Genomic DNA, 57,671 nt, shown 5'->3' with positions numbered 1-57,671 from the left:
ACTTTGCAATTAAGCCATCGTCAAAGCCAATTAAAGACATCTGATTTGGTACCGTTAAACCATTACCTTCAAGTACAGATAAGCATCCCGCTGCCATATAATCGTTATAAGCCGCAATCGCCGTTATTGGTTGATTTTTGGCGAGTAGGTTAGTCATTGCGATCTCACCACCATCTTCATCTGGTGTGCCATATTCAATATAGCTTTGTGGTGCAGCCAGCTGATGTGCTTGTAAAGCATCTAGATAGCCTTGCTTGCGCTGCTCAGTATCTTCAATATCATGATTGGAACAAATATAACCAATATGCTGGTGGCCATGTTTAATTAATAGCTCTGTCGCTAGATATGATCCTCGGTGGTTATCAAGCGCAATACAGCGATCAGCTATCTCAGGAATAAAGCGGTTAATAAGCACCATTCCCGGCACTTCTTGCGCGTAAGCGATTAATTCATCATTAGATAAACTTTTACTGTGAATAATTAACGTATCACAGCGGCTATTGATCAATAGTTCAATAACATCACGCTCACTGTCAGCATTATGGTAGCCATTACCTATCAATAAATGCTTATTGTGTTGGCGAGCAATATTGTCGATCGATTTGATCATCGCGCCAAAGAAAGGATCAGAAACATCACCCACTAACACGCCAATAGTATTGGTTGATTGGCTGACTAACGCACGAGCATTAGCATTGGGACGATAACCCAGCGCCTGCATTGCTTGTGTTACTGCGGTAATAGCAGCTTGACTTGCTTTTGGTGATTTATTGATCACCCTAGATACGGTTGCGACAGATACTTCGGCGAGTTTCGCCACATCTTTGATTGTTGCCATGATCACCTCTTTACTGTTGAAGCTATTAAACTACGCTTGTGTAAATAACGCAATTTAACTGTGTGATATAGCTAACTAATTTGAAATGATATTCTTTGTAAATCAATATTTAATTGGTAGTGTAAACGTTAACATAAAGGGTATATATACCACGATTAATAATGAACTTAATTGAGTATTAAATACAAAGGAGATTCCATGGACACTATTTCGTACGCAGATTTCGCTAAATTAGATATTCGTGTGGGTAAAATTATTGATGTTGTTCGGCATGACAATGCCGATAAATTGTATATTGTTCAAATTGAAGTGGGTGAAACTAAGCTTCAAACCGTCACTAGTTTAGTGCCTTACTACACCGAAGAGCAATTATTGGGTAAGCAAGTGGTAGTACTATGTAATCTAGCCAAAGCCAAGATGCGCGGTGAAACATCAGAGTGCATGTTGTTATGTGCTGAAATGGATGATGAATCTGAAAGCGTGTTATTAACTCCAGAACGTTTAATGGCTACGGGCGTTAAGATAGTTTAATTACTGTTTGTAAATATGTATAGCAACTGTAGTTAGTAAAAATTGAAACTAAACGATAGGAGCCCGATTTTTTGATTACAATCGGGCTTTCAAAGTAAAACATCATCTGATTTATAGTGCTTGTTAGATTATGACGAAGGGGTATGGGCGCGTGTTTAAAAATAAATTTGAGTAAGTTAGCCGTATAATAAGTTGTTAGTTTTTTGGACTGCCTTCAGTAATCTAGGTATATAAATGAAAGTATTGAGTAACAGAGCGAAGAGTCATATTAGTGGAGAACTGTATAATCCAGACTCAGAAGGGTTACCTGAAGATAGACTTAAGGCCGCTAAATTATGCCATCAAATAAGCACATGCTTTGAAGTCGATGAAAAAAATCTTTTGATTCAAAGACTGTTTGGTTGTTCAGATGAGACGACTCAGTTAAACGGTCATTTTTTTTGCGATTATGGCTATAACATAAAAGTCGGTAAAAACTTCTATATGAATACCAACGGTGTCATTTTAGACTGTGGCAAGGTCATTATTGGTGATTATGTAATGATAGGCCCAAATGTTACATTATGCACAGCTGGACACCCACTTGATGCTGCAACTCGCTATACCTATGAAGAGTTTGCTAAACCAATTAATATAGGTAATAAAGTTTGGATTGGCGCTAATGTGGTTGTTTTACCAGGTGTAAGTATTGGCGATGGTGCTGTTGTCGGTGCTGGGAGTGTTGTGACAAAAGACGTACCTGACAATACGGTTGTTGTAGGTAATCCAGCAAGAGTAGTGAAAAAAGGGATCAATGTAGCTTAGGTAAAGATTCGCAGTTAAGTGAAAGAATAAAAAAGAATAATGGACAGCCATAACCTTGCACATCAACCATGAGCTACTATAGTTAAGCTTCAAGTTGCTTATGGTGGAACGAATGACAATCTCAAGACGGAAATTGATAGAGCCTCAAATTACACCTTTTTATCATGTGATTAATCGCTGTGTACGTCGTGCCTATTTGTGTGGGGATGACCCGTATAACGGTAAAAACTATCAACACCGTCGAGGTTGGATAGTAAATAAAATCAAACAATTAGCTTCTGTGTTTTGTATTGATGTTTGTGCTTATGCTGTAATGAGTAACCATTATCATTTAGTGCTTAAAATAGATACCGAGCAGCAGCAAAAGTTAACTCCAGAAGCGGTAATATCTCGCTGGTTACAGTTATTTAATGGTCATCCTATTGCGGTCGAATTTTTAAAAGAGGGTCAAATTGACTCTGATAAACAACAAGCATTATCAAATTTAGTGGCTGAATGGCAGCAACGATTGGGTAGTATTAGCTGGTTTATGCGTTGTTTGAATGAAGAAATTGCGCGAAAAGCCAATAAAGAAGATCAATGCAAAGGTGCATTTTGGGAAGGGCGGTTTAAGTCTCAAGCATTACTCGACGAACAAGCGTTATTATCATGTATGATGTACGTTGATTTAAACCCGATAAGGGCGGGCGTTACACCGTCACTAGAGCAATCAGATTTTACCTCAATTCAGCAGCGTATTCGTGAATATAATCAAACGAAAACTCCCTTTAAACCATCCTCATCAAACAAAAGTCATTTCCAATTATTACCCTTTGTTGGCGGAGAACATCAAGCTAAAACCGCAGGGATAAACTTTGCTTTTGCCGATTACCTAGAACTAATTGATTGGACTGGTCGGTGTATTCGAAATGATAAAAAAGGCTTTATTGCACCTAATCAACCCAAGATTTTACAGCAAATGGGAATAACAGCAGATGCTTGGCTTGAGCACAGTGAACAATTTATGGAACATTATGCCAATGTAAGCGGTAGATGGTCCCGAATGTGTGCTTTTAAACAACGTATTGGTGGACATTGGTGTAAAGGAAAGTTAGCGAGTCATCAGTTACACCCTAATTAGACATAGTTTTTATAATCGAATGCAAATACCGCAATAACCGTTAGGATTGTGGGCTTTGTTGATCCTGAAATATAGAAAGAGAATTGATTTAACGGATAATTCAAATAATAAGTCGTAAATTTTAGATTCGAGAGTTTATTGCTAGTGGAATAAATTATTTTTTAAGATCGTTTTTTAAGAACTAAAATATATGGCTGTCCAAGATTAAAGAGATACATTATTTATTTTAACTAAAACAAGTTGCGTATGAGGATAATCTTGTCTAGATCTTTACGGGCTTTAATTGCGGCCTATTTTTAATAATGTATTAATTAATAAGACTTATTAGATGAAAAAAATATTATTACTTTCCACTATTTCTTTAACATTAATTGGTTGTGGTTCACCTCGTTATACTGGTAGTTCTGTGCCAATAACAAATATTAAACCAGAGGTTGTTATTGTTCAGGATAATGATACTCGTGCTGGATTTCTCGATACAATAAAAGTTTGGCTTCAAGATAATAACTATTCGTACATTATTTCCCCTGATAATTCAAAGCATGATTTGAATAAATTAACGATTGAATATGAAGGGCATTGGGGCTGGGATCTTGCTTTGTATTTAAAAGATGCGGAGATAAAAGCATACCAAGGTGGTCAAAGAGTTGGTGATATTAAGTTTAAGGTACCTTACACCGCTAACCCTAATAAATTTGGTAATGCGAGCAAACGAATTGGTTTTATGATGGATACGTTATTTGGTCAAATGACGCCAGCTCAAGCAACAAAGGCTGCGAATTCATCTACTGTAAATTAATACTATAGTTTGTTCGTATATTACAGTCGAAATAAAGATAATTTTTAGCTGTTATTCTTGATTTCGTTTGTAATCTCACAAGGTGATAATTTGGCATTGCTCACAGATTGATACATTAGTGACTAAAATCTAATTTGGTAAACTAATATTAGCGATATTAAGTGGTTATGATATTTATTCAGCGCTAGTGTTACAAAATATTAGCTGTACTAAAGAGGGAGTAACAATATGCCACATTGTATCGTGGAATATGCCAAGGATTTAGAAAACGACATTGATTTAAATGAATTAATGACTACCGCGCATTTTTCTATTTTTAGTTCAGGTATTTTTGAAGAAGAAGACATAAAAACTCGCCTTGTTCCTTATGAGATTTATCGAACGGGAACAACAGCCAAGCCATTTGTGCATATTACATTACGTATTTTACCCGGCCGTTCTGAACAGCAGAAAGATATGTTATCTGAATTGATATTGCATAATGTCGCTTCTATGTTTCATTCTGATATTGCCATTAGTGTGGAGATTGAAGATATTAATCAGCAATCTTATCGGAAATATGTAGTGTAAAGTTGCAAATTAAGCTTTTTTTTCAATTTTATTTGCAATGAACACTGTTTTTATGTTGTTATAGAGATGTCTACTATAAATAGGAAAAGTCATGAATAAGAAACTTCTGGTTGTTGCTTTGGGTTCATTAGCGTTAGTGGCGTGTAGTGCACAAGATGTTAAAACGACTAACGAGGCAAATATGCAAACGGGCTGTGACTATACTCACGCAATTCCTGGTGGCTGGCAACAAGGTGAAATCACACCTGAAGTAACGGCTGCAGCACAAGCCGCAGTAAAAGACATTGCTGGTGATCATCAGTTAAAAAATGTTATTCATGTTACTCAACAAGTTGTTGCTGGTATGAATTACAACGTTACATTTTCAATCGAAAATCATGACGTTTATACCGCTAAAGTTTTCCGTAGTTTAAAAAACACTTACACTGTTGAATCAGTAAACAAGAAAGTTGGCGCTGCTTCAAATTGTGATGTGCCTAATCATTTATAGCGTGTGGTTATTATTTAACCGCAACCTCTAATGAAAAAACAGCTGCTGCTATTGATTATTGATCAATACCAGCGGCTGTTTTTTTATGTCTATTTATAACACCCTAATAGCGCCTTTGTTAGGCGTTAATAAAAACAATAAACGTTCATGCATTTTATTTTAAATAACATGACTAGCACCCCTTAAAAACGCGAGATTTAGCTATTTAAGCTAATGTAAAAAAATATTTATTAGTTCACTGTTTTTACTGGTAATTAATGGTTTTTTGTTATTAATATAGGGCTGTTTTTAGACATTAATAGAGTAATAATTGATGCATGTTGCAAAAAAACAATTCGATGGCGAAGTCTTTTCCCATCAAGATTTAAGTGAAGCAACCTTTGAACAATGTCAGTTTTTTCGCTGTGATTTTTCACGTGCAAATTTAACCGATGCTTGTTTTATTGATTGTAGCTTTATTGAAGCAGGAGAGACTGACGGTTGCAGTTTTGCTTATACGAAATTAAAAGATGCCAGTTTTAAAGGTTGTAATTTAGCGATGGCAAATTTTCGTAACGCACAATGCTTTGGTATTGAATTGCACCAATGTAATCTTAAAGGTGCTGATTTCCATTATGCGTCTTTTGCTAATTACATTACGCATAATTCTTTTTTTTGTTCGGCATTTATTTCTGGATGTGATTTGAGCTATGCCAACTTAGAAAGTGTGATGCTTGAAAAATGTGAGCTATTTGAAAACCGTTGGCGTGGCGCTAATTTAATCGGCGTGTCATTTAAAGGTTCTGATTTAAGCCGTGGTGAATTTTCAAGTGAGCAATGGCAACAAGCGATATTTAATGAAGCTAACCTATGCCATGTTGATCTTGATAATGTTGATGTTCGCCGAGTGTCTTTGGAAGGGGCTCAAATTTGTGATTGGCAACAAGAGCAACTATTAGGTAATTTAGGTATCGTTGTTTTATAAATAGTTATGCTAATCAATGATCGCCACAGGAATACGGGATATGCCTGTGGCAGCATTGATTAATGGTTACCATTCACCAATGTTAGCTTGTGAAACCCACGGTTCAGCAGGGGATAACGGCTCACCTTTTTGCAGTAATTCAATTGAAATACCATCAGGCGAACGGACAAAAGCCATATGACCATCACGGGGTGGGCGATTAATCGTCACGCCGCTGTCTTGTAAGTGTTGGCATAATTGATAAATATCATCAACACGAAATGCAAGATGACCAAAATTACGGCCGCCAGTATAGGCTTCAGCATCCCAATTGTAGGTTAATTCTAATAATGGCGATTGTGTTTGAGCCGCCGTTTGTACTTGAGCGGGTGCGGCTAAAAATACTAATGTAAAACGCCCACGTTCACTTTCTTTTCTATTTGTTTCAACTAACCCTAATTTATTGCAGTAAAAGTCCAGTGAGGCATCTAAATCACTGACACGTACCATAGTGTGTAAATATTCCATTATTTCTCTCCTGATCAAAAAAATCCCCGCGGTTTAGTGCTATAGAATAAATCAAATAAGCACGAAAACGAACGAGGATTATCGTTAATAGCGGTTGTTGTTAATGAGTTTGTGTCGCTACAACGAGTTGTTGTTTCTTATCTTGGCGCACATGGTAGACACAACAACCGATGAACCAGACTGAACTTACTGCAATACCGATAATGGTTGAGCCTGTTATACCCATTGCAAGGTAGCCAAGGAAAGCACCGAAAGCGACAGTTAATGCGTAAGGTAACTGCGTCATAACGTGATCCATGTGATGACTGCCTGCACCTGTTGCTGACAAAATACTGGTGCTTGAAATCGGTGAACTGTGATCACCAAAGACAGAACCTGCTAATACTGCTGATAGCATAGGCATTAATAAGTTAACATCACTTGCAATCGCCATATCACCTGCCAATGGCAGCATGATACCAAATGTACCCCAACTAGTGCCGGTCGCAAAAGACATACCACATGAAAGTAAGAACACTAATGCAGGCAGTAACTCAACAGGTAGGCCATATTTTGTTAATGATGCTAAGTATTGGCCAGTTTCCATATCGCTGACAACAGTACCAATTGTCCATGCAAATAACAGAATGATAATTGCTGGCATCATCGCTTGAACACCTTGAGGTGCAGCTGTTAACCATGTCTTTAGTGGCAACTTTAAGCGCAGTGCTAACACAATGGATACTACAAGACTACATAATGCGGCATACACTAATGATGAACCTACATCTGTATGCTCGATTGAGCCAATTAAGCTAAATGCCAGACCTTTAGCGGCTAAAACTTCTGCGCCACTGATGATCATAAACACAACGCTAGAAACAGTCAGAGTAAGAATCGGTAAGACCATATCAATCATGGTGCCATTACCTTCACCTTCTGTGGTGATTTCTAGCCCTTTTGGGTGACCTTTTGATTCATCCCAAAGTTGGCCGTCACGTGCGCGCTCTTCGTGCTTACGCATTGGACCAATATCAAGTTGGAACGTGATAACCACAAGCACCATTAATAAGGTAAACACAGCATACAGATTCATTGGAATCATCTGTACGAATAATGAAATCGGACTCGTTTCAGTAATATCGTTGGTCACCAAAATACCACCAAGGATCGCAATGATATAGGCGCCCCACGATGAAATAGGGGTAATAACACATACAGGTGCTGCGGTTGAATCTAACAGGTAAGCTAATTTTGCACGTGAAATTTGAAAACGGTCAGTTACGGGGCGACAAATAGGTCCAACAGATAAGCTGTGGAAGAAGTCATCAATAAAAAAGGCAAATACCATCATACCCGTTAAGATATTGGCACTGCGACGATCTTTACAGCGACGAACACCCCATTCAGCAAATGCCTTGGTTGCGCCTGTTGCGGTCATTAAGCTAATCAAACCACCGAGTAATAACATAAATAATAACATGTTAACGTTACTGGTATTGATCGCACCATCAGCCCAAACTAAGCCAAGAATTTGATGTAAAAGATATTGTAGTGCTGCGAGTGGGTTGAAATTATTTAGAAGGATTGATCCTGCAACAATGCCCACGCCTAAAGATAACAATACGCGGCGGGTAGTAATTGCAAGAATAACTGCCAGTAGTGCGGGAACTACTGATAATAATGAATCAGAATATTGAACTAAATTCATGGATCTCTTAAACACCTATAATAAGGTGGAGATCTACCGAAAGGATAGAGAAACAGATTTCTTTAGAAATAATACTTCTTATCCCTTAGGGTAGCGCTCCATAGACAACATAACTATGGCAGTTCTGTACTTATTAAATACAGAACCAGCGATTATTGATGACTCAATAATTACTTCGGCGCTGACTCCTTTCTTCGGCTCTCATTGGGGATCTCCCTCCAACCGAATACTTTTAGGCAGCGCGCCTCTACTCAAAGGATTAGTCTTGACTATACCTAGATATTTCTCACAAGCAATAAAAAATAATGCTAAATTGTGTAATAGGTTTAAAATACAGCAGCTCAGCTAACTGATTATAGTTTCAATCAGTTAGCGTATGCTTATTTCGTTATTGTTGCATATTGTTTCGTTATTCAGGAGCCTCATTTATCGGTTGGGTCATATTATGAATATTGCCTGCAAATCCTGCTTTGATAAGATCTTGACGAATTTTAGTTACCTCTTTTTCTGTCACAGGGATATTTCTTCCCCCTAATTTTTGACGTACAAATGTAATTAATTGAGCCAAATCAGCATCATTTAAAACGGTGTTAAAACTACTCATTGGCATAAAATCTATTTCTTGTTCTAAGAAGTTTGGCATTAAGCCTCGAATAGTAACGGCAATAGTGTCATACGGATCTTTATGCATGATGATGCCATTATTAAGCAGTGCTGGTGCAATACCTTCGCGACCTTTACCATCTGGACCATGACAAGCACCACAGGTTTGAATGTACAGCCCATATAATTGTTGATCTTTAGTTTGTTGATCGGCAGAACCTTCAGCTAAATTAGGATTCTGAATATTTATTTGTGCTGGTGTTAAATCACCAAAGCCTGGTGGTGTAATTTGACCAACCGATTTATCTAATACGTTATATTTGTCGCCTGTAATAAGGTATTCCGCAATAGCACTGACATCTTCACGGGTTAAATAGCGGGTACTGTTTTTTACCACTTCCGCCATACCACCAAATGCGGTGCCTTTTTCGGAATGGCCTGTTTTAAGAAAATCAGTCAGTGAATTTACATCCCAGCGATCTTGATAAAGCTCGGTTGCGGTAATATCAGGAGCCATCCAACCATCAATTAAATTACCTTGAAAGAGCTTATCGGCAATTAACGCTTGAGCAATATTTCGTGGTGTGTGGCACTCAGAACAGTGACCTAAGCTCATGGTTAAATATTTACCCCGACGCCAAGTTTCAGTGCTGTTGGCTGGATATTGTAATGGGTCGGTATCAAGAAATGCGATATTCCAACCTAATAAGCCTAAGCGAATATTACTTGGAAACATCATTTGGTTATCTAAATTACGAGTATTCACATAATCGAGTGATTGCATGTATACCCACAATGCTTTGGTATCAGCATCAGTGATGTATTGATAAGAAGAGTAGGGCATTGCAGGATAAAGATAGCCGTGTTTGCCTTTACCTTTATGCAGAGCATCATAAAACTCAGTATATGTGTAATCACCAATTCCAAATTCAGGGTGCGATGAAATATTAGTGGAATACAATGTACCAAATGGAGTAACAAAACCTAATCCGCCACCAAATAATTCGCCACCTTCACCAGTATGACAAGCAACGCAGTCTCCAGCGTAAGCGAGATATTGTCCTTGAGTAATTTGCTCTTTGTTTAATTGGGCAATTTCGGTTTTACGAACAGTATTTTGATGACGTAGATAGGCGCCTAATGCTTGAATTTCAGCATCAGAAAGTTGCTGGGCAAAGGCTGGCATAACATTATTAAGACCATTGTTTATGGTATGCGTAATGCCCTCAATACTGCCATTATGTAACCAGATATTATCGGTTAAATTGGGTGCACCTAGTAATTGATTGCCTTTTGCATCACTACCGTGACAACTGGTACAGTTTTTATTAAAGACAGTTTTACCTTGCTGTAATGCAAAACTTGATGCTGAAAGAATACGATCAGCTTGTAACGAGGCAATATAAGTGGCGACATGATTGATATCTTCAGCAGATAGAAGAGTTTTCCAACCCGCCATAACACCATTACGGCCTTGAGTAATGGAGTGATAAATATCTTTATCTGTACCGCCATAAAGCCACACATCATCAGTTAAGTTAGGAAAGTGGGTTTGACCTTCCGCTTCACTCAAATGACAAGCGGCACAATGGGTTTGAAACAGGGCTTTACCCGTGGTTACTATGGTATCGTCTTGGCTCAATTGCAGATATGAACTGTCGTTGAGTTTTGCTTGTATGATTTGTGCTTCTAAATCAGTCGCATGAGGCTGAGTAGCTTCACTGGTTGATTTCCATGCCATTAAGCCTTGCCAGTTACCAAGTCCAGGGTAAAACACTAAAAATATAGCAGCGAATAGAAATGCAATGCCATAAGAGAACAATAATAACTTAGGAACAGCAGCATCGTTTTCTTGAATGTTATCAAAACTATCAACTGTTTTATCTTTATCTGCAGTATGATTTTTTCGCCAATAATACACCACGACGATGAGCATAAAAATTAAAAACAGTAAGGTCAATAATGTAACCCAATTGCTCCAGAAAGTGTTCATTGCTGTACTCCCTGCTCGTGTCCTAGACTTTGTAAATAAGCAATCAGTGCCTCAGCTTTGGTATGACCTTTAACGGCAAGGCGTGCTTGTTGTATTTCTTTATCATTATAAGGCACACCTAATATGTGTAATGCTTTGAGTTTTGCTTCTGCATCTTCTCCATCTAGCACCTGTTCAAATAACCAAGGATAGGCGGGCATGATAGAGGTGGGTACAACATCACGTGGATTATTGAGGTGTATAGCATGCCATTGATCAGAGTATTTGCGTCCAAGATTGGTGAGATCAGGGCCGGTACGTTTAGATCCCCATAAATTAGGAAATTCATAAATATCATCGCTTTCTCGGCTATAGCGGCCATAACGTTTTATTTCTGCATCTAAGGGGCGCACCATCATGGTATGACAGGTGTGGCAGCCCTCACTGATATAGATATCGCGACCTTCAACCTCTAATGCAGTCAGTGGTTTAGCACTGGATTCTGCAATTAGTTTGTCTTGATAAAAGAATGCGGGTAGCACCCAAACAAGAAAAGAAATACTGGCAACAATGACGGTGGAAATAATTAAGATAAACACCGATTGTGTGAAATCTTTATTAAGCATGTTCATTGATCTCCTCAGTTGAGGATGGGGTTGTTAATGGCTGTTTTAGGGTGCGATAAAGGTTATATATCATTAGTACTAACCCAAATACAAAGCTGACACCACCGATGAAACGCGCCAACATCCATGGTGAGGAAAAGTTCATTGCATCTACAAAACTATAAGTTAAGCTGCCATTTGGCTCTTGTTGTAACCACATATAACCTTGACCAATGCCAGCGATCCACAATGCTACTGCGTAAATAAGAATTCCTATATGTGCAAACCAAAAATGCCATTTAACTAAGCGATTCGACCATAATTGCTGGTGGCCCCAAAGGCGGGGAATAAAATAATAAAAAACCGCAATGGCAGACATGCCCACCCAACCTAGAGCCGCAGAATGCACATGACCGATGATCCAGTCAGTGTTGTGCGCAATCATATTAAACCAACGAATAGCCAGTAATGGGCCTTCAAATGTGGCAAGGGCATAATAGATAATGGCGGAGAAAAAGAACCACATAATGTAATCATGCTTGAGCTTAGGTTTGTTACTGAGTAAGGTCATAATGCTATTAAATGCACCACCCCAAGAGGGGAGCCATAAAATAAGTGACATTACGATCCCAAGATTTTGTAGCCAATCAGGAACAGAAGAATAAATAAGATGGTGTGTACCGGCCCATGTATAAAATCCGACTAGGCCCCAAAAGTGAATAATAGACAAACGGTAAGAGTAGATTGGGCGGTCGGATATTTTAGGAATGAAGTAGTAGTTCATTCCAATAATACCAGCGGTCAGAAGGAAGCCAACGGCATTATGCCCCCACCACCATTGTACGATTGCATCTTCAGCGCCAGAATAAATTGAATATGATTTCCAGAAGGTTACGGGCAATTCAAGATTATTGACGATAAAAATCATCGCAATAACTAAAATAAAAGCGCCATAAAACCAGTTGGCGACAAATATATGTGCCACGGTTCTTTTGGCGATGGTGCCAAAAAATAAAATGGCATACAGAACCCAAACAACTGCAATTAAAATATCAATTGGCCATTCAAGTTCGGCATATTCTTTTGAGGTAGTAAAACCAAGTGGTAGCGTAATAACAGCAAGGATTAATATAAGTTGCCAACCATAGTAAACAAACCAAGACAGGCAGTGGTTAAATAATGGCACTTTACAGGTTCGTTGAACGATATAAAGCGAAGTACCCATTAAAATATTCACCACAAAACCAAAAATAACCCCGTTGGTATGTAATGGTCGTAGGCGACCGAATTGAAAATACTCTGAGTTTAAATTGAGCGCGGGCCAATAAAGTTGTCCTGCAAGAATAACGCCTATCGTCATGGCTATTAGTCCCCAGATAACACTAGTAACCATGAAGTATTTAACAACTTTATAATTGTATTGAATATCCATTCTTAAAACCTTTGACTGTGTTATTTGTCAAAAAACAATTTGTTAAATTAATCGCGCTATGTTGCTATTGATATATGGTTACTAATTATTATCGTTTGTAGATTTTGATTTAACGTGATTAAAATAATACGCAATATCTAGCATATCTTGTTCACTTAATACGTCAGCCTGTGCATGCATAAGAATGGCTAACCCGTCATTACGTTGACGTAATTTATAAGCTTTCAATGCTGCGACAAAATACGCTTGTTTTTGGCCTTGAAGATTAGGGTAGGTATCAATGGTAGAAATGCCATCAACACCATGACACGTCATACATACCACTGATTTTTCTTTGCCTTGCAAATACTGTGTTTCCGTATTGGATTCTGTGGCTGTAACGGCTATCGAACAAAGGAAGGTGCAAGTTGTGAATATGAATCTAACGAATGAATGTTGTGTCATAGTCGATACTCTATTTTATCATTATGATCGTGTATTAACGGTGGCGTAATTAAATCTTGTTATTTAAAGATAGAGTAAAAGGTGCTTTTTTGAGGAGGAGATCGTGTGATTTTTCGAGCCCATTTCTTAAAGATAGGAATAATGACGTTCTATTTTAGTTATGGTTGTTTTAATTATAAATTATAATTTCAGGCGGTCTTCTTAATAAACAGTTGTTTAGTTGTATATCAATCAAGAGAATGGAGTTTGAAATAAGTGGTGGATATTAACTATGAGCTACAATGTAAATAAGCGATGATTATGATTATTTATATATTAGATGGTTATTGGTTATATGGTTATTAGTTATATAATGCAGCTATTATTATAACGAGTTAACAAATATGAAACTATTTAATGGTATTTAGTATCATAATCTAATATTTTATAGGTGTTTATAAAAAATAAGGATGTTTACTATGAACTTCTTCTTCCGTTCAAAAAAGAAGGCTGCAAAAGTAACAACAGCATTACAAGCAAAGGAAAGGCTTGTAAGTGAGATTACCCGCCACAGAACATCACGACATTTACAATTGATGAAAGAAGAGTTAAGTGCGTTGTTAGCGCAATTCTCTCATATTAAAGAGAATAAAATTGACGTAGTTGAGAACACAAAATCCCAATTAGTTTTAAAAATCAATGCCAAACTAAGTCATTAAATTATGATAAATATTATTGTATTTAGTAATTAAAAAGCCGACATTATATCGGCTTTTTAATCGAGGTAATATGCCGCTATTATTGAGCTACTATACTCAATCTTAACGTGCAGCTTCAAACGCAAGCGCTTTTTTCTCAAACACTCGAAACAGTAATGTCAGTAAACCATTAACCGCAAGATAGAATGCTCCCGCCACAGCAAAGACCGTCAAAGTATCATAAGTTTGTGCGTTAATACGTTGTGCATAACCCATAATATCCATAATCGTAATCGTGCTGGCAAGTGATGTGCCTTTAAATACTAAGATCACTTCGTTTGAATAAGCAGGCACTGCACGACGAATAGCAAAAGGCAGTAATACCCCCAATGTTGCTTTAGTATTCATACCAAGAGCGCGACAAGCATGCCATTGACCTTGAGGTATGGCATCAAAAGCCCCTTTAAATAGCTGGGTACTATAAGCTGCCGTATTTAAAGCCAATGCCAGCATGGCACAAAACCAAGGTTGGCTTAACCAATCCCATACGAAGCTTTGACGAATAACTTCAAATTGTCCTGGGCCATAATAGACTAAAAATATTTGTACTAATAATGGCGTTCCCGTAAAGAGGGTGATAATACCGCGGCTGATCCAGTGAAGAATTGGGGTACGTAATATCAAACTTGCCGTCATTAATAACGCCAAACTACAACCGACCAATAAAGAGGCTGCGGTTAACTCAAGGCTGGTAATTAGCCCTTGTACCATTAGCCAAAAATTTTGTTCATTCATGCGGTTGCTCCTTGGCTTTTATGGGTTTGAGTACTAGAGCCATCTTGCTCGCTGAATTTCTTTTCAATTATTTTAATCAGACGTTGCGTGATTAAGGTAATAATTAAATACACCGCTGCAGCCGTGGCATACCACGTAAAGCTTTCATGCGTTGCTGCTGATGCTAATTGGGCTTGCTTTAATAAATCAGTAACACCAATTAACGAAACAAGTGCGGTGTCTTTTAATAATACCAACCATTGATTAGTCAAACCGGGCAACGCATGACGCACTGTTTGCGGCAAAATAATGCTGAAAAAAGTACGTTGTTTACTTATTCCAAGTGCCGTTGCTGCTTCGCGTTGACCTTTGGGAACAGCTTTAAGTGCTCCTCGTATCGTTTGAGCGGCATAAGAAGCAAAGATAAGTGATAATGCAATGACACCAGATAAAAAGGGGCTGATCTCAATGAATTCGCCAGTGACATAAAAAATAATTTCGCCCGAACCAAAAAAGATAAAAAGTACAACTAATAGTTCAGGCAGACCACGGAGGATAGTCACGATAAATGTTGTTGGCCACGCGATAGCACGATATCGTGACATTTCGCCGCCTGCAAATAACATCGCTAAAACTAACCCTACCGCTAAACTGACAAAAGCAAGCTGGATTGTCATCCAGCTAGCCTCTAGCAGGGATTGTGAATATCCCGTTAATATCATAACTTACTTACCAAAATACTGTTCAAAGATTGCTTGGTACTGGCCATTTGCTTTAATGGCTGCCAGCGCTTTATTTAATTGTTCTACTAATGCTTGGTTGTTTTTATTTACTGCAATGCCAAAACCATTACCGAAATATTTCGCATTGGTAACTGGCTTACCGACATAAGACAGTTTGTCGCCGTTGTCTTTCTTAAACCATTCAGCCACAACAGCAGTATCACCAAATACAGAATCAATACGGCCATTTTGCATATCAATAAATGCATCTTGGTAACTGGTATAAGGTACCGCTGTTACGTCAGGCATTTGATCGGTGATATAGCTCTGGTGTGTTGAACCATTTTGTACACCGACACGCTTACCTGTTAGGGCTGCTTGATCAGCAACATGGTCTTTTAATGATACAAACGCAGCGGCATTGTCATAATAGGTATTACTAAAACTGACTTGTTGTTGACGTGCCTCGGTAATATCCATTGCTGAAATTGCAGCATCATAACGTTTGAATTTTAGCGCAGGAATTAGACTATCAAACGCTTGATTATGGAACGTACAGGTTGCTTTCATTTCTGAACACAAGGCTTTAGCAATATCAATATCAAAACCTTGAATTTGATTGTTCGCATCCATGTATTCAAATGGTGCATAAGTCGCTTCTGTTGCAAATTTAAGATCTTGTGCCATGACATGACCAGATGCTAAGCCAATTATTGCCGCTAATAACATTTTTTTCATCGCTATACTCCATGCGGATTGATCACGTAGTTTTCTATCTACGCAGTTTTAAAAAAGAGACCTATTAATGGTTAAGGTATTCTGCAAATTGGGTGGTTTTTGGTGTTGTAAAAGAGTCATGGTTACCATGTTCAATCACACGTCCGTCTTCCATATATAAAATGTGACTTGCAATTTTTTTTGCAAAATCAACTTCATGAGTAACGACAACTTGGGTTATCCCTGTGCCGCTGAGATCTTTTATGATCTTAACGATTTGACTAGTGATCTCTGGATCCAAGGCTGCGGTTGGCTCATCAAATAGCAACACGTCAGGTTTCATCATCAATGCACGCGCAATCGCGACTCGTTGTTGTTGGCCACCTGAAAGTTGTAACGGCCATGCATTTGCTTTATCTGCAAGGTGTAATTGCGTCAAAATATCCAATGCTTGTTGTTTAGCAATCGCTTTATCGAGACCTAATACTTTGGTTGGTGCTTCGATTAAATTTTCAATCACTGTTTTATGGGGCCAGAGATTGTACTGTTGAAAAACCATTCCCACTTTTTTTCTCAACGCTAAGCCTTTTTGTTCTGAAATAGGCTTTGAAAAATCAAATATATTATTAGCTATCGTTAAATTGCCATCTGTTGCGTTCTCTAGCAGGTTTAATACTCGCAATAACGAGCTCTTTCCTGCGCCGCTTGGGCCTAATAAAACGAGGGTTTCGCCAGTGTTACAAGTAAAGCTGACATCATGCAGTACTTGGTTTTGACCGTAAAATTTATTGATATTACTTACTTGAATACTCATGCTCTAATACTGCATTAATCATCACTTAATTTATATACTACTCATCACGATATCTTATGCAAGGAAAATGTATAAAAAAATAATATGTTGCGTATTTGTTTAATTACTAATGATTTAACCTGCTAAATTACTTAGTTACAATGTTTATTTTTAACAATTAATAAACCTTATCTAAATATTAGAGTTTGAGTGCATAATAGTGATTAGAAAGAGATGTTTCATTGTTTTAATGGAATGATTAATTAGTCATTGTTGTGTGAGTCATTATGTAAGTGGATTTATAGTTGGATGGTGGCGATATTATTGTTTTTATTTATGCTTAAATAGCACATATTGATAGGAAGATAGGAGGAGCCAATGAAAGGCGTACAAGTTCATTAAGCCACAACAAATAGGCAAAAAAAAGCAGCCGACGAAGGCTGCTTCTAATAATTAAAGAGAGCAAGTTATTACGCGGTTGCTATTACTGCTTGCTGGTGGCGTGCTTTTGTCACCAGAATGAAACCTATAATAGCGATAAAGCCTGTGATGAACATCGCTACTGTGACTGTTAATAAACCAAATCCAGCAAAGGCAGAGACTAAACCACTTGCCGCAAAACAGACCATTGTTTGCATAAAGTTCAGTAGGCCAGCAGCCGTTGCACTACAATTTCTAAAATCAGATAAGGCAGCACTAATAACCAGTGGGTAAATTGCCCCATTAGCAACCGCAAGGAAGCAGAATGGAATAAGAATTGGCCAGATAGTCGTTACATTGATTGAGATTGAAATAACAAACATAATCAAAACGCTGCTAAAGAACAATGCCAAAATCCATGGTAGAAGCTTTTTACTCTCAAAATGATTCAGCAAAGTACGACAGCCGTAACCACCGACAATAAAGGCAACTGTTTGTGGTGCGTAGCTTAAGCCAATATCAGTGCCTGAATAACCCATTGCTGACATAACAAAAGGTGAGCCAGTTAAATAAGCAAAGAAAGCGGCTGAACATGCAGCAAATATTAGCATGTTACCCCAGAATTTCTTTGAGCTTAGAATTTGGTTGTAGTCACTACGCAGTTTAACCGTTAGCTTTTCTTGCTGTTGGCTAAGGTTAGCGCTCTCAGGCTCTTTTAGTGTCATGATAGCTAGCACTGCACCAAAACCAACTAATGCGATGAAAATACTACGCCAGCCTAATTGATGCTCAAGCATGGCACCTAATAAAGGTGCTAAAGCTGGAGACAATGCAACCAACGGCATGATTGTCGCAAACACACGCTCTGATACTTTGCCATCATAACGGTCAACCACAACCGCTTGCCAGATAACCGTTGCACTACATGCGCCTAATGCTTGCACAAAACGTGCAGCAAGGAAGACTTCAATGTTGGGGGCAAAAGAACATGCAATAGAGGCAAGGCTAAACAGCACCATACCGCCAACAAGTACTTTAATACGTCCTACACGATCTGATAATGGACCGTAAATAACTTGTCCTAATGCCATACCAAGTAGAAAGACACTGAGCGAAAGGCCGATAAGAGATTGGGTTGTTGCAAAGTCGGCACGGATCGTTTCAAACGAAGGTAAATACATGTCAGTAGCAAGGAAGCCAAGCATACTTAAACATGCAAACCAGAATAGGGTAATTTTAGAAGGGGTATTTTTCATTTTATACTTTTCGTCAATATTTCAATATGTACTAGTGTAATACTGGTTTTAATAGCTGTGAAACGCTAAAATTTAAACCATGCTTTCAAAAAATTTGATGTGATATGTTTTCTTATAATGATCTCCAAGTTATAGACGTAGTCGCCCGTCGTGGCAGCTTTTCAGGCGCTGCGGAAGAATTGCACAAAGTGCCTAGCGCCATCAGTTATACTGTTAGATTGATAGAAGAGCGTTTAGCTGTCGAATTATTTGTTCGATTGCATAGGCAGGTTAAACTAACGCCAGCAGGGGAGTATTTCGTTGAAGAATCACGCAAAATAATCAAACAGATGCAATTAATGAAATATCAAACACAACGCGTTGCCAATGGTTGGTCACAAAATGTATCTGTCGCTTTAGATACTGTGGTGCGTCAAAGTCGCGTTAATATGTTAGTTAAAGACTTTTATGAACATTTCCCTGATGTCGAATTACACCTCACCATGGAAGTATTTAATGGTGTATGGGATGCCTTAGCAGATGGACGGGCTGACATTGCCATTGGCGCAACTGCTGCAGTACCAGTGGGGGGAAGCTTTGATTATCGAGATATGGGAACATTAACATGGAAGTTTGTGATTGATCCCCTGCATCCTTTAGCGACTTGTGATCATCCATTAGAACCGCATGAGTTAGCACAATATCCAGCCGTTTGTTTAGAAGATACCTCTCGTACGTTACCGAAACGGATCACATGGCTGATGGATAACCAACGCCGAATACTTGTTCCTAATTGGTACAGTGCAATGCAGTGTTTAAAAGCGGGGTTAGGAGTGAGTGTAGTGCCAAGTCACATGGCCATTCCACTAATTGAAGCGGGAGAGCTAATTGAAAAAGAGTTAGCCATTAAACCGTCAGTGAGTCCTTGTTGTTTAGCATGGAATACTGAAACCATGAATCCCGCGGTAAGTTGGTTATTAGATTATTTAGGAGATAGCGAACAGTTACATCATCAGTGGGTACGTTGAGTAACGGTTACTTGTGATAAAGAGAAGAAGTTGAAAAATGAAAAGAGATCGCTGGATGAGGTTGTGCTACATCCAGCGGTATTAATTTAATTTTTTAGAGTGTGGTAACCTGCCCAAATACGTGTTGCGGTGGTGATCCAGCATAGTGAGCCAAAAATCCAGGCAATAGTGGCAAAGTGCTGCGGAAGTAAACAAAACAAAACAAAACAGGCAATGGTTTCAGTACCTTCCGTGAGACCACCAATGTAATACAACGATTTATGTTTATATACTGGACTTTCTATATTGCGTTTCCCTGCCATAATTGCAAACGCAAGAAAGCTTGAGCCGGTTCCGATAAAAGAAAAGATCAAGAATGCGCCAGCAACGGCATTGTATTGTGGATCGGCTAATACAAAGCCAAATGGAATCAAAGAATAAAATAAGAAATCTAACGTAATATCAAGAAATCCGCCACAATCGGTAATGCCTTGACGGCGTGCCACTGCACCATCTAAGCCATCAAATAGTCGGTTAATAATAATGAAAAATAGTGCTAATCCATAATACTCAAAGGCTAATGCAGGGAGTGCAAACAGGCCAATCACAAAACCGCTGAGGGTGATTTGATTAGCACTAATTCCATATTTTTCAGGCAACATCGCCAGCTTTGCTAATGGCTGACGTATAAGAGTAATACTGTAACGGTCGAGCATGTGGTGTCCTGCTTGAATATTTATTGCCAAGGCCAGTGTAAAACATCGCCATTTGGGGGGATATCATCGTCGTCATGTGTGACCATCAATGCCGGAATATTGCGTTGTTGAATTTGATTAAACACAAATTGACGAAATGCTGCGCGTAGGGTTTTATCTAATTTACTAAAGGGTTCATCAAGTAATACTGCTTGGGGTTGCGACAATAATAATCGCATCATACTTATCCTTGCTCGTTGACCTCCGGAAATTTCATGGGCTTGCTGATGTTGTAAATGGAGTAAATTCAATTCGTCTAATGTGGCTAACGCTTGGTGCTTACGTTGGCTACCTTTAATATTTTGTGGTAACCCAAACGCGAGATTTTGCCAAATATTAAGGTGAGGAAACAGTAAATCATCTTGAAAAACAATACCTATATGGCGCATATTAGGTGCTAACGAGGTTATTGATTGTTTATTAAGCTGTATTTCACCTGTGACTGTGAAGTCAGGGGCTAGGTGACCTGCAATCGCACTAAGAATAGTGGATTTACCACTGCCACTAGGCCCCATTAACGTCATTATTTCTCCCGCTTCAACCTCAAAAGTTAACGGGCCTATCACGACATTATTATTACGATGACGTAAGGTTAATTGTGAAACAGAAAGGGCCATAAGATTACCTGCTTATTTGAGTTTGAGCGGGTGATGATTTGCGTTGTGCTAATACCATCGCGATAGTAAAAAAGACCAAAGGTAATAATCCTTGTAATAGCCCATAAATTGCACTGATGCGTCGGTCTTGGCCGCTAGCAAGCGTTACCGCTTCAGTGGTTAAGGTGGATACGCGCCCAGCGCCTAGCATTTGAGTGGGTAAATATTGTGCCAAACTGACACTACAGCCAACCGCAAAGGCTAACCATAATGCAGGTTTTAGCTGTGGAAACTTAACTCGCCACCATGTTTGCCAGCCATTTAAGCCTAAACTTCTTGCTGTTTGATCTAATCGTTGATCATAACTGCGCCATGGCCCATCTAACGTAAGATAAATATACGGGAAAACATAAAGCCAATGGCTCCAAATTACCCATTGCCAAAAATAGTGGCCAGAGACAAAAGAGACCGCTGTCTGCATACCAAATAATAGCGATAATTGTGGCGCAACCATTGGAATCGCGATCAGTACTGTAGGGATTCCACGTTGATACTTTTGGCGATATTCAAGGCAAAGAATCACCATGATTAAGGCACAACAGCTGCTGATTAATGCGAGAAAAATACTGTTACCGATGAGCTGTTGTAGTGGTTCAAATTGCTGTTGCCAAAAACGGACACTATAACGGCTGGGGAGTAAGTCAGGAAAACGCCACCGTAAAGCAAATGACCATACAGCCAAAATAGGCAGCATAATTAACGGTAACAATAATAAACCATGACTAAAAAAAGCGGCAATAGGCGAGGGAATACGACGGGTTGAGTGTCGAATTGCGCCGCGATATTGCCATGATGTTGCGTATGATAATCGCCACCATTCTATTAAACGTAATAGTCCAAAAGTAATGATGACAATACCAAATAATAACAATGTTCCTGCTGCTGCGCGTGGAAGTTGGGTTAAGTCACCATCAGTAAACCATTGCCAAATTAGCATTGAAAATGTGCTGGGGTGAGTGGGGCCAATAATTAATGCCACATCAACCACGGCAAGTCCGTAACCGGCAACCGCGAAAATCGCCAAGCGTAATTTTGGTAGCCATAGCGGCAGTATAACCATGTACCATATTTGTTGATGGTTGTATCCCAGACTCATGGATGCTTGATAAAGACGTTTTATATCCAGCTGTTTTAGAATACTGATGCTCATTAATAATAAAAAGGGTGTTTCTTTAATGGCTAATGCAAACAGTAATCCTAAACCAAAGCTATCATGAATAAGCACAGGATAAAGAGTATCTGCGAGGCCTGTATGATGCCAAATACGGGCAATCCAGCCTGTTGATGAGAACATCAGCCCAAAACCAAGCACAAAAGCAATATGAGGGAAAGCGAGTAACGGGGCTAGTAAGCGTTCAATTTTTTGCCACTTTGGGCTAAGCCAATAGCGGCGCAATATCAAATAACACCACCATAGTGCCAGTAATGTACTGCCTAAACCTGACAGTAGTGTTAAAGCAATTGAATGACCAAGATCAGGCCAGGCAAAAAGTTGCTGCCAACCTAATAGCGATGGTTGATGCATGTTTAATGCTGGTAGCCATGCAAAAGCAGGTGCAAGCATACCAAGAAAGCCAATGATCAATGGACTTGCAAATAGCAATAATGTGACAACAAATATAATGGCTAACATAGGGCTCAAATAAACATCAAACAAGGAAAGCTAACTTGCTATCATAATGCAAGTTAGCTTAATTTATAATAAATATAACAGTGAGTTAGTTACTGTAAATTAGTTGCCGTATCTTAGCTGCCATTGATGTTCAATTGCTGCTAGCCATGTTGGGTTTGGCTCTGCAATTGAAGGGTAAGGCGTAAAGCTCGGTTTGTTATATGATGGCGGCAATTGTTTAAACGCCTGCGGACTTAAAATAGTAGGATCTCCCCACACATTGGTGTCAGCTTTGTGCGCTTGTGCTTCTGGGCTTAATAAGAAATTAATCGCTACTAATGCACCGGCTTTGGCATTTGCGTTCCACGGAATTGCAACAAAGTGGATGTTAGTTAATGCGCCAGCACTAAAGGCATAAGTTTTTGCTTTATCAGTTAAATTACCATTCGCAATGGCTGCAGCTGCCGCATTAGGGTTAAAGGTGATCGCTAATAATAATTGTTGATCATCAAGTAACTGTACCGTTTCAGCTGTGCCCGCAGGGAATTGCTTTCCTTGATGCCATGCTACTTTGTGGAGCTGATCAAGATAATGCCATAATGGTGCTGTTACGCGATCAAACAGCGCTTGATCTTTAGGTAACTGTAAGGGTTGATATAATGCTTTTTTGTCTGGTGTGAGTTCTAACAGTGCTGCTTTTAAAAAGCTTGTTCCATGAAACTCTGGTGGTTTAGGGTAGCTAATTTTTCCAGGATGTTGCTGAGCTAAAGCTAATAATGCCTTGAAGCTTTTGGGTGGATTTTTTAGCGTTTCAGGATCATAAATAAACACCAGTTGGCCAACACCCCATGGTGCTTCTAGTCCTTGAGTTGGTTCAGAGAAGTCTTTATCAATAGGCAGTGATTTATTGACATATTTCCAGTTTGGAAGCTGATGCGTAAATGGCCCATACAACAGCCCATTTTGCTTCATTGAACGAAAGTTTTCGCCATTGATCCATACCATATCAACACTACCACCGCTGTTTTTGCCTGCGGTTTTTTCTGCCAATAAACGTTGTGTGGTTTCCGCTATATCGGTCACTTTAACTTGTTTTAAAGTGACACCATAACGCTGTTGTAATTGGGTATTAGCCCATAACAGATAATCATTTATTTCTTGGCTGCCACCCCAAGCATTAAAATAGACGGTTTCTCCCTTAGCTTGAGCAAGGGTTTGTTGCCATGTGGGCATAATATTAACGTTTTTATGCTGTTCACTGGCGTGTGCCGTTACACTACCAATGACCAATGCAGCAGTTAACGTCAGCTTTTTTAAAGTAGAAAATGCTGTTATCACAATCGATATCCTTATTGGCGTAATGATTAATTACGCATCCAGTGGTGATATTTTTTGACCCAAGCAAGCAGTTTTTGAGGGGCATGGGCTTGTTTCCATACGCCAGCGGTGTATTTTGCACCTTCACTCATGGTTGGGTAAGGATGAATCGTGCCTAAGATCTTATTTAGCCCTAAGTTATGACGCATTGCGAGCGTAAACTCAGCTAATAAATCACCGCCATGGTGACCAACAATAGTGGCACCCAGAATCTTATCGCTACCTTTAGGGGTTAATATTTTAATAAAACCTTCATCATAACCATCAGCAATAGCGCGGTCTAAATCATCCAATCCATAGCGGGTGATTTCATAATCAATCCCTTGCGCTTGCGCTTCTTTTTCATTAATGCCAACTCTTGCTAATTCAGGTGCCGTGTAAGTGACGGCTGGAATAACTGAATAATCGACTTTAAATTTTTTAATGGCACCAAATAGGCTATTAACCGCGGCATACCATGCTTGATGTGCAGCTACGTGAGTTAATTGGTAAGGGCCAGCAACATCACCGACGGCATAAATATTAGGATATTGTGTTTGTAGGTATTGGTTTACAGCGACAGTGCCACGCTCTGTTGTGGTAATGCCGAGTTCCTCTAAACCAAATCCTTGCACATTTGCAACACGGCCTAAAGCGACCATTACTGCATCAAACTCGATGCTAACTTGTTGGTTGTTATGTTCAACGATGGCACGTTGAATTCGTTGACCATTATCATCAAACGTTGATTCAAATTGAACAGCATTATGTTGCAGTAAGATATTAACGCCATCGTGTACAAGCGATTGTTCAACTAATTGAGCAGCATCGCGATCTTCACGATTTAATAGCTGAGGTGATCTTTCAACAATAGTGACTTCGGCACCTAATCGACAAAAACTTTGTGCTAATTCACAGCCAATAGGGCCACCACCAAGGATTAATAATCGCTTAGGCAGGGCAGTTAATTGCCACACAGTATCAGATGTTAAGTAATTAACAGTATCCAAACCAGGTATGGCTGGTACTAATGGACGCGCACCCGTTGCGATAACAATATTACGGGTTGTAATACGGGTGCCATTCACTTCAACTTCCCATGGCGAGACAATAGTTGCATCACCGGTAATACAATTTACGCCAAGCTTACTGTAACGCTCGATAGAATCATGGGGTTCAATTTTAGTAATGACTTTATGAATGCGGCCCATCACTTGTGCAAAATCGATATTATCAATGTGAGCATCGATACCAAGTGCTGATGCATTTTTGATATCAGCCGCAGTATGTGCTGCACGAATAAGTGCTTTTGATGGAACACAACCAGTATTTAAACAATCGCCTCCCATTTTGTGACGTTCAATAAGAGTAACATCTGCTTTTACTGCGGCAGCAATGTACGCGCTAACTAAACCGCCAGAACCTGCACCAATGACAACTAGATTCTGATCAAAGCGAGCGGGCTTTTGCCATTGTTTGTATTGTTTTTTAATAGCCATTGTTTTCATGATCCATTTTGTAAGTAATGGGAAAATGCCAAGTAGAACTAAAGAGAATAAAACGGGGGCAGAGATGATGCCACTGAGTGAATCTATTTTTCCAAGTTGAGTACCCGCATTAATATAAACGGCAGTACCCGCTAACATTCCTAATTGGCTAACCCAGAAAAAAGTACGGGTTTTAATTATGGTTAATCCCATTAAAAGATTAATAAGGAAAAAAGGGAAAACAGGAATTAAACGTAAACTCAGCAGATAAAATCCGCCTTCTTTCTTTATGCCATCATTTAAGGTTGTTAAGCGGTTACCAAATTTTGCTTGTACCCAATCACGTAAAATAAAACGACTAGATAGAAAGGCCAGTGTTGCGCCTATTGTACTGGCAAAAGACACCATAATTAGGCTGGCCCAGAAACCAAATAAAGCTGCGCCTAATAAGGTTAATATTGATGCGCCAGGAATAGACAGAGCAGTGACTAAAATATATAAACTAAAAAAGCCAATATAAGATGTAATTGGATTTTCAATAATATAGTCTTGCAGGGTTAATTGTTCACGTTTAGCCGCTTCAAGGGTAAGGTATTGGCCAAGGTCAAAATAAAACCAAGTGCCAATAATTGCCAATATAACGGTAAGCAACAAAAGTTTATTACTTTTCATCGTGGCTCCTTTGTTGAGGCTGAATAGGTAATGAGCAAAAACCTTGTGCAGGAACATCTAGCGCAGTATTAAACTTAGCGGATAAATTTTGAAAACTCACTAATGCGGTTAATTCAATAATATCATCGCTGCTATACCATGTTGCAAGCGCTGCTAGCATTTCATCACTGACATGTTGATCGCTAAGAGTCATTGCTTCGGTATAAGCTAACACTGCTTGTTCTTGCTCTGAAAAGTGATCAGAAGATTGCCAGTGTGCAAGTGCTTTAATTTTTTCTAATGAATGGCAGCGCTCTGCTAATTTCATGCCATTAGCGTCAACACAGAAAGCACAATCATTTAGTTGTGATACTCGTACACAGACTAATGAACGTATCACTGCATCAATCGGTGATTTTTTACGATCAAGGTAACCAAAGAACAAAGCCACTAACCAGAAAAGCACTGGTTTTTGTCCCCATAGTTTCGCGGGATTGAGAATATTGCCAAAATGGCGTTTTTGAAGCCATAGCAAAGGTTTGACCCATAATGAGAATGTTTTTTTGGTTAATATACGCAAGGTATGTCCTTATTAAATGAGAATCACATCGACTCTTAAGTAGCAAGACCGAGGGAAGTGATATTGTATTTCATTTAATGACAAAAATTTTTATTATTCAAAAAATTATTAGATATAACAAAGAACAAATAACAATAATGAATGTATGAATTGTTACATTTTATGTGGTGAATGATGCTTTAGTGTGGTATTGGATAAATATTCGTTCAAGAACGTTAAAAATACGTTTTTATGAAGGATGTATCTATGATTTTCGATATAAAGAATAAACAGGATCTTGGATAACTATTTTTTCATGGAATGTGTATTTTTAATTGTGCTGTATAATTAATGTACACAGTAAGATGTGTTCAGAGGAAGTGCAGGTTCAAGTAAGGATAGTTTGGAAAGATTATATGCAGATATCGAATAAAATAAATTAAAGAGGCACTGAGCCTCTTTATTCTTAAGCGTCACTTAGCCAGTTGACGAATATATTTATTATAGTTTTGCGAGCAGTTCGTTACGTCTACTTTCTGGTATTACAGACCAATGTTGGCCATGTATAGCACCTTCTAGAGCCCATAATAATTCTAAACTTAATGATGCCTCTTGTGTTTTTTGTAATGCCTTATAGGCGTTGAGTGCACCAAGATCGTATAGTTGATCAATAGTTTGAATACCTGCTTTTTTGAGCATTCTTTCATTTGATAGGCGTAAGTTAGGTAAATCTTTTATCCTAGCTGGCGCGCAACATTCTTTTGCTTTTTTATCAGCAAGTGCTGCTTCAAGAGAATATTTAGCTTGCTCTATTATTTTTTCAGGTTCTTCCCACCATTCATCAAGAATTGCGTAATGTTTAGTTATTACAGGAAACCCACGTTTCTTATAGATGTACGGTTCTAATCCCGCTTGTTGAAACTCCTCTTCAGTTTTAGCGTTTGCTCTTAGGTGAAGTTTATTATTAACCACAAGTGCGAACATTGCTTCGCCTGCGAAAATACCAAAGCCACCAAACATAGAACGCGATTTAACATTACCTAAATGGTCTAATAATTTTAATGAGTTTTTTAATATTGGTTTATCCATACTTCTACTCGGTGAATAAATGAGTGTCACCTAACATTAAAGTAGTCGTAAATTGACTTATTATTAAAGTTATTTACGAGAGAATTTTCCTACTCTAAATCATCCATGTATCACTTTATAAATAATATTATCAATATAGAAGTATTATTTATAATTTGTAAGTCTTTTGCTTACTATTATATGTATTTACAAGACCTATTATATTCGATCTTTTAAAAAGGTAAGTTTTAATATTAATTAAAGCTGATGAATCTGTGAGTTTGTTCATGTTTTTGAGAATAAGATATTTTTTGTAGGATCATCGAGCGAAATTCATTAGCTATAAAAAAGCCAATAAAAATATTGGCTCAATCAAAAGGGGGCGTGTTAGCGTAAATCCTTTACTGACTTGCGCTCAACGATGGCTGGCGTCATTTCAAAGATTTGAGGTTCATGATCTTTGTTCTTCATGCGTTCCATTAAAATCTTAATGGCGGTTTTACCTAAACGACGCTTTGGCTGATGGATAGTTGTTAATGGTGGCGCGAAGTAAGGCGCAAGATCAATATTGTCGTAGCCAATAATTGAAATATCACCAGGAACGCGTAACCCTGCTTGTTCAAAAGTACTGATCAGTGCCATTGCCATAATATCATTGAAACAGAAAATGGCGGTTGGGCGATCTGTCATTGCAATATACTTCTCAGCAGCTTCAACGGCTGAATCACACTCAAAGTCACCTTCAAGAATCCAGTTTTCGTTAACCGCTAAGTTTGCTTCTGCCATTGCTTTATTAAAGCCTTTTAGGCGTTCACGACACGTTGATTTATCGTTGTGGCCTGATAAACAACCGATACGGCTATGACCATGATCGATAAAATACTTAGTCGCAATGTAGCCACCTTGCTCAGCATTATCCTGAATTTTATCAGTATGTGGGCTTTCTGGACCCCAATCCATCACTACCATTGGTAGGTCTTTTTGACGCTCAAGTAGATCCAGTAATTTCTGATCAAGATCAGAACACATTACCAATAAGCCATCGACACGCTTTTCTGCAAGCATGCGCAAGTAATCATATTGTTTAGAAAGGTTACCTTCAGTGTTACATAAAATGAGCGTGTAACCTTCACGGTAGCAATACTCTTCAACACCATGTACAACCTCAGCAAAAAAAGGGTTGGTTGACTTAGTGACTAGCATGCCAATTGTACGGGTTGTATTACATTTTAGGCTACGCGCAACAGCACTTGGTGCGTAGTTAAGCTCTTCAACAGCAGCAAGTACTTTTTTCTGTGTTGCTTCTGCGACAAAGCGCGTTTTATTGATCACGTGTGAAACTGTTGTAGTTGAAACGCCAGCCATACGTGCAACATCTTTAATGGTTGCCATATTTATTCTTCTAATAATGGGTGCTAGAGATGTTTCTAGCTAATCGTGAGGTACCAAATTGAGTAATTACTGAGATGAATATAATTCAATGTTTTTCGGTAAAGTCTCTCGTTAATTATTCAATTTGGCACCAATAATGTGTCTACTGCATACTTAAATAGTATTAACACTAAAAGCCGCATTTATTCGCGGCTTTATAATTATTGCATATTTTTCAAGTGTAATCGCTTGCGTTCACATTTTACTGAGTGTTACGCGTAGTGCAACGTTTCAATTGTCTGGGAGTAAATTATTTGATAACTATCAACAAAAAATCGTAAATTTCAGTAATTTTACTGAAATTTACAAGAGATAATCAAAAAGACGATGAACTTTAATACTAGGATAGTAGATAAGGATAACCATGAACAGGGTGGAGATGTACGGAAATGTTCCAACCGTAGACATTGTTAATTATTTCAGGTTGTAATGCTTGCCATGGTGATCCATCGGCTTGAATCTTACCGTGTTGAATAATGACCATACGTTGAGCATATTGCGCAGCTAAGTTGAGATCATGTAATACGATGATAACCGCGGCACCTTTTGCTGCCATGGTTTGTGCCATTTGTAGCGTTTTATGCTGGTGGGCGAGATCTAAGGCAGATGTTGGCTCATCTAACATTAGAATACATTTATCATCAGCTTGACTGAGTTGTGTTAGCACGCGTGCGAAATGGATTCGTTGTTTTTCACCCCCTGATAACGTGGGATATAAGCGTGGTGCAAGATGAAGAACATCAGTATTACGCATGGTTGTGAGGGTGATATCGTCAATTTCTTGGCGTGACAAACATAGCGGCATAGTGCCAAGTTCAACCACTTCTTTACAGGTAAAGGCGAAAGACAGCGAACTGTGTTGCGGTAAAATACCTAAATGGCACGCCAATTCAGATCGTTGCCAATCTTCAATATCGCGATCAAAAAATGTAACCAGACCACTTTCAGGTGTCATTTCACCGCAGAGTATTTTAAGTAACGTGCTTTTTCCTGCGCCATTAGGCCCAAGTAGCGCCGTTATTTCACCCGCTTTTATATCAATATTAAAGTCATCTAATAATACTTTTCCTGCCAATGTTAATTGCAAATCACGTGCCGAAATGACAGTTGGGCGTGCAGAGGTTACCGTCATGCGATTCTGCCTTTTTGTTTATTCAATAGATAAATGAAGAATGGAGCGCCTAAAATAGCGGTAATAATACCAACGGGGAGTTCTTGTGGTGCAAAAGCACTACGCGCGATCATATCTGCGACAAGTAAAATTAAAGCACCTAGAATAGCTGAGATTGGCAATAACGTTTTATGATTAGGGCCTGAAATCATGCGCCCTAAATGGGGGATCACCAGACCAATAAAGCCAATAGGACCTGTAATAGCAACGGTAATCCCCACACCAGCAGCACATACAATAATTAAACTGCGCTTTAGATGTTGAACATTAACACCCATATGACGAGCTTCAGCTTCTCCTAATAAAAAGGCGTTCAATGCATTAGCTTGGCGATAACAATAATAATAGATAACAATGAGGCTCACAAAGGCAAGACAGATACTTGACCAAGTCGCCCCTGCAAGTGATCCCATTGACCATAATGAAAAATCACGTAGCGCTTGATCATCGGCAATATAGTTAAGTAGCCCCAAACCAGCACCAGAAATAGCACCAATTGCGACACCTGCTAATAGCATTACCACGACAGATGTGCCGTTTTTATCAGTGCCGAGGTGATACACCAAATATGTGCTCAGCGCGCCACCCAAAAAAGCGAAGAAGGGCACAGCACCAATATTCATTAATAAAGGGTATTGCGCCATTAATGGGGCAAATAAAATGATCGCAAACGCAGCACCTAGGCCAGCACCTCCTGAAATACCAATAATGCCCGGATCTGCAAGAGGATTACGAAACAACCCTTGTAGCACCGCTCCGCAGATCGCAAGTATGGCACCAATCGCAATACACAATAATGTTCGTGGTAAGCGTATTTGATGGATCACTAAATCAACATGGGTGGCGAGTTGATGCTTACCTGGTAATAAAGATAAAAAACTGTCTTTATAACTGATATCCATCGGTCCAATAGCGATAGAGCTTAATAGTGCAAAGAGTAATGCACCTAGACTAATCGAATAAATGACATGGGGTGAAATACGACTAACGTTCATGGTGACATTTATCTCAGATTACGATTGTGGGTAAAAAACATGATTAAGACGCATGGCTTCATTAATACTATGAATGCCTAAGCCACCAATTAATGCCGTACCATCAATCACGGCAATGGCATTATTTTTTGCCGCAGGAGTGGCTTCTAATACCGGCATTTTTTTGATGAGTTGTGCCATATTTTTAATTGAGGCTGTGGTGCGGCTGCTAAGTAAAATAATGTCGGGTTGCATTTGCAAAATAGCTTCGGTTGAAACTGGCTTATAGTTTGCGATAACGGCTGCCGCTGGGTTTATTGCTCCCGCTAAAGTAATAATACTGTCAGCGGTGGTATTTTTGCCAGCAACGCTTATTGGTCGTCCATCATGAATCATTAAGAACAATACTTTTTTCGGTTGAGTCTGATGAGTATTGTTTTTTTCGATGTTTTTTACTGTCGCTGCGATAGTTTGCTTAAGTTGCTGTGCTTGTTGTGAATGTTGGGTTAAGGCCGCAACTTGATCGATTCGATGCAGTAAATCAGACACCGTTTCGCCACCGTTAACAATATCCACCTCAATTCCCGATTGTTTTAAAAGGGTTAATGTCTTTGGTGGCCCCATTTCATCAGAGCCAATAATACGAGTGGGGGCTAAAGCAATCAGGCTTTCCGCTGACAGTTGACGGTGATAACCGACTTTAGGCATATCATCCGCTACAAGGGTTTTACTGGTAACATCGACAGCTATTAATTGCTTTTCAGCCCCTAAAGCGTTAATGATTTCTGTAATAGCCGCACCTGCACTAATAACTCTTGCAGAACTTGCTTGTGCATGGGCGAGAGGACTAAATATGCTTGAAGCTGTGATAAATAGTGTTGCTGATAACAGTATTTCTTGAGAAACATGACGCCAAGGTGAGGCGATAAAAGAACGGTAGCTGTCCATTATTGTTGATCTTCCATTAATAGTTGCGTGGCTTTAATGTCATTTTTTTGTAGAAAAGCTAATAACTTGAGCATTTGTTCTACGGATGCTTTTTTATCAGCACCAATAACGACAGGCTTATCTGAATGTGCTTTTACAGCGGCTAATAATTGCTGTGAAAAGTTGTCCCAGTTGTCGACCGATTGACCGTCTAATGCCCAATAAGGTTCAGTCGCAACCAGATTTATCGTGATCGGATCGGCCTTGGTTGTTTGTAATATTTGGGTTGAGGTCTGCGGCAATTCCACATCTAATGATTTAATTTTTACTGTTGCGGTAAGTAATAAAAACACCATAACAATAAAGATGATATCCAATAAAGGCGTTAAATCAGGATTGAGTTCGTCTGCATTTTGCTGACTATTATTGATACTAATCATGCTGATTTGCCAGTGTAAGCAGGGTTTTCTTCACAAGTATCACATGGCTTTACTGGGCTATTACCGACATCAATATTCATGCCTTCTAACCATAAATTACAACGGTTTAAGCTGTGCTCCAGTTTCGCCATAATGCTATCGGCCCATAAACCTAATAGCTGTGAGCCTGTAATAGCGGGCAGGGCAATAATTAAGCCAGCCGCTGTTGTACGCATTGCTAAACCTAAACCATCAGCAAGATCACTTGGCGTAACCGAGCCTGTTGATAGGGCAATGCCTTTAAACATTTCAATTAAGCCCAACACCGTACCAAGTAAACCTAATAACGGACTAATCACACCAATTAAACTCAGTAATCGTAGCCCTGAACGTAATTGCTGGCGCTGTTGAAGTAACCAAATACCCGCGGCATCTTCACGTAATGGTTTCGTGAAATGACGATGAGAAATAAGCATTGCAATGCCTTTACACAGTAATGGTCGTTGATGCTTAAGTTGGTCTGCTAACTGATCTAGCGCACGATCATCATGTCGATTCTGTTTATCTAAAAGGGCGGTGATTTTGGTTTTTCCAACGCCCGTGCAGAGTAGTACTTGTATAAAACGCTCGACGAGAATCATGATCGTTAGTGCTGAGCATGTAAGCAGCGGCCATGTCATAAGGCCAAATTGTTGGGTGAGGTTGTCGATAACAGTCATGGTTTAGTCCAGTTTAAAACGTACAGGGATCTGTACTCGGTGGGCAATCGCCTTACCGTTCACAATATGAGAAGAAAAATGCCATTTCTTAATCGCCGTAATTGCTGCGTTATCTAAGATATGAGCACCGGATGATTTGATCAGTTTTTGTTTGAGTTGTTGTCCTTTTATACCAATCCAGACTTCAATCAGTACTTGACCCTCAATTCCGCGACGTTTGGCTAATTTGGGGTAATTGACAGCGCCAGGTCGTGTCACAAAGGTCGGCTTTGATACCAATTGTAATGCTTGTGTTCCTGCATTATCGACAGCTGTGGCTGCTGTTTTATTCGATTGATTTGACAGTGCTTTTGTTGATTTCAGCGCTGTTTTTGTATCCGTCATCGTTGTTATAGCTGATGATGTCTGCTTTAAAGGTTTTTTATGCGTAAGCTGCTTCTTTTTTACTGAGGTGACGTTTTTTATTGGGGTAACGCTATTTTTAGTCGGCGGTGTAGTTTTCTTTTTCGGTGGTGCAGTTTTTTTAAGTGTTGGGGCTTTTTTAGGGACGGTTTTATCCACTGTTGCGGTCTTTGCTAAGCGCTTCATAGTCGATATAACTGGGGGCTTTACTGGCGCAGACTTTGTTGGTACTGATTCTGTCGGGGTGGATACTGGCGTTACCGTTGGTGGTGGTGTTTTCGCCACAGCAGGTGGAACTGCAACGAAGGTTAAACTAACGTGTGGAGTATCGCTTCCCATCGTCAGTGTGATTGGATCTTTGGCTGGCATAGCAGCAAGAAACATACTATGAACCAATAATGATACCGCCCCTGCGGCAACGTAACGTTTTGTATTCACTATTATTACCTAAAAATAACACTAAAAAGAACGTTGTCGATAGTGATTGAATATTGATGCAAAATACCACCCCTTGTGTGTACAGTCCGTTTTGTCAGCATTTTCATGTGGTTACTTAGATAACCATTAATATAGACTCTTTATTTTTAGCCATTATCCACGAAATGCGAATAATATCAATTATCATTTGCAATATTATTCAATGCAAAATATCATGGCCGAAAATGAGATAAAGAATCATTGATGGGAATGGCAATGCACCGTTTCTGCATTGAAATATCTTGAAATAAGCAGCTTGAAAAGTGATAGCAAATAATCATAAATGATGTGATGTGGGTCGATTTGTCGCCAACCTTATCGAAGTTACACATCACAAGTTACTGAAGAGGGGCTAGTGGATATAGCCATTAATATGATAAATGCCGAACAACCTATATTGCCTATAAATACGCCAGCTAGTTTGGATATATCTAGTTTTGGTGGTGATATATTTGGAGAAAATACGCCGGATCCGTTGCGATTTGGTTTTCGACGTAAATTATCGGCACATGCTGGTGGTGGCAGTCATAATCCTATTGCTCCAGACCAAATACAGCCGTTAGCACAGCAGATTTTGCAGCTAACAGACCCACCTTTTAATAAGCGTTGTTTATACGTTCATATTCCATTTTGTCGTGTACGTTGTACTTATTGTAGTTTTTTTGAATATGCATCAAGCCAACGTCTGATTGATGATTATTTTGCAGCATTAATGGTTGAGCTTAAGTATAAAGCCGCGCAACCATGGACGCAGGCTGCACCTTTTCAAGCGGTCTATATTGGTGGCGGTACTCCGACAGATTTAACTGCGGCACAAATTAAACAACTCGGCACCATGATTCGCCATCACTTTCCGTTAGCCTCTGATTGTGAGTTAACGCTAGAAGGGCGAATTAACCGTTTTAGCGATGAAATGTTTGAATCGGCACTTGAAGGCGGGTTTAACCGTTTTTCTTTTGGTGTGCAAAGTTTTGATACACAAGTGCGCCGTAAAGCAAAACGTTTAGATGATCGTGACATAGTGCTGAAACGCGTCAATGAGTTAGCGGCAACCGATCAAGCGCCAATTGTGATTGATTTACTCTATGGACTGCCATACCAGAATCTTGATGTGTGGCAACAAGATTTAAATGATTTTCTTGATTCTGGTGCCCATGGTGTTGATTTATATCAGCTGATTGAAATGGGCAATACGCCAATGGGGAAAATGGTTGAACAAGGCCGTTTACCAGAGCCGGCTGATACTATGACTAAAGCTTCAATGTTTGAAATGGGGGTAGATTATATGGCTAAACATCATCTACGCCGTTTAAGTGTTAATCATTGGGCGCGCGATAACCGCGAACGAAGTTGCTATAACAGTCTTGCTAAAACCACCGCAGAAGTCTTACCGCTAGGGGCGGGTGCAGGGGGCAATGTTGGCGGTTATGGTTATATGCAACATCGCAAACTTGAACGTTATATGGATGATGTTAATAACCAACGAATTCCACTCGCGATGATGGTTAAATCATCACCTCATGCTGCGGTTAATACGGCAATTAAAGCGGGCTTTGATCGTGGAGTGATTGTTGCAAAACAACTCGATAAGCAAGCCGGTTGGCCATTGTTTAGTTTTTGCATGCCATTATTTCAACAGTGGCAACAACATGGTTTTGTTGAAATAGAACAACTCGGGCATCACCGCTATTTAAATCTGACGTTAGCGGGGCAATTTTGGGCGGTAACACTGGCGCAAGCCTTGATTCAAGTAATAACGACTGCAACGGTAAAAGCACAATCTTAACCGTGTGAAAATTAAATTTATTAGCTAATTGTAATTAAAAGGATGATAACTGTGTTTACTCGCTATTCTCATGATGAATTAAAAACGAAAGTTGCTCAAATATTGCAGCAGGATGAAAAACTTCATGCAGGTGCAATTGCTGAACAACTACAGGTTACAGAAGGTGAAGTGGTGTTATCGCTGCCATCTGAGTTAGTTTTTCCATTGGCTGGCAATGTGGCACAAACCATCGTAGAGGTATTACCGAGTTGGGGGCCAGTTACGGCCATCGTGCATTCAATGGGATCTATCTTTGAAGTAAAAGCACCGTTTCCCAAAGGAAAATTAGCCCGCGGTTACTATAATTTAATGGGTAAAGAGGGTGAATTACATGGTCATCTACGATTAGATTTAGTTGAGCATATTGCATTAGTCAGTAAGCCATTTATGGGTCAGGAAAGCTATTTTATAGGTTTCTTTGCCGAACACGGTGAATGTATCTTTAAAGTCTATTTGGGGCGAGATAAACAGCGCAACTTATTCTCAGATCAAATTGAAAAATTTCAACAGCTCAAACTACTAGCAAATTAAATGTTTGGTTTATGAGACCCCGTCATTAGTTAAAAAGAACCATTATTTTAAAAACATGAGTTAAAAATATAATAACAATATAAAAATAGAATGTTAGTCAGTCTGCATTAAAAAGGAAGAAGGGAAATAAAATGGGTGAAGTAAAACAAGAACGACTGCAAAACCGTTTAGGACCAGAGATTAAAGAATTTCGTGAAGCGTGTTTAACACTGCAACTGGCGACGGTTGATATTAATGGCAAACCTAATGTTAGTTATGCACCTTTTGCGTTACTTGATGATGGGTATTACGTCTTAATTAGTCAGATTGCCAAGCATGCGCGTAATTTACTGGAAAATCCTCAAGTCTCTCTCATGATGATTGAAGATGAAACCACGGCCAAAACGTTGTATGCCCGTAAACGATTAACCTTTGAAGCTGATGTGAGTGTGGTTGAGCGTAATAGTGATCGTTGGACATCGGCAGTGGTAGCGTTACGGGATCGCTTTGGTGAGATAATTGATGGTTTAAGTGGCTTAGAAGATTTTGTCTTATTCCGCTTAGCACCAACGCAAGGGCTATTTGTAAAAGGGTTTGGTAAAGCGTTTCAAGTTAGTGGTGATGATTTAGTGGATTTTGTTCATTTAGAACAAGGTCACCGTCGGATTAAAGATGGCTCTGAAATTGAAACGCCAACGGATAAATTATAAATAGCATTTGTTCGCAGCCGTAAAATAAACCTACTCATGCCTGTCGATTTATCGCAGGCATGTGTTCGTTTAGGGCGTTATAGCAGACCCTAGCGACAGTAATGATCGAGAAGTTGATCCCGATCATCGTAATTTAGAGCGAAACTTGAACTCAAGTAAATATCAGTGATAATTAACTTATACATTGCTTATTTATTCGGACCATATGATGACGGAAGAACATAAAAAGGGTATTTGGTTTGCATATATTGCCAGCTTTCTAACCCCGTTTACTTTATTATTATCAGGGATTATCGCCATTATTTATGCTGGCTATAAACTTGATAAAGGCGCTGATGAAGTTGCCTATAGCCATTACTACACCATTATTCGTAGCTTCTTTTTGTTTCTTACTTTTTTTGTGGTGTTGGGTGTGTCGGCAGCAACAACAACGGGCATGATTGCAGGTGCTGAATACTGGATTCATAGTGAGATTCTGGATAAGGCGTTGAACGTATTACCGTTTATTGGTGGTGCTATTGCTATCGTTGCGATAGTGGTGTGGTTTGCAAAAATCATTAACGGCATGAAATTGTTAAGTCAAAATCAAGCGGTTAAACTGTAGTTATATATTCTATTCATTAGAGATAAAACAGTAGATATAAAAAAGGATAATCGTTTGATTATCCTTTTTTTTGAATAAAAGCTTATTCAGTTATTTTGCGCAATTATTTTTTAAATTGCATAACAAGTTGATCTAATTGTTTTAGTAGATCAGTTGTTTTTGAATCTTGCTTTTTCATTGCATCAATAACGTCATCTTGTACTTGCTTGTCTTGCTTGCTGATTGCAGGATCATTTAAGATTGAACGTTGTTGCTTCTCAAGCGTAGTACGAATAGTTGTGAATTCTTTAATCAACTCAGTACGCTTGTCATTTGAAATGTCTTTCTTCGTTGCTTCAACTTGAATTTCTTGAGCACGCTTGATTAGTTTTTCTGGTTGGTAGCCCATTGCTTTAACTTTATTGTTAAATGCTGTTTCGTAAGCTTTCATCTCAGTGATCAGTTGCGGGTTTGCTTTTAATGTTTTCACACGAATAGCAGCAAGTTCTTGCTGGATTTTACCAATTTCAGCGGCAACGTGTTGTTGCTCTGCTGTGATTTTTTGAGATGCTACCACAGAGGCATTCGGAGCATCTTGAGCCATCGCTACTGTTGGTGCAGCTGCAAATGCACAAGCTAACGCAACGGGTGCAGCTAATTTTAGAAGCTTGGTTTTTAAGTTAGATGTTTTTGTTTGCATTATGGTTTCTCTTTTGTTCGATGAATAACATTCTTATTCAAGAAGGCGTGAGAGAGCATTAAAAGCAAGTCTCATCGTGATTAATCTTGAAGTGCTTATGACATAACATACGCGTCAAAATTTAGGGTTATGTCATATCATTGTCATTAAGTCTGAAGCTAAACTGAATTGTAAACACATACTTTATCAGTTCATCAGTAAGGACGATATATATATATAATCAATCTAATGATCCGCTAAATAAATTATCACACAAATTGATTTATCCGCTTAAAGCATAGATAATCGACACTCATAATTCTCAGAATTTGAGTGTTCAATAATCTGAACTGAATCCTGTTTAATTTTCCTACCGTTTAGCCATTTTTTGATTAAAACGATAGCTGAAAGCCCCTCTATGCTGGAGTTCATATGTGCCAAGATTGCGGTTGTTCATTACCAAGAGGTGATCATCATCATCACCAACTACAAGCAAACCCTCAATTAAATGATAAAAAGACATTATCAGTTATTCATAAAATTCTAGATAAGAATGATGTGGAGGCTGCACATAATCGCGCCCATTTTGAAGCACAAAATGTGACTGCATTTAATTTGATGAGTAGCCCTGGTAGCGGTAAAACCACATTACTGGAGCATTTACATAAGTATACCGATTTAAAATATGCAGTTATTGAAGGTGATTTAGAAACTTCGCGTGATGCTGATCGCCTAAAAGCACACGGTATTGACGCATACCAAATTCAAACAGGTTCTGCGTGTCACCTTGATGCCTTCATGGTTCACGGTGCGTTACACCATGTTGATCTTAAAAATCTTGATATTTGCTTTGTTGAGAACGTGGGTAACTTAGTTTGTCCTGCAAGTTACGATGTGGGTACGCATAAAAATATTGTTTTAGTTTCTGTTCCAGAAGGCGACGACAAGATTGAAAAATACCCAGTGATGTTTCGTCGGGCGGATGTGGTTCTGATCACTAAATGCGATCTATTACCGTATTTTGATTTCAGCATTGATGAAGCGAAAGCACAACTGAAGAAACTGAATCCTAATGTTGAAGTGATTACGCTATCAACCAAAGATGAAGCAACTTTTGCGCCTTTAGTTAAGTGGCTAACCGCTAATCAACGTCCACAGGAAGCGTAATTATGTGTTTATCGATTCCATCGCAAGTTGTAGAGATTCACGAAGATAATACCGTCACGGTTGATACTATGGGCGTAAAACGTCGCGTAAGCTGTCATCTCTTAATGGACCCGCTTGCTATAGGTGAGTATGTATTGATCCATATCGGTTTTGTCATGAGCAAAATTGATGATAAAGATGCGCAAGAAAGTCTTGAAATGTATCAGTTTATTATGGATGAATCAGGGCCACTTCCAATATGAGTTTCGATCTAAAAAAACTGTATGAAGGCTTTCGTGATGCCGATACAGTATTGAGTTTAGCTGAACAGATTAAGCAACTTGCGGTTGATTTACCTGAGCCGATGCAAGTAATGGAAGTGTGTGGTGGTCATACTCATACCATTATGAAGTATGGTTTAAAGCAGCTATTACCCGAGAATATTGATTTTATTCACGGCCCAGGTTGTCCTGTGTGTGTTATGCCTAAAGAGCGCATTGATCACGCTGCGGCATTAGCGAGTCAACCTAATGTGATTTTAGTTACTTTAGGCGACATGATTCGTGTTCCTGGTTCAAAAGGCAGCTTGGCACAATATCGCGCTCAAGGGTGTGATATTCGACCAATTTACGATCCGTTAGATTGTTTAGCCATTGCGCTTGATAATCCAGATAAAGACGTGGTTTTCTTTGCGATTGGCTTTGAAACCTCAACCCCAATGACGGCTATTTTGATTGAACTCGCCGAGCAACGTCAGATCAATAACCTTTACTTTCATATTAACCATGTATTAGTGCCACCTGCAATTGATGTAGTAATGGCTGATCCTGCAGTGAAAGTAAATGCGTTTATTGGTCCTTCACACGTAAGTGTCATTGAAGGTGCCAAAATTTATCGCTCGGTAGTTGAAAAATACCAAACGCCAGTCGTGGTTGCAGGGTTTGAACCCGTTGATGTGATGGAATCTATTCTGCGCTTAACCAAGCAAAGAGTAGCAGGCATTGCTGAACTTGATGTGCAATACACACGCGCGGTAACAGAAGAAGGTAATACGGTTGCTCAAGCGGCGGTTAAACGTTGTTTTGATATTCGTGATAGTTTCCGCTGGCGTGGTTTAGGTCCGATTGCTAACTCAGCATTACAACTTAATGCAAAATATCGTCATCGTGATGCTGAAATTAAATTTGCTGCTTGCTTGCCAATGACACCGATTGATGATCATAAAGCCTGTCAATGCGGTGATATTTTGCGTGGTTTAGCAAAGCCAAAAGATTGTAAAGTCTTTGGTCGTGGTTGTACGCCACAAACGCCACTTGGCAGTTGCATGGTGAGTTCAGAAGGTGCGTGTAATGCGTATTTCCGTTACCGAGGTGTAAAATGAGTGAACAAGATTTCTCCGCTTTATCGACTACAAAATCTATTCAACTAAGTCATGGCGGTGGCGGTCAAGAAATGAATAAACTCATTAAAGGTTTATTCTTTAAAGCGTTTGATAATGCGATTTTGCGTAGTGAAGAAGATGCTGCGGTATTAACCCTTGAAGGCAAAACAGCCTTTACCACTGATTCATTTACAGTGTCACCGTTGTTTTTTGCTGGTGGTAACATCGGTAAATTAGCCATTGCAGGCACTGTGAATGATTTAGCGATGATGGGCGCACAACCGCAATATTTAAGTTGTAGTGTGATTATCGAAGAAGGGTTTGAAATCGATAAGCTTAAAACCATCGTGAGTAGCATGGCCAACGAGTTAAGCATTTCAGGTGCTAAAATCGTTTGTGGTGATACTAAAGTAGTGCCTAAAGGGTGTGCTGACGGTATTTTTATTAATACCACCGGTGTTGGTAAAATCATGCAATCAGGTATTTCAGTACGTAATCTTGCTGATGGTGATGCAATTATTGTATCGCGCGATGTCGGTCGTCATGGCGCGGCTATTTTAATGGCGCGTGAAGGCTTAACCCTTGAATCTGAGCTTATCAGTGATTGCAATACGCTATGGCCTGCGGTTGAAGCATTAATTGCGGCAGGGCTTGATATTCATGCAATGCGTGATGCAACCCGTGGCGGTTTATCTGCGGTATTAAACGAGTGGGCGCAAGCATCTGATGTGGGTATTAGCCTTGTTGAAGATGATGTTCCTGTCAGTGAAGAAGTGCGTGGCCTATGTGAATTATACGGGTTTGAACCGTTTGATTTAGCCAACGAAGGCACCTTTATTATTGCATTGCCTCAAGCACAAGCGCAAAAAGCATTAGAAGTGCTTGAAGCCTTTGCCGCTTGTGAAAACGCAGCTGTGATTGGTTCAGTTAATAATGATCATACTGGTCGTGTAATTTTAACCAGTGGTTGGGGTAGTCGTCGTTATCTTGACCTTCCTCAAGGTGAATTATTACCGAGGATCTGTTAATGCATGAGTATTCCATTGTTGGCGCTTTAATCGAACAATGCGAACAACATGCTCGTGATAACAATGCAGACAAAGTCACCCGTGTTGCGATTAAAGTCGGCATTTTAAGTGGGGTAGAACCTGCCTTACTTGAAACCGCTTTTCAGACTTTTAAGCTGGAAGGTATTTGCCATGACGCTGAGTTTGAAATGAACATTCAGCCGCTGGTGTTATCCTGCCTCGAATGTGGTCAAGAAACCATTCATAACGAGCGCAGCATTATTTGTCAGCATTGCGGTAGTAATCATACTCAGGTACTTGATGGTGAAGATCTAATGCTAATGCAGCTTGAAGTCGAGCAAAGCAAAGACGCATAAGTAGCGATTATCGCTAAAAAAAGGCTGTATCAGTTAATACTGATATGGCCTTTTTGTTGGAGGAAAATCAGGTTCGAGTCATCGAGTCATCGAGTCATCGAGTCATCGAGTCATCGAGTTACTTTACCCCCGCCATTCCCTACAACGAATGCCAACTTAACCCCGTCATTCCCTACAGTGAATGCCCGCGAGGGCGATAGGGAATCTACTATCCACGCGTTGTAGAATACTTTTTTTGCTGATGTCTGTAATGCTCAAGCACGCGGTGAATAGATCCCGGATAGTTTCGTTCCTCAACTTCCGGGATGACGGATAATAGGCTGTATCATTTTCAACAATAAATGCACTAACTAACCCCCGTCATTCCCTACAGTGAATGCCCGCGAGGGCGATAGGGAATCTACTATCCACGCGTTGTAGAGTACTTGTTTTTGCTGATGCCTGTGATGCTCAAACATGCGGTGAATAGATCCCGGATAGTTTTGTTCCTCAACTTCCGGGATGACGAGAAAATAACCTTTGTCATTCCTTTCGATAAATGCCACCCTCAACCCCGTCATTCCCTACAGTGAATGCCCGCGAGGGCGATAGGGAATCTACTCTCCGCGCGTTGTAGAGTACTTGTTTTTGCTGACGTCTGTAATGCTCAAATACGTGGTGAATAGATCACGGATAGCCCTCGTTCCTCGACTTCCGAGATAACGGATAATAGGCTGCATCATTTTCAACAATAAATGCACTAACTAATCCCCGTCATTCCCTACAGTGAGGTTACGAACGAGATAGGGAATCTACTAACCATACGTTGTAGAGTGACTGTATTCATTGGTGTCTTTTATGCTCAATCACGCGGTGAATAGATCACGGATAGCCCTCGTTCCTCGCCTTCCGAGATGACGGATAATAGGCTGCATCATTTTTAACAATAAATGCATTAACTAATCCCCGTCATTCCCTACAGTGAGGTTACGAACGAGATAGGGAATCTACTATCTGCGCGTTGTAGAGTGACTGTATTCGCAGGTGTCTGTAATGCTCAAACACGTGGTGAATAGATCACGGATAGCCCTCGTCCATCGACTTCCGATATGGCGGATAATCGGCTGTATCATTTTCAACAATGAATGCACTAACCAACCCCTGTCATTCCCTACAGTGAATGCCCACGAGGGAGATAGGGAATCTATTATCCACGCGTCGTAGAGTTAGTGTTTTCGGTGGGATTCTAACGTATTTTCATTGGCATCTTTGAGGCTCAAATACGCGGTGAATAGATCACGGATAGCCTTCGTTCCTCGACTTCCGAGATGACGGATAATAGGCTGCATCATTTTCAACAATAAATGCACTAACTAACCCCCGTCATTCCCTAAAGGGACTCTGCTCGTAATAATCTGCATATTTTTTAAGTTGTGATCGAACGTATTTATTGTAGTTTATTGATAATTCTAGTATTAATTTTTAAATGACGATATTATTTATCTGTTGGTTTTATGATTCATATCATGAATCAATCAGATTAATATGAAACATAATGTATTAGTCATTAATAGGTGGTAAATATAAAGTACAAATTAATAATTAGATCGTAGGATATATGACTAATAAACAGCAAATAATCAATAGATTTATGTCTCACGTAAAAGGGAAAATATTTGACCCTACAGGTTATAATTTACGTCATGATGGTAGGGAGGGACATTGGTTAGAAATTCAAATGGGTATTACACCAAATGGAGACAATCGTCCTGATTTATTAGGTTTTGAAATGAAAAATCAAACTAGTTCTGGCAAAACTACATTTGGTGATTGGTCACCAGATTTAAACTTATGGGGCCGAAACACATCAGATATAAATATTGGTAGGTTAGATAAAGATACTGAATTCCTTCCATATTTTGGTACACCAAACCCACTAAAAAACAACCGAATTTCTTGGTCTGGTTCAGTTGTTCCTAAAATTGGTAGTTATAATAATTATGGACAAAAGTTAATTATTACAAGTAACAGCGATATTCAGGCTGTATATTCATTTGAACATGATCAAAGAACAGATAAATATGAAATTATTCCTGAAAATTTACAACGATACATTGTTCTTGGGCAATGGACTAGAGATGTAATAAAAACAAAATTAGAAAGAAAATTCAATGACCAAGGTTGGTTTAAGTGCCTTAAAGATTCTAATGGCGTTTATACTGAGATAGTATTTGGTCAACCAATTAATTATGATTCATGGTTAAGACTTGTTGAAGATGGTACCGTTTACTTTGATTGTGGTATGTATCAAACTAATTCAAGGCCTTATGCACAATGGCGTGCAAATAATGAATATTGGGACTCCCTGATTACGGAGAGATACTAATAAAAGCAATACGACTAGTTTTATAAACTAGTCGTATTTTTATTTATAATCAAATAACACCAGAATTAATATTTTTTATTTTTTTTATTATAGAAGGGTCTAAATAACGGTAACTTTGCCCAGGAGAAAAACCATTGAATTCATCCCTCAACTCTTTTAGTGTAATTTTATTTTTATATATTACAAGTTCAGAAATCTCAAGGGCATGACATGATGATTTATCTATAAGATATTTTGACATTCTATTTGAATATTCTTCTGTAGCACTGATCTCATGCATGAGACTTGTGAAATCAGAATGGTAATGATGCTTAACAATAAAGCTACCAATAATAGCCATCACAGGTTTAGAACAATATATAAATATTTTTGATGATATATTTAAGTCATTTAAATTTGGAAATTTTTTTCTAAATTCAAATACTTTATCACCAGATATTATCTCTCTCACGTAATGAGGTCTAATCGATAATAAAATATACTTTTCCATAGAATACCTCATAACTTATTATTTGCTTCAAACACGGCCTTAGCAAATCCTCTCGGAGTTGCTGAGCGAATATTTTTTGTTTTTAAAGATTTACCACCAAGCTTTTTATGCTGATCTGAATAACCTGTTAAAATTGGCACTGGTTTTTTTTCTGGCATAATAAATCCATTACCTGACCAAATACATGTTTTTTTGGGATACGCATCTTGTGGTTTTATATAGTCAGGGTATAAAGGGTGATAATCATCAAATAAAAGATAACCTCCATATTCGTATGGATGGAATATATAATTTGGTTTACGCCACAATGTACTAATAACACTTATCGGATTCTCTAAAGCCCACGGGCAATCAAAATGATCACCAATGGCATCAACTAATCGAACTAGTTTCATCGCATCATTTTGAAAATTTGGATTTTTATTTCTTTTCTTCTCAAAGTGAGCAGCTCCAGAAACAGCTAAATCAGTACATTCAGGAAAGCCAAAAATAAAACTAATATCTTTCCCTGTAATATTTTCAATTTTAGACAAATCATCATCTAGCCACATACCAACTTGAATAATATTACCAAACCTATGAACACCTTCTTTATGTTGAGCATCAAAGCAATAACAAAGATAACCCGCATCAGCCCATGGTTTTGCCATTATTCCTGTGTAATCAAAAAGAAATATTGCTTTCTTCATGCTTATTCCGTGTTTATCCATAGATAATAATATATTACTATTTGCCTGTATATAGGTACAGTGATAAAATGCCTGGTCAAAAACAGGATAAGTGAAGTTATGACAACTGAAATTATAGATAAAGCTCAATATATCAAAGAATTAAGGGAGAGGCTTGGACTTGGAGCAACAGAAGTTGCAAATCTTTTAGGCTTAAACTCAACGGGTGATCGAACTGTTCGTGGTTGGGAAAAAGGTGAGCATGAACCAACTAAGGCAAAGTGGAATGCAATTTTAAATTTAGAAAATGAATTAGAAGAACATCATAACAATGCTCCCTTTAAGCAAAAAGCGCTGGTAGATTCAGATTTTAGCTTTATTGATCTATTTGCAGGTATTGGTGGTATTAGGTTGCCATTTCAAAAATTAAACGGACATTGTGTATTTACATCAGAATGGGATAAGTTTGCACAAAAAACTTACCTTGCTAATTACGGTGAAATGCCAAATGGTGATATTACTCAAATCAAAACGAAAGATATTCCAGATCATGATGTTTTGCTTGGTGGATTTCCTTGCCAATCGTTTTCACAAGCAGGTTTAAAACAAGGTTTTAGTGATACACGTGGAACCATGTTTTTTGAAATTCAGCGTATTCTCGCAGAAAAAAGACCAAAAGCATTTTTACTTGAAAATGTTAAGCAAATTCAAAGCCATAATAAAGGTGAAACGTTAAAAACCATTTTGGCTATTTTGCGTGGTGAATTTGAGCAAGAGATTCCAACTGATGTACCTATGAGTGAAGATGCACGAAGTGCATTATCTAAAAAGCTGAATTACTGCGTTGATGTAAAAGTTTTACGTGCAGGTGATTTTGGAATCCCACAAAATAGGGAGCGAGTCTTTTTTGTTGGATTTGATCGTGATGCATTTGGTTTAGATGAAAGTATAAAACTTGAAGATATCTTTACTTGGCCTATTGGTGAAAAAACCACAACTCGTGTAGGTGACATTCTACAGCCTCAGATTGAATTATATGTCGATAAAGACAAGCACGATAAAGATCGTTTTACTATTTCTGATAAGTTGTGGACTGGGCATAAAAAACGTAAAGAAGAGCATAAAACAAAAGGGAATGGTTTTGGTTATTCGTTATTCAATGCTGAAAGCGAATATACAAATACAATAAGTGCACGCTATTATAAAGATGGATCTGAAATACTAATTGATCAAAGCCATCTTGATAAAAATCCAAGAAAGTTAACACCAAGAGAGTGTGCAAATTTACAAGGTTTTCCTCATAACTTTATTGTTGATGCTGTATCACAAGGTCAAATATATAAGCAATTTGGTAATTCTGTATGTATGAAAGTTATTGATGCTGTAGCAGAGCAATTAGTAATTACTCTAAAAAAACTCGATAAAAAATAACCCCACAAAAAAGCCCCATCACTTAAAAGCAATGGGGCTATTTAATTCAATAGAATAAACCTTAACGGCGGCGCATTTTCAAGAACAAGGCACCAGCACTTAAGTTGCTGCCATCAAGTTCTAACTTGCGGTTTGTTACGATAGGGAAGTTCTTACCTACACGTAAGCAGATGCGATCTGCTAGCACTTCATTAGCAAAGTCACTACCTGCAAGGGTAACGGCTTTAATGCCAGTGGTTTCGTCCATACGTTCGATCCAGTTAGCAATATAATCAGCTAATGAGTCCATTACACCAAAGGCGAGTTTGTCATAGTCGACTTCATCAACCACTAAACTGAAGCTCATTAAACTGCCAAGCATTTTTGCCCAATCAATGGTGCGTTTGCTATTTACCATGTCTAATGAAAAATCAACACGATGACCTTGGTTACTATCATTGTGTAGTGATTTAGCGATCAGTGCATCGTTAAGATATTGAACGCTATCATGCCCCGATTTTGATAGGCCAAGAACCGTTGCGACAACAGCAAATAAGCCTGAAAGTTGATCATTACACTCATTCAAGACTAGCTTGTTAAGATCATTATAACTCACCGGTATTTGGTGCTTAAACTTAGCCAAAACATCCGCTTGCTCACCCGCAGCTAATACTGCAATCATTTCTGTGCCAGAATGTGGCAGGGTAGGCATCACTAAGAACGTATCTGTACGAGTGAATTTATCTTGGCTGACAATTTCACCAGCAGCATAACGACCAAAATAAATCGCGGCACTATGACGACCAACACCTGATTCTAACATTCCGCCATGCAATGCACAGATAGGCAAGGTATGAGCGGGAACATCATTAGCATGATTGGGTTGGTAATCAAACCGAATGCGGCGTTTGCTCCAATAGGCGTTTAGGCCATTGATGCAAGCTTGATCGTGCAAAGGCTCAACCGATTTAAACGGCACTAGAGGATGAATAGCAGGATCACTACAAACCTGACTCCACCCTTTATTAATGCGTGCAATTAACGGTTGTTGATGATTGGTTTCAATGTGTAAATAATCGATACCACGCACACGCAATATTTCAGTGAGTACTGTTAAGACGCGATTGTAGCTAAAGCAGAGATCATATAAAGGTTGATCAAGCTGAGCATGGTGACGTTTAGCGCGAACAGTGACACGGGGTTTTTCTAAGCTTGATAACGCTAATACATGGATTGATGGCACGATAAAATGCATCGGTACATTATTAGGGTTACAGATAATAACTTGTTGACGCTGGTGCTGTGTTGCAGCAATCGGACCACGGCTTAGATGAAACTCGTGTTGTTGGTTGTTAGGCAGCGGTAAGCTAAAGCTAACATGACCCGTGTTCATTACCGTATCAGCCCATTGCTGAATTTGTTCATTGCTAATCGATGAATCAACCAGTTTTTCACCATGGCAATGGGAACAGGTAATGCCAATCTCACCAAAGAGTTCAGATTGGTTATCACCAAGAGCGGGTTCGCAATAACTGCAAAACGGTAAGTGATGTGGCGTTGTTGTTAAAGGAACAATACGCCCTTCACGGTGACGAATTTCTTTAATTGAAGAGTCAATCAGCCAAATAGACAGTAAAAAATCTTTTGCTATTTTGTCTGCTAGTGCTTCAAGTTGTGGTTGGGTGCCAACGGCTTCAATGATATAACGATTTTTTTCATAGCCAATGGTAATTTCTACTGGCTGGCTCGCTAAATAATCGTTACATAATTGCGCATAGAAGGGCACAGGACGTGAACAGGTAAAAGAAAACTGAATTAATTTCATTGTTCAATACCTCGCTTGTAAGCAGTTGGAATCAGGCTATTAATATCAATATTGTTCACTTTTTCGCAATCTATGTCGAGTGCGGAAAGGTGTTTAATCAATGCAGACTCCATAATCGGTATTGCAGCATTAATTTTAGACGTTAAACCCATGTGCATAGGTTCTAAAACTGTTGGTGTTACCCCTAAAACATACGTTTTTGGACGATCGCCAACCAATTCCATCATGATTAATGTTTGTAGCATTTCAACTTCGTGAGCACTACCTTGCCAATCGATTTCAGCAGGGGCTTTATCAAAGTCAAAGAAATACACTTCACCAGCATCTACATCGGCGGCATTAACAGTATCAACCACAACCAGGTGGTCGTATTGGGTTAATGTCGGAATAAGACAATGTGCTAACGTGCCGCCATCAATAAGATCAATCTGATGGTCGGGGTGCGTAAAGCGGTAATTTTCTGTGAGATAATTGACGAAATGTACGCCGACTCCTTCGTCGGCGTACAAGACATTGCCAATACCAAGCAGCAATATCTTCATTTGCGCTAGTGGCCTTTATTTTTTGAATGACTATTGTGGTGAGCATGATGCTGGACTGGATGATTGCCTTTATCTGCTTTTTTTACGTTTACTGGGTGGTAATCGTAACCAGACATAATGGCATCAGCTGAACCGTTACGGAAACGGATCCCTGTCCAAATCACCATATACACGTGGATCAATACAAAAATAATGAATGCCCAAGTAATATAATGGTGCCATTTACGCACTTCATCTAACCCGCCCATCGCGTATGCGACCCATTGAGCAGGTTCCCACATCATGCCACCAATACCTAAGTGGTACACATTAGCATATAGCGTTAAGCCAGTCACACACATGAAGATGGCAGCGATAGAAATCCCTGCGTAAACCATGAGTTGCAATGGACCATAAGCGCCACGGTGGGGTGCATTACCCATCCAAAAATAAGCTTTGATCTGTTTTACCCAGCTCTTTGGACTGATGATGTCCTGAATTGAGCGGCGTTCAACATTACTGTGGCTGAAAAAGAACAGATAGACACGAATTAAGGTCACGGCAATTAAAATAAAGCCTAACACCTCGTGTACTAAACGGATCCAGCCTTGCTCAAGCACATTGGTGCTATTGGGTGCAACTAAAAACGGCCAAGCAATATAAAAGCCAGTAACAACTAACCCAAAAATTGCAAAGGCACGCAACCAGTGACATAAACGGATAATGAATGAAAATACATAGGATCGTTTATACAACACGGTATCTGTTGACATGATAAATCCTTAGTTACATTGCCTGAGCTGGAATACGGAATTCACTCAATGATTGGCCTTTATAATCCATTACGTGTACTGAACACGCCATACAAGGATCAAATGAGTGAATAACACGCAATACTTCTAGCGGTTTTTTCGGATCTTCAAGGTGTAAACCCACTAACGATGCTTCGTATGGTCCCACTTTGCCGTTACCATCAATAGGACCTGCGTTCCATGTTGTTGGTACTACTGCTTGGTAGTTTTCAACTTTTGCATCTTTAATGCGTAACCAGTGACTCAAGAAACCACGCGGTGCTTCAATGATGCCTACACCTTTGTATTCTTTATCAGGATCAATGGTAGGTTCAATGTAAGTTGTGTGGTCTGAATTGAGGTTGTGCACCATAGATTCAAAGGTTTCTAAACCATAACGAGAGATGGTTAGGGTATGTAACATACGACCAGCAGTACGACCTAGAGTGGTAAATAATGCACCAGCAGGAAGACCTGTTTGTTTTAGGAATTCATTTACAATCGGTGTTACGCGTGGGTTGCCTTGAGCGTAGTTAACCACCATAGTTGCTAGTGGGCCTACTTCTACTGGATCGCCATTATAACGTGGTGATTTAACCCAAGAATATTTACCCGCTTCATTGATTGTAGGGCGCTTACCAACAATGGTATCGCGCTCAATAAATGGCGTGTGCTCAGGGATAGTTGTGCCATCGTATGGATGTTGAGGCTTATTAGCGTCGTACCATGCGTGAGTCACGTCTTCCGCAATCAGATTAATATCAACCTTTTCAGCTTTAGATAAATCTTTATTACGAATAACGCCACTTACGAACAAGTGCTCATCTGGGTTAAGTAAAATAGATTCACTACACATGAAGGTATCAACGTTACAGCCACCAAGCACACTTGGCGCTTTACCGTAAGCGGCTGCCGCCATTAAAATATCAGCTTGATATGCACGTTCAACAAAATCTGCAACATGTTGATATTTTTGCTTAAATTCTTGTAAGCGAGCAGGGTCTAACATGTCGCGTACACAGGTTACGCCACCAACAACAATCGATTGTGGATGTGGGTTTTTACCACCCCAAACCGCCATACATTCTGCGGCAATGCGCTGAATTTCTAGTGCTTTAAGGTAGTGGCTTAAACCGATTAAGTTTTGCTCTGGTGTGAATTTGTAAGTTTTGTTGCCCCAATAAGCATTAGCAAATGGACCTAACTTACCGGTATTGACTAAGCCCTGTACTTTTTCTTGTGCAGCACGTAAATCACCTTCACCAGCAGCCATTGGTGTTGCTGAATATTTCATTGCCTCAACCGCAGCTTTTGCAGGATCAGCACTTAATGCAGAAACAACATCTATCCAATCTAGACCATGCAGAATGTAGAAATGCACAATGTGGTCATGCAATTGCAGGGTAGTTAGAATCAAGCTTCGAATGTATTTCGCGTTGATAGGCACTTGGGCATTGATTGCATCTTCAACCGCTAACGTACCACATAGGTAGTGTGATGATGTACATACACCACAGATGCGTTGCATTAATAGGCCAACATCGTATGGTGTACGACCTTTCATGATAATTTCAAGACCACGAAATAGGGTAGAAGATGCCCATGCTTTGTTGATCACGTTATTCGCATCAAGTTCAACTTCGATGCGTAAGTGGCCTTCGATACGAGTAATGGGATCGATAACGACGCGCTTGCTCATGAATTATTCCTCGACTTTTTTAGCAAAAATACTGCTGACGGCGTGTGCACCAATACCAACGGCAGTGACACCTAAAATAACGGCACCAATGGTATCAGCGGTAGCATCTAAACCATGGACAGGTTGACGGCTTAATGGTTTTTCGAAATCTGCCATGTCATCCCAGAAATCAGGTTCAGAACAACCAATACAACCATGACCTGCAAGTACTGGCCAGCTGGTGTGAGCATTAAAACGCTCTGTAGGGCAGTTGTTATAAGTGTAAGGACCTTTACAACCCATTTTAAATAAGCAGTAACCTTGTTTGGCATTATCATCACCAAACTGAGTTACGAATTCACCCGCATCAAAGTGACCACGACGCTCACAGTTATCATGAACACGTGCGCCATAAGCCCATTTAGGACGGTTGAAAATATCTAATGCAGGCAGGCGACCAAACATGATGAAGTACATTAATGTACCGGTAATGTTGGTCGGGTTTGGTGGACAACCCGCAACGTTAACCACTGGACGGTCAATAATCGTACCGACACTTTTTGCGCCCGTTGGGTTAGGGCGTGCGGCTTGGATACCACCGAAAGATGAACATGTACCCACACAAATAACCGCGGCTGCATCTGCGGCAACGCGTTTAATCAGTGATACACCCGTTTCAGCTTTGCTGCCTATAGTAAGGAAAGTACCATTGTTAGCTGTTGGTACGGCACCTTCAGCAGCAAGTAGGTATTGACCTTTGTAAGCTTTCATTGCGTTATCAAGGTTTTCTTCTGCTTGATCGCCAGCGGCAGCCATGAGCACTTCTTGGTATTCAAGTGATACATGTTCAAACAGTAATGTACTAATATCTGGTGTAGTACTACGTACTAATGATTCAGAACAACCAGTACATTCGGCAAGGCTCAACCATATAAGTGGTACACGATCTGAAAGCTCTGCAGCTTCGGCAACCATGGTACTAAAAGGTAGGGGTAGTGCCAGTAATGAAGTGATGGTTGCACTCCAAATCATGAAGTCACGACGGGTAATGCCATTTTTTTCAAGTTTTTTCTGAAAAGAACCCTCACGAAGAGGTTTCATTTTTCGAAGCTCGGCAAGACGTTTTTGGCCGAGTTCAAAAAGGGCTGCATGCGAATCCATCTATCAACCTTGTTAGCTATGATTAAATATACTTTGGAAGTATTACTATTTAATTTTATGACTTAAATCAACACAATTAATTGATCTACATCAGATTTTGAAAATTTGTGTGACAATATAAAAAGTCAAAAATGACGCTATGCATAATTTAACGATTGATAATGATAATTGCTATTATTTCAATGTATTACGGCACTTTTTGTAACTATAACACTATGATAAACAATGGTTTTATTTGAAGTTGTGATTTGGATAGTTGATCAACTAGATGCGTGGTTATGCAATATAAAAGCGAATTAAAATATAAATATTTCGCAGGGAGGTTGGGGGGAATTCTAAAATTAGATTTTTTTAGTAATACGACACAAAAAACGCCCTTATTTGACTAAATAAAGGCGTTTTTAATGGGCAAGATTGGCTAAATAAGCTTACTCACCAAGTAGAAATTTCTTATCAAGCATACAAAAAGCGAGCAATAGATTTGCAGCGGCAGCATAGAAACCAAACTGGTCTCGAAGCTGACATTCTTTAGCAAATAAGGGTAACCAGTTTAATAGCATGGTGTTGATGAATGACAGCTGTGATTGCATTAATGCTTCACGTTGTTCTTCTGTCTGTTGCTGATTACCCATGATGATTAAATTGCCCATAAAGTCTAATTCAATCGCAAGATGATCTGCAGGTTCATTAAATTCTTTGCGCTGGGCAATATCAAATGATGCCATAAGTTCATGCATTTCTTGTGCTGGCTTATCGTTTAGTAAGCCTGTTTTACCGACATACATTGATGCGTAAGGCAACGCCCCTGATTTTGGTGTACTTAAAAATAAACCACAAAAATCAGCAGCAAGTTCTAGTTGTTCGTCACTACGTGCATGTGATTTTTTAATAGCAGCACGGAAAGTATCGACAGGTGCTTTTAATTCCTCAGTCATACCAAGACCAGACAGGAACGTATACATCTCACCGCCATGGTATTCATGTAGATCTGCATCACTTAATTCACGGGCAAAAAGCGAAGACATCCACCAGTAGATTTCAGCACGTTGTTCGTTGAATGCGATAAATTCTTGCATGGTCACTCCAGACATAAAACATATTCAAATAAAGCAGTTAGGTAGAGTATACCTAAGGGTTATTAGAATAGGTTCTAAAAAATGAAATAAAGGCGATGAAAATAAGATTCATCGCCTTTATGGTTTGATTTACTATGCTAACAACAAGGGATTATTTATCCATTGCTGGGAATAGTGGGTCAATACCTGTTTCATAAGTTGGACCGTTAAAGCCCGTTACTTCAGGTACGGGACCAGTGTACTTCTCAATATCAACTACAGCAGTATGTGCTGATGTTGCTTGTGCTAGCTTAGAAGTACCGATATCTAACGTTAGTACGTTTGGATCGCCATAAGTACAAATTGTACCCGCTTTACCGCCATCAAGTGGGCTATACCAAGCACCCTCATGAATACGACATACGCCTGGAGAGTAGTCATCTGTTACTACTGCGCCAGCCAATACTTGACCACGACCGTTAAATACACGTACCAAATCACCTGATTTAATATTACGTGCGGCTGCATCTTGAGTATTGATGTAAATCGGCTCACGATCTGCAACAGCATAAGTTGCACGGAAGTCAGTTGATGAACATAACTGTGAGTGCAAACGGTTATTTGGGTGACAGCTCTGTAAGTGAAGCGGGTAGACATCAGAGCGTGGGCCGCCGTGACTACGTTCTTCTTTTTCAAACCACATTGGGTGACCTTGACAGTCGTTATAGCCCATATCTGCGATTGTCTTACAGTAGATCTCGATAAGACCTGATGCTGTACCTAGTGGCTCAAGATCCGGTTCGTTACGGAATGATTCGTGACGTACCCACTCTTTGCCCGCAGGGAATTCAATATAACCATCACCTTCCCAGAATTTAGCGAAGGTTGGCATACGAACGCCGATACCACGGCCTTGCAGACGCGCACCGTTGTAGATCTCTTCAATGATTTCCATTTTCTTTTTACCGCCAGTAAATGCTTCTTCACGGTTGAAGCGTGCACATAGCTCACGGAAAATATCAAAGTCATCTTTAGATTCAAACATTGGCTCAACAATCTTACGTAATGCAAGGATACCTTTGTTGGAGTGGTTACCAAACTGTTCGATATCATCACGCTCGTAAGTGGTTGTTGCAGGTAAGACGATATCTGCAAAACGACATGTCGCTGTCCATTGGTGCTCGATAGAAACAACCGTCTCTAGTTTTGTCCACGCTTTGATCATACGGTTACGATCTTGGTGGTGAGCAAATGGGTTGTTACCACTGAAGATTGCCATCTTCATGTAAGGGAAGGTAATTTCGTTACCGTTCCATTGAATCTTCGTACCTGGGTTAGAGATACAATCTACAAAACGTGCTACTGGGATTGTCTTAGCGTAACCTTTAAATGAACCGTTGTAGATTGGTTCTACGCCAGTAACACCACTAAAGCCAGACATTAACGGGCCAGCAGACGTGATAGTACCGGCATCGTTGTAGTGCCAGCCGAAACCGAAACCACCACCAGGTTGACCAATTTGACCAAGCATTGCAGCAAGAACAACCAGCATCCACGCCCATTGCTCGCCGTGTTGCATACGCTGTAGACACCAACCACCCACAAGCTGAGTACGACCACCCGCCATTGTACGTGCTAGTTCACGGATCTGACTTGCCTTGATGCCAGAGATTTTCTCTGCCCACTCAGGTGTCTTAACGATACCGTCAGTTTCGCCCATTACGTAAGGCATGAACTTGTCAAAGCCTGTGGTGTAGTTTGCGATGAATTCTTTGTCGTATAGATTTTCAGTGTATAGCGTGTGCGCAATCGCCAGCATCAACGGAATATCTGATTGTGGGTGTACAGGTAACTGCTCACCACCAACAAACTTCATGGTTTCGTTGCGTACTGGGTCAATGTGAATAACTTTAATTTCTTTGTTTTTCACTTTTTCAGCAAGCTGCTGGTATGAGCCGTATACGCTGTGATCAGGAACCAACCAACCTACTTGAAGGTTTTTAACTGGATCCGTACCCCACATTACGATGGTATCTGTGTTTTTAAGCACGATATCCCAAGAGGTTTGCTGTTCGTAAACTTCCATTGCACCTGCAACGTAAGGAAGAATAACTTGTGCAGCACCTGTTGAGTAGTCACCCATTTTACCAAGGGTAGTACCATGAAGGCTGATACCACGCTTCATCATTGTACCGGCGTTGTGTAGTTTACCTACAGACTGCCAGCCAGTATGACCTGCGTATAATGCACTTGGGCCGTAAGTTTCTTGAACACGGTTTAACTCGTGTTGGAAGAAATCTAATGCTTGTGACCAAGGCACACGTACAAAACGGTTGTTACCACGTTGGCTTGTATCAGAACGGTAGCCTTGCTTTAACCAATCGATACGTACCATTGGGTATTTAACACGTGCAGGGTTATAAACCACTTCACGTACGGCATCTAACATAACTGTTGGGTGTGGGTCTTTCTCAAACGGCGTGGTTTCAGTCCATACACCGTTCACTACTTTAGCGCGGAAAGCACCCCAGTGAGAGCCACAAAGCACTTCACCGTTAAAGCCTGATACTGTTTCTGTCGCAGCCATTGCTTTACGAGGAGCAAGTAGGCTAGTACCGACAACGGATGCAGCACTTGCAATCGCTAAACCTGATAGGAAGCGGCGGCGTGTAATGCCTTTATGATTGTTTTGAGTCGCCATAGTTGGAGAATCCTTAAACTTTAATTTTTATCGATGGGGCGGGGATAACCATTACCACCCGCCTATCATTTAATCGTTTATTGGTACGCTGGATTAATGCGCGCCAGCACCACCGGTATCGCTGCCGTGGTTCTGAAGATATTTAAGTAGTGTGCGTTCTTCAGTCTTAGTCAGACGGTAGTAAGAGCTCATGGCTTTCAGACTTGCGATCCAGCCATTTGCAGTAAAATGGCCAGGATCTGGCGCCGCGTGACAAGCGTTACATGTAGACGCGTACATATCTTCTGCATAGTTCCAGATTGGTTTGATACTATCAATCATGTTTGATTTAGTGATCCAACCTTGAACGCTGATGTTCTGCCACACAATGTTAGTTGCAGGATCAGTTTCTTCTTTAATGATTTTCTCGT

Annotated in this window: 57 protein-coding genes and 1 riboswitch (2 of these 58 running past the window's edge); of the genes, 20 read left to right on the top strand and 37 right to left on the bottom strand. The window is 39.6% G+C overall.

All coding sequences use genetic code 11. From position 1 onward, the window contains the following. Positions 1 to 838, bottom strand: partial view of a substrate-binding domain-containing protein gene (locus tag CZ809_RS11065; RefSeq protein ID WP_080157689.1) — the 5' portion only. 191 nt of this gene lie to the left of the window's left edge; only the first 838 of its 1,029 coding nucleotides appear in the window; the start codon lies at positions 836 to 838; its stop codon lies off the left edge, out of view. 198 nt (positions 839 to 1,036) lie between these two features. On the opposite strand from CZ809_RS11065, the gene CZ809_RS11060 reads away from it, so the two are divergent. The 7 genes from CZ809_RS11060 to CZ809_RS11030 all read left to right on the top strand — a co-directional run bounded on the left by CZ809_RS11060 (position 1,037) and on the right by CZ809_RS11030 (position 6,116). After that, positions 1,037 to 1,369, top strand: a complete 333-nt coding sequence (locus CZ809_RS11060; RefSeq protein WP_080157688.1) for a tRNA-binding protein — start codon at positions 1,037 to 1,039, stop codon at positions 1,367 to 1,369. 234 nt (positions 1,370 to 1,603) lie between these two features. Then, entirely contained in the window at positions 1,604 to 2,173 is a 570-nt protein-coding gene (locus CZ809_RS11055) for a sugar O-acetyltransferase (RefSeq protein WP_080157687.1), read from the top strand. Between the two features lie 112 nt (positions 2,174 to 2,285). After that, complete coding sequence (locus CZ809_RS11050) at positions 2,286 to 3,293, top strand: transposase (protein ID WP_080157686.1); 1,008 nt, start codon at positions 2,286 to 2,288, stop codon at positions 3,291 to 3,293. Positions 3,294 to 3,621: 328 nt separating this feature from the next. Beyond that, positions 3,622 to 4,092, top strand: coding sequence for an Sbal_3080 family lipoprotein (locus tag CZ809_RS11045; protein WP_080157685.1), 471 nt, complete (start codon positions 3,622 to 3,624; stop codon positions 4,090 to 4,092). A gap of 228 nt (positions 4,093 to 4,320) precedes the next feature. Beyond that, entirely contained in the window at positions 4,321 to 4,662 is a 342-nt protein-coding gene (locus tag CZ809_RS11040) for a 5-carboxymethyl-2-hydroxymuconate Delta-isomerase (protein WP_080157684.1), read from the top strand. A 91-nt stretch (positions 4,663 to 4,753) separates the two neighbouring features. Beyond that, entirely contained in the window at positions 4,754 to 5,152 is a 399-nt protein-coding gene (locus tag CZ809_RS11035; protein ID WP_080157683.1) for a cystatin domain-containing protein, read from the top strand. A 313-nt stretch (positions 5,153 to 5,465) separates the two neighbouring features. Beyond that, positions 5,466 to 6,116, top strand: coding sequence for a Qnr family pentapeptide repeat protein (locus tag CZ809_RS11030; RefSeq protein WP_080157682.1), 651 nt, complete (start codon positions 5,466 to 5,468; stop codon positions 6,114 to 6,116). A gap of 66 nt (positions 6,117 to 6,182) precedes the next feature. Here CZ809_RS11030 and CZ809_RS11025 read toward each other — a convergent pair whose 3' ends face one another. From CZ809_RS11025 to CZ809_RS11000, 6 genes are all read right to left on the bottom strand, one after another. Further along, positions 6,183 to 6,623: a VOC family protein gene (locus CZ809_RS11025; RefSeq protein WP_080157681.1), complete on the bottom strand. Its 441-nt coding sequence runs from the start codon at positions 6,621 to 6,623 to the stop codon at positions 6,183 to 6,185. Between the two features lie 100 nt (positions 6,624 to 6,723). Further along, on the bottom strand, positions 6,724 to 8,313 hold the full coding sequence (locus CZ809_RS11020; RefSeq protein ID WP_080157680.1) for a Na+/H+ antiporter NhaC family protein: 1,590 nt from the start codon (positions 8,311 to 8,313) through the stop codon (positions 6,724 to 6,726). Positions 8,314 to 8,396: 83 nt separating this feature from the next. Then, positions 8,397 to 8,571: riboswitch (Lysine riboswitch) on the bottom strand. 151 nt (positions 8,572 to 8,722) lie between these two features. Next, on the bottom strand, positions 8,723 to 10,909 hold the full coding sequence (gene ccoP, locus CZ809_RS11015; RefSeq protein ID WP_080157679.1) for a cytochrome-c oxidase, cbb3-type subunit III: 2,187 nt from the start codon (positions 10,907 to 10,909) through the stop codon (positions 8,723 to 8,725). Beyond that, on the bottom strand, positions 10,906 to 11,514 hold the full coding sequence (gene ccoO / locus CZ809_RS11010; protein ID WP_080157779.1) for a cytochrome-c oxidase, cbb3-type subunit II: 609 nt from the start codon (positions 11,512 to 11,514) through the stop codon (positions 10,906 to 10,908). Before ccoO ends, ccoP begins: the two co-directional genes overlap by 4 nt. Next, positions 11,507 to 12,925, bottom strand: coding sequence for a cytochrome-c oxidase, cbb3-type subunit I (gene ccoN / locus CZ809_RS11005; protein ID WP_080157678.1), 1,419 nt, complete (start codon positions 12,923 to 12,925; stop codon positions 11,507 to 11,509). The genes ccoO and ccoN overlap by 8 nt, the downstream gene beginning before the upstream one ends. Before the next feature lie 81 nt (positions 12,926 to 13,006). Continuing rightward, a complete protein-coding gene (locus CZ809_RS11000; protein ID WP_080157677.1) occupies positions 13,007 to 13,369 on the bottom strand; it encodes a c-type cytochrome in 363 nt (120 codons plus the stop codon). Between the two features lie 458 nt (positions 13,370 to 13,827). Between CZ809_RS11000 and CZ809_RS10995 the strand changes: the two genes are divergently transcribed. After that, entirely contained in the window at positions 13,828 to 14,067 is a 240-nt protein-coding gene (locus CZ809_RS10995) for a cell division topological specificity factor MinE (protein ID WP_080157676.1), read from the top strand. Positions 14,068 to 14,169: 102 nt separating this feature from the next. On the opposite strand, the gene artM is transcribed toward CZ809_RS10995, so the two are convergent. The 5 genes from artM to punC form a co-directional block, all read right to left on the bottom strand. After that, positions 14,170 to 14,841 (bottom strand): arginine ABC transporter permease ArtM, encoded by a 672-nt coding sequence (artM, locus tag CZ809_RS10990; protein ID WP_080157675.1) that lies wholly within the window; start codon positions 14,839 to 14,841, stop codon positions 14,170 to 14,172. Then, entirely contained in the window at positions 14,838 to 15,542 is a 705-nt protein-coding gene (gene artQ, locus CZ809_RS10985) for an arginine ABC transporter permease ArtQ (RefSeq protein WP_080157674.1), read from the bottom strand. The genes artM and artQ overlap by 4 nt, the downstream gene beginning before the upstream one ends. A gap of 3 nt (positions 15,543 to 15,545) precedes the next feature. Then, a complete protein-coding gene (locus CZ809_RS10980) occupies positions 15,546 to 16,280 on the bottom strand; it encodes a lysine/arginine/ornithine ABC transporter substrate-binding protein (protein WP_080157673.1) in 735 nt (244 codons plus the stop codon). A gap of 64 nt (positions 16,281 to 16,344) precedes the next feature. Further along, on the bottom strand, positions 16,345 to 17,073 hold the full coding sequence (gene artP / locus CZ809_RS10975; RefSeq protein WP_080157672.1) for an arginine ABC transporter ATP-binding protein ArtP: 729 nt from the start codon (positions 17,071 to 17,073) through the stop codon (positions 16,345 to 16,347). Between the two features lie 449 nt (positions 17,074 to 17,522). Then, a complete protein-coding gene (gene punC / locus CZ809_RS10970; protein ID WP_080157671.1) occupies positions 17,523 to 18,728 on the bottom strand; it encodes a purine nucleoside transporter PunC in 1,206 nt (401 codons plus the stop codon). A gap of 104 nt (positions 18,729 to 18,832) precedes the next feature. On the opposite strand from punC, the gene punR reads away from it, so the two are divergent. Beyond that, positions 18,833 to 19,735: a DNA-binding transcriptional activator PunR gene (gene punR / locus CZ809_RS10965; RefSeq protein ID WP_080157670.1), complete on the top strand. Its 903-nt coding sequence runs from the start codon at positions 18,833 to 18,835 to the stop codon at positions 19,733 to 19,735. A gap of 86 nt (positions 19,736 to 19,821) precedes the next feature. Here punR and CZ809_RS10960 read toward each other — a convergent pair whose 3' ends face one another. The 14 genes from CZ809_RS10960 to CZ809_RS10895 form a co-directional block, all read right to left on the bottom strand. Beyond that, positions 19,822 to 20,430, bottom strand: coding sequence for a CDP-alcohol phosphatidyltransferase family protein (locus tag CZ809_RS10960; protein WP_080157669.1), 609 nt, complete (start codon positions 20,428 to 20,430; stop codon positions 19,822 to 19,824). A 20-nt stretch (positions 20,431 to 20,450) separates the two neighbouring features. Next, entirely contained in the window at positions 20,451 to 21,086 is a 636-nt protein-coding gene (locus tag CZ809_RS10955) for an ATP-binding cassette domain-containing protein (RefSeq protein WP_080157668.1), read from the bottom strand. Between the two features lie 4 nt (positions 21,087 to 21,090). Further along, positions 21,091 to 22,758 (bottom strand): ABC transporter permease, encoded by a 1,668-nt coding sequence (locus CZ809_RS10950; protein ID WP_080157667.1) that lies wholly within the window; start codon positions 22,756 to 22,758, stop codon positions 21,091 to 21,093. A gap of 99 nt (positions 22,759 to 22,857) precedes the next feature. Beyond that, on the bottom strand, positions 22,858 to 23,970 hold the full coding sequence (locus CZ809_RS10945) for an ABC transporter substrate-binding protein (protein ID WP_370738019.1): 1,113 nt from the start codon (positions 23,968 to 23,970) through the stop codon (positions 22,858 to 22,860). A 131-nt stretch (positions 23,971 to 24,101) separates the two neighbouring features. Then, complete coding sequence (locus tag CZ809_RS10940; protein ID WP_080157666.1) at positions 24,102 to 26,252, bottom strand: dihydrolipoyl dehydrogenase family protein; 2,151 nt, start codon at positions 26,250 to 26,252, stop codon at positions 24,102 to 24,104. Beyond that, positions 26,242 to 26,811, bottom strand: coding sequence for a carboxymuconolactone decarboxylase family protein (locus tag CZ809_RS10935; RefSeq protein ID WP_080157665.1), 570 nt, complete (start codon positions 26,809 to 26,811; stop codon positions 26,242 to 26,244). Before CZ809_RS10935 ends, CZ809_RS10940 begins: the two co-directional genes overlap by 11 nt. Positions 26,812 to 27,291: 480 nt before the next feature. Beyond that, entirely contained in the window at positions 27,292 to 27,879 is a 588-nt protein-coding gene (locus CZ809_RS10930; RefSeq protein WP_080157664.1) for a TfoX/Sxy family DNA transformation protein, read from the bottom strand. A gap of 366 nt (positions 27,880 to 28,245) precedes the next feature. Continuing rightward, positions 28,246 to 29,250: an HTH-type transcriptional repressor PurR gene (gene purR, locus CZ809_RS10925; RefSeq protein WP_080157663.1), complete on the bottom strand. Its 1,005-nt coding sequence runs from the start codon at positions 29,248 to 29,250 to the stop codon at positions 28,246 to 28,248. A 379-nt stretch (positions 29,251 to 29,629) separates the two neighbouring features. After that, complete coding sequence (locus tag CZ809_RS10920; protein ID WP_080157662.1) at positions 29,630 to 30,421, bottom strand: heme ABC transporter ATP-binding protein; 792 nt, start codon at positions 30,419 to 30,421, stop codon at positions 29,630 to 29,632. Further along, positions 30,418 to 31,455 carry a FecCD family ABC transporter permease gene (locus CZ809_RS10915; RefSeq protein ID WP_080157661.1) on the bottom strand — a complete coding sequence of 346 codons (1,038 nt, stop codon included), beginning with the start codon at positions 31,453 to 31,455 and terminating at the stop codon, positions 30,418 to 30,420. Before CZ809_RS10915 ends, CZ809_RS10920 begins: the two co-directional genes overlap by 4 nt. A gap of 18 nt (positions 31,456 to 31,473) precedes the next feature. Further along, on the bottom strand, positions 31,474 to 32,382 hold the full coding sequence (locus CZ809_RS10910; protein WP_080157660.1) for a heme/hemin ABC transporter substrate-binding protein: 909 nt from the start codon (positions 32,380 to 32,382) through the stop codon (positions 31,474 to 31,476). Further along, the gene (locus CZ809_RS10905; RefSeq protein ID WP_080157659.1) at positions 32,382 to 32,801 is read right to left on the bottom strand and encodes an ExbD/TolR family protein; all 420 of its coding nucleotides are present in this window, start codon (positions 32,799 to 32,801) and stop codon (positions 32,382 to 32,384) included. Before CZ809_RS10905 ends, CZ809_RS10910 begins: the two co-directional genes overlap by 1 nt. After that, entirely contained in the window at positions 32,798 to 33,499 is a 702-nt protein-coding gene (locus tag CZ809_RS10900) for a MotA/TolQ/ExbB proton channel family protein (protein ID WP_080157658.1), read from the bottom strand. The genes CZ809_RS10905 and CZ809_RS10900 overlap by 4 nt, the downstream gene beginning before the upstream one ends. A gap of 3 nt (positions 33,500 to 33,502) precedes the next feature. Beyond that, positions 33,503 to 34,339: an energy transducer TonB gene (locus CZ809_RS10895; RefSeq protein ID WP_080157657.1), complete on the bottom strand. Its 837-nt coding sequence runs from the start codon at positions 34,337 to 34,339 to the stop codon at positions 33,503 to 33,505. A gap of 412 nt (positions 34,340 to 34,751) precedes the next feature. Here CZ809_RS10895 and hutW point away from each other — a divergent pair, with 412 nt between their 5' ends. The 4 genes from hutW (at position 34,752) to CZ809_RS10875 (ending at position 38,027) form a co-directional block, all read left to right on the top strand. Beyond that, complete coding sequence (gene hutW / locus CZ809_RS10890) at positions 34,752 to 36,164, top strand: heme anaerobic degradation radical SAM methyltransferase ChuW/HutW (protein ID WP_080157777.1); 1,413 nt, start codon at positions 34,752 to 34,754, stop codon at positions 36,162 to 36,164. Positions 36,165 to 36,206: 42 nt separating this feature from the next. Further along, the gene (hutX, locus tag CZ809_RS10885; RefSeq protein ID WP_370738017.1) at positions 36,207 to 36,734 is read left to right on the top strand and encodes a heme utilization cystosolic carrier protein HutX; all 528 of its coding nucleotides are present in this window, start codon (positions 36,207 to 36,209) and stop codon (positions 36,732 to 36,734) included. Between the two features lie 131 nt (positions 36,735 to 36,865). Then, the gene (gene hutZ / locus CZ809_RS10880; protein WP_080157655.1) at positions 36,866 to 37,423 is read left to right on the top strand and encodes a heme utilization protein HutZ; all 558 of its coding nucleotides are present in this window, start codon (positions 36,866 to 36,868) and stop codon (positions 37,421 to 37,423) included. A 208-nt stretch (positions 37,424 to 37,631) separates the two neighbouring features. Continuing rightward, complete coding sequence (locus CZ809_RS10875) at positions 37,632 to 38,027, top strand: hypothetical protein (RefSeq protein ID WP_080157654.1); 396 nt, start codon at positions 37,632 to 37,634, stop codon at positions 38,025 to 38,027. Between the two features lie 103 nt (positions 38,028 to 38,130). On the opposite strand, the gene CZ809_RS10870 is transcribed toward CZ809_RS10875, so the two are convergent. Then, positions 38,131 to 38,706: a hypothetical protein gene (locus CZ809_RS10870; protein ID WP_080157653.1), complete on the bottom strand. Its 576-nt coding sequence runs from the start codon at positions 38,704 to 38,706 to the stop codon at positions 38,131 to 38,133. Positions 38,707 to 39,117: 411 nt separating this feature from the next. On the opposite strand from CZ809_RS10870, the gene hypB reads away from it, so the two are divergent. From hypB to CZ809_RS10840, 6 genes are all read left to right on the top strand, one after another. Beyond that, the gene (gene hypB / locus CZ809_RS10865) at positions 39,118 to 39,852 is read left to right on the top strand and encodes a hydrogenase nickel incorporation protein HypB (RefSeq protein WP_080157652.1); all 735 of its coding nucleotides are present in this window, start codon (positions 39,118 to 39,120) and stop codon (positions 39,850 to 39,852) included. Positions 39,853 to 39,854: 2 nt separating this feature from the next. Then, entirely contained in the window at positions 39,855 to 40,094 is a 240-nt protein-coding gene (locus CZ809_RS10860) for a HypC/HybG/HupF family hydrogenase formation chaperone (RefSeq protein ID WP_080157651.1), read from the top strand. After that, on the top strand, positions 40,091 to 41,212 hold the full coding sequence (hypD, locus tag CZ809_RS10855) for a hydrogenase formation protein HypD (protein WP_080157650.1): 1,122 nt from the start codon (positions 40,091 to 40,093) through the stop codon (positions 41,210 to 41,212). Before CZ809_RS10860 ends, hypD begins: the two co-directional genes overlap by 4 nt. After that, positions 41,209 to 42,240, top strand: a complete 1,032-nt coding sequence (hypE, locus tag CZ809_RS10850; protein WP_080157649.1) for a hydrogenase expression/formation protein HypE — start codon at positions 41,209 to 41,211, stop codon at positions 42,238 to 42,240. The genes hypD and hypE overlap by 4 nt, the downstream gene beginning before the upstream one ends. Further along, a complete protein-coding gene (locus CZ809_RS10845; protein WP_080157648.1) occupies positions 42,240 to 42,596 on the top strand; it encodes a hydrogenase maturation nickel metallochaperone HypA/HybF in 357 nt (118 codons plus the stop codon). Before hypE ends, CZ809_RS10845 begins: the two co-directional genes overlap by 1 nt. Before the next feature lie 1,597 nt (positions 42,597 to 44,193). Beyond that, complete coding sequence (locus CZ809_RS10840) at positions 44,194 to 44,961, top strand: LlaMI family restriction endonuclease (RefSeq protein WP_080157647.1); 768 nt, start codon at positions 44,194 to 44,196, stop codon at positions 44,959 to 44,961. A gap of 49 nt (positions 44,962 to 45,010) precedes the next feature. On the opposite strand, the gene CZ809_RS10835 is transcribed toward CZ809_RS10840, so the two are convergent. Together CZ809_RS10835 and CZ809_RS10830 are read right to left on the bottom strand one after the other, a co-directional pair. Further along, entirely contained in the window at positions 45,011 to 45,451 is a 441-nt protein-coding gene (locus tag CZ809_RS10835) for an ASCH domain-containing protein (protein ID WP_080157646.1), read from the bottom strand. 8 nt (positions 45,452 to 45,459) lie between these two features. Further along, positions 45,460 to 46,140, bottom strand: coding sequence for a Dcm methylase (locus CZ809_RS10830; protein ID WP_080157645.1), 681 nt, complete (start codon positions 46,138 to 46,140; stop codon positions 45,460 to 45,462). A 99-nt stretch (positions 46,141 to 46,239) separates the two neighbouring features. On the opposite strand from CZ809_RS10830, the gene CZ809_RS10825 reads away from it, so the two are divergent. Continuing rightward, a complete protein-coding gene (locus CZ809_RS10825; protein WP_080157644.1) occupies positions 46,240 to 47,550 on the top strand; it encodes a DNA cytosine methyltransferase in 1,311 nt (436 codons plus the stop codon). A 61-nt stretch (positions 47,551 to 47,611) separates the two neighbouring features. Here the strand turns inward: CZ809_RS10825 and CZ809_RS21555 are convergent, their stop codons facing one another. From CZ809_RS21555 to torC, 8 genes are all read right to left on the bottom strand, one after another. Next, positions 47,612 to 48,211 (bottom strand): Kae1-like domain-containing protein, encoded by a 600-nt coding sequence (locus tag CZ809_RS21555; RefSeq protein WP_370738018.1) that lies wholly within the window; start codon positions 48,209 to 48,211, stop codon positions 47,612 to 47,614. A 1,139-nt stretch (positions 48,212 to 49,350) separates the two neighbouring features. Then, complete coding sequence (locus CZ809_RS10815; RefSeq protein WP_080157642.1) at positions 49,351 to 49,896, bottom strand: HyaD/HybD family hydrogenase maturation endopeptidase; 546 nt, start codon at positions 49,894 to 49,896, stop codon at positions 49,351 to 49,353. Between the two features lie 5 nt (positions 49,897 to 49,901). After that, positions 49,902 to 50,648 (bottom strand): Ni/Fe-hydrogenase, b-type cytochrome subunit, encoded by a 747-nt coding sequence (gene cybH, locus CZ809_RS10810; protein WP_080157641.1) that lies wholly within the window; start codon positions 50,646 to 50,648, stop codon positions 49,902 to 49,904. Positions 50,649 to 50,661: 13 nt separating this feature from the next. Then, a complete protein-coding gene (locus CZ809_RS10805) occupies positions 50,662 to 52,365 on the bottom strand; it encodes a nickel-dependent hydrogenase large subunit (protein ID WP_080157640.1) in 1,704 nt (567 codons plus the stop codon). A gap of 3 nt (positions 52,366 to 52,368) precedes the next feature. After that, positions 52,369 to 53,505, bottom strand: a complete 1,137-nt coding sequence (locus tag CZ809_RS10800) for a hydrogenase small subunit (protein WP_080157639.1) — start codon at positions 53,503 to 53,505, stop codon at positions 52,369 to 52,371. Positions 53,506 to 53,933: 428 nt separating this feature from the next. Continuing rightward, positions 53,934 to 54,581 carry a molecular chaperone TorD gene (torD, locus tag CZ809_RS10795; RefSeq protein WP_080157638.1) on the bottom strand — a complete coding sequence of 216 codons (648 nt, stop codon included), beginning with the start codon at positions 54,579 to 54,581 and terminating at the stop codon, positions 53,934 to 53,936. Positions 54,582 to 54,732: 151 nt separating this feature from the next. Further along, complete coding sequence (torA, locus tag CZ809_RS10790; RefSeq protein ID WP_080157637.1) at positions 54,733 to 57,261, bottom strand: trimethylamine-N-oxide reductase TorA; 2,529 nt, start codon at positions 57,259 to 57,261, stop codon at positions 54,733 to 54,735. Positions 57,262 to 57,354: 93 nt separating this feature from the next. Continuing rightward, positions 57,355 to 57,671: the 3' end of a pentaheme c-type cytochrome TorC gene (gene torC, locus CZ809_RS10785; RefSeq protein WP_080157636.1), read on the bottom strand. The gene runs 850 nt beyond the window's last position; the window shows 317 of its 1,167 coding nt (coding positions 851-1,167); its start codon lies beyond the right edge, outside the window — the gene reads right to left on this strand; its stop codon occupies positions 57,355 to 57,357.

It is taken from the genome of Photobacterium piscicola, from assembly GCF_900166965.1.
Lineage (GTDB): Bacteria > Pseudomonadota > Gammaproteobacteria > Enterobacterales > Vibrionaceae > Photobacterium > Photobacterium piscicola.
The sequence above is the reverse complement of the archived record's forward strand: the minus strand, read 5'-3'. Positions and strand labels throughout refer to the sequence as shown.

Bases quoted from the DNA above. Each gene is read 5' to 3' on its own strand.
- CZ809_RS11060 (WP_080157688.1), top strand. From the start codon at position 1,037: ATGGACACTATTTCGTACGCAGATTTCGCTAAATTAGATATTCGTGTG.
- CZ809_RS11055 (WP_080157687.1), top strand. From the start codon at position 1,604: ATGAAAGTATTGAGTAACAGAGCGAAGAGTCATATTAGTGGAGAACTG.
- CZ809_RS11050 (WP_080157686.1), top strand. From the start codon at position 2,286: ATGACAATCTCAAGACGGAAATTGATAGAGCCTCAAATTACACCTTTT.
- CZ809_RS11045 (WP_080157685.1), top strand. From the start codon at position 3,622: ATGAAAAAAATATTATTACTTTCCACTATTTCTTTAACATTAATTGGT.
- CZ809_RS11040 (WP_080157684.1), top strand. From the start codon at position 4,321: ATGCCACATTGTATCGTGGAATATGCCAAGGATTTAGAAAACGACATT.
- CZ809_RS11035 (WP_080157683.1), top strand. From the start codon at position 4,754: ATGAATAAGAAACTTCTGGTTGTTGCTTTGGGTTCATTAGCGTTAGTG.
- CZ809_RS11030 (WP_080157682.1), top strand. From the start codon at position 5,466: ATGCATGTTGCAAAAAAACAATTCGATGGCGAAGTCTTTTCCCATCAA.
- CZ809_RS11025 (WP_080157681.1), bottom strand. From the start codon at position 6,623: ATGGAATATTTACACACTATGGTACGTGTCAGTGATTTAGATGCCTCA.
- CZ809_RS11020 (WP_080157680.1), bottom strand. From the start codon at position 8,313: ATGAATTTAGTTCAATATTCTGATTCATTATTATCAGTAGTTCCCGCA.
- ccoP (WP_080157679.1), bottom strand. From the start codon at position 10,909: ATGAACACTTTCTGGAGCAATTGGGTTACATTATTGACCTTACTGTTT.
- ccoO (WP_080157779.1), bottom strand. From the start codon at position 11,514: ATGCTTAATAAAGATTTCACACAATCGGTGTTTATCTTAATTATTTCC.
- ccoN (WP_080157678.1), bottom strand. From the start codon at position 12,925: ATGGATATTCAATACAATTATAAAGTTGTTAAATACTTCATGGTTACT.
- CZ809_RS11000 (WP_080157677.1), bottom strand. From the start codon at position 13,369: ATGACACAACATTCATTCGTTAGATTCATATTCACAACTTGCACCTTC.
- CZ809_RS10995 (WP_080157676.1), top strand. From the start codon at position 13,828: ATGAACTTCTTCTTCCGTTCAAAAAAGAAGGCTGCAAAAGTAACAACA.
- artM (WP_080157675.1), bottom strand. From the start codon at position 14,841: ATGAATGAACAAAATTTTTGGCTAATGGTACAAGGGCTAATTACCAGC.
- artQ (WP_080157674.1), bottom strand. From the start codon at position 15,542: ATGATATTAACGGGATATTCACAATCCCTGCTAGAGGCTAGCTGGATG.
- CZ809_RS10980 (WP_080157673.1), bottom strand. From the start codon at position 16,280: ATGAAAAAAATGTTATTAGCGGCAATAATTGGCTTAGCATCTGGTCAT.
- artP (WP_080157672.1), bottom strand. From the start codon at position 17,073: ATGAGTATTCAAGTAAGTAATATCAATAAATTTTACGGTCAAAACCAA.
- punC (WP_080157671.1), bottom strand. From the start codon at position 18,728: ATGAAAAATACCCCTTCTAAAATTACCCTATTCTGGTTTGCATGTTTA.
- punR (WP_080157670.1), top strand. From the start codon at position 18,833: ATGTTTTCTTATAATGATCTCCAAGTTATAGACGTAGTCGCCCGTCGT.
- CZ809_RS10960 (WP_080157669.1), bottom strand. From the start codon at position 20,430: ATGCTCGACCGTTACAGTATTACTCTTATACGTCAGCCATTAGCAAAG.
- CZ809_RS10955 (WP_080157668.1), bottom strand. From the start codon at position 21,086: ATGGCCCTTTCTGTTTCACAATTAACCTTACGTCATCGTAATAATAAT.
- CZ809_RS10950 (WP_080157667.1), bottom strand. From the start codon at position 22,758: ATGTTAGCCATTATATTTGTTGTCACATTATTGCTATTTGCAAGTCCA.
- CZ809_RS10945 (WP_370738019.1), bottom strand. From the start codon at position 23,970: ATGCCCACATGGCAACAAACCCTTGCTCAAGCTAAGGGAGAAACCGTC.
- CZ809_RS10940 (WP_080157666.1), bottom strand. From the start codon at position 26,252: ATGAAAAGTAATAAACTTTTGTTGCTTACCGTTATATTGGCAATTATT.
- CZ809_RS10930 (WP_080157664.1), bottom strand. From the start codon at position 27,879: ATGGATAAACCAATATTAAAAAACTCATTAAAATTATTAGACCATTTA.
- purR (WP_080157663.1), bottom strand. From the start codon at position 29,250: ATGGCAACCATTAAAGATGTTGCACGTATGGCTGGCGTTTCAACTACA.
- CZ809_RS10920 (WP_080157662.1), bottom strand. From the start codon at position 30,421: ATGACGGTAACCTCTGCACGCCCAACTGTCATTTCGGCACGTGATTTG.
- CZ809_RS10915 (WP_080157661.1), bottom strand. From the start codon at position 31,455: ATGAACGTTAGTCGTATTTCACCCCATGTCATTTATTCGATTAGTCTA.
- CZ809_RS10910 (WP_080157660.1), bottom strand. From the start codon at position 32,382: ATGGACAGCTACCGTTCTTTTATCGCCTCACCTTGGCGTCATGTTTCT.
- CZ809_RS10905 (WP_080157659.1), bottom strand. From the start codon at position 32,801: ATGATTAGTATCAATAATAGTCAGCAAAATGCAGACGAACTCAATCCT.
- CZ809_RS10900 (WP_080157658.1), bottom strand. From the start codon at position 33,499: ATGACTGTTATCGACAACCTCACCCAACAATTTGGCCTTATGACATGG.
- hutW (WP_080157777.1), top strand. From the start codon at position 34,752: ATGATAAATGCCGAACAACCTATATTGCCTATAAATACGCCAGCTAGT.
- hutX (WP_370738017.1), top strand. From the start codon at position 36,207: ATGATAACTGTGTTTACTCGCTATTCTCATGATGAATTAAAAACGAAA.
- hutZ (WP_080157655.1), top strand. From the start codon at position 36,866: ATGGGTGAAGTAAAACAAGAACGACTGCAAAACCGTTTAGGACCAGAG.
- CZ809_RS10875 (WP_080157654.1), top strand. From the start codon at position 37,632: ATGACGGAAGAACATAAAAAGGGTATTTGGTTTGCATATATTGCCAGC.
- CZ809_RS10870 (WP_080157653.1), bottom strand. From the start codon at position 38,706: ATGCAAACAAAAACATCTAACTTAAAAACCAAGCTTCTAAAATTAGCT.
- hypB (WP_080157652.1), top strand. From the start codon at position 39,118: ATGTGCCAAGATTGCGGTTGTTCATTACCAAGAGGTGATCATCATCAT.
- CZ809_RS10860 (WP_080157651.1), top strand. From the start codon at position 39,855: ATGTGTTTATCGATTCCATCGCAAGTTGTAGAGATTCACGAAGATAAT.
- hypD (WP_080157650.1), top strand. From the start codon at position 40,091: ATGAGTTTCGATCTAAAAAAACTGTATGAAGGCTTTCGTGATGCCGAT.
- hypE (WP_080157649.1), top strand. From the start codon at position 41,209: ATGAGTGAACAAGATTTCTCCGCTTTATCGACTACAAAATCTATTCAA.
- CZ809_RS10845 (WP_080157648.1), top strand. From the start codon at position 42,240: ATGCATGAGTATTCCATTGTTGGCGCTTTAATCGAACAATGCGAACAA.
- CZ809_RS10840 (WP_080157647.1), top strand. From the start codon at position 44,194: ATGACTAATAAACAGCAAATAATCAATAGATTTATGTCTCACGTAAAA.
- CZ809_RS10835 (WP_080157646.1), bottom strand. From the start codon at position 45,451: ATGGAAAAGTATATTTTATTATCGATTAGACCTCATTACGTGAGAGAG.
- CZ809_RS10830 (WP_080157645.1), bottom strand. From the start codon at position 46,140: ATGAAGAAAGCAATATTTCTTTTTGATTACACAGGAATAATGGCAAAA.
- CZ809_RS10825 (WP_080157644.1), top strand. From the start codon at position 46,240: ATGACAACTGAAATTATAGATAAAGCTCAATATATCAAAGAATTAAGG.
- CZ809_RS21555 (WP_370738018.1), bottom strand. From the start codon at position 48,211: ATGATTGCAGTATTAGCTGCGGGTGAGCAAGCGGATGTTTTGGCTAAG.
- CZ809_RS10815 (WP_080157642.1), bottom strand. From the start codon at position 49,896: ATGAAGATATTGCTGCTTGGTATTGGCAATGTCTTGTACGCCGACGAA.
- cybH (WP_080157641.1), bottom strand. From the start codon at position 50,648: ATGTCAACAGATACCGTGTTGTATAAACGATCCTATGTATTTTCATTC.
- CZ809_RS10805 (WP_080157640.1), bottom strand. From the start codon at position 52,365: ATGAGCAAGCGCGTCGTTATCGATCCCATTACTCGTATCGAAGGCCAC.
- CZ809_RS10800 (WP_080157639.1), bottom strand. From the start codon at position 53,505: ATGGATTCGCATGCAGCCCTTTTTGAACTCGGCCAAAAACGTCTTGCC.
- torD (WP_080157638.1), bottom strand. From the start codon at position 54,581: ATGCAAGAATTTATCGCATTCAACGAACAACGTGCTGAAATCTACTGG.
- torA (WP_080157637.1), bottom strand. From the start codon at position 57,261: ATGGCGACTCAAAACAATCATAAAGGCATTACACGCCGCCGCTTCCTA.